Origin of the sequence: Chishuiella sp., assembly GCF_032109125.1 — a bacterium.
GTDB lineage: Bacteria > Bacteroidota > Bacteroidia > Flavobacteriales > Weeksellaceae > Empedobacter.
Genome location: NZ_DAMCLZ010000001.1, coordinates 376,970 through 434,640 on the forward strand (window position 1 = coordinate 376,970; position 57,671 = coordinate 434,640).

Annotated in this window: 54 protein-coding genes and 1 riboswitch (1 of these 55 cut by a window edge); of the genes, 30 read left to right on the top strand and 24 right to left on the bottom strand. The window is 27.3% G+C overall.

Annotation, left to right across the window (positions count from 1 at the left end; genetic code table 11):
- Nucleotides 1-83 precede the first annotated feature (83 nt).
- The 6 genes from RT575_RS01640 to RT575_RS01665 all read right to left on the bottom strand — a co-directional run bounded on the left by RT575_RS01640 (nt 84) and on the right by RT575_RS01665 (nt 7,334).
- Nucleotides 84-1,979: an ABC-F family ATP-binding cassette domain-containing protein gene (locus RT575_RS01640; protein WP_313578313.1), complete on the bottom strand. Its 1,896-nt coding sequence runs from the start codon at nt 1,977-1,979 to the stop codon at nt 84-86.
- A 38-nt stretch (nt 1,980-2,017) separates the two neighbouring features.
- Nucleotides 2,018-3,202: an ABC transporter permease gene (locus RT575_RS01645; RefSeq protein WP_313384352.1), complete on the bottom strand. Its 1,185-nt coding sequence runs from the start codon at nt 3,200-3,202 to the stop codon at nt 2,018-2,020.
- Between the two features lie 7 nt (nt 3,203-3,209).
- Nucleotides 3,210-4,193: an efflux RND transporter periplasmic adaptor subunit gene (locus tag RT575_RS01650; protein WP_313578315.1), complete on the bottom strand. Its 984-nt coding sequence runs from the start codon at nt 4,191-4,193 to the stop codon at nt 3,210-3,212.
- A 1-nt stretch (nt 4,194) separates the two neighbouring features.
- The gene (locus RT575_RS01655) at nt 4,195-5,583 is read right to left on the bottom strand and encodes a TolC family protein (RefSeq protein ID WP_312356291.1); all 1,389 of its coding nucleotides are present in this window, start codon (nt 5,581-5,583) and stop codon (nt 4,195-4,197) included.
- Nucleotides 5,584-5,734: 151 nt separating this feature from the next.
- On the bottom strand, nt 5,735-6,400 hold the full coding sequence (locus RT575_RS01660) for a hypothetical protein (protein WP_313384350.1): 666 nt from the start codon (nt 6,398-6,400) through the stop codon (nt 5,735-5,737).
- Between the two features lie 67 nt (nt 6,401-6,467).
- The gene (locus RT575_RS01665) at nt 6,468-7,334 is read right to left on the bottom strand and encodes a LysR substrate-binding domain-containing protein (protein WP_313384349.1); all 867 of its coding nucleotides are present in this window, start codon (nt 7,332-7,334) and stop codon (nt 6,468-6,470) included.
- 146 nt (nt 7,335-7,480) lie between these two features.
- Here RT575_RS01665 and RT575_RS01670 point away from each other — a divergent pair, with 146 nt between their 5' ends.
- Complete coding sequence (locus tag RT575_RS01670) at nt 7,481-8,197, top strand: MBL fold metallo-hydrolase (RefSeq protein ID WP_313578318.1); 717 nt, start codon at nt 7,481-7,483, stop codon at nt 8,195-8,197.
- Between the two features lie 116 nt (nt 8,198-8,313).
- On the opposite strand, the gene RT575_RS01675 is transcribed toward RT575_RS01670, so the two are convergent.
- From RT575_RS01675 to RT575_RS01695, 5 genes are all read right to left on the bottom strand, one after another.
- Nucleotides 8,314-9,459: an AI-2E family transporter gene (locus RT575_RS01675; protein WP_313384345.1), complete on the bottom strand. Its 1,146-nt coding sequence runs from the start codon at nt 9,457-9,459 to the stop codon at nt 8,314-8,316.
- Nucleotides 9,460-9,604: 145 nt separating this feature from the next.
- Entirely contained in the window at nt 9,605-10,561 is a 957-nt protein-coding gene (gene metF / locus RT575_RS01680) for a methylenetetrahydrofolate reductase [NAD(P)H] (protein WP_313578320.1), read from the bottom strand.
- A gap of 200 nt (nt 10,562-10,761) precedes the next feature.
- A complete protein-coding gene (metH, locus tag RT575_RS01685) occupies nt 10,762-13,428 on the bottom strand; it encodes a methionine synthase (RefSeq protein ID WP_313578322.1) in 2,667 nt (888 codons plus the stop codon).
- Nucleotides 13,416-14,414: a homocysteine S-methyltransferase family protein gene (locus tag RT575_RS01690; protein ID WP_313578324.1), complete on the bottom strand. Its 999-nt coding sequence runs from the start codon at nt 14,412-14,414 to the stop codon at nt 13,416-13,418. Before RT575_RS01690 ends, metH begins: the two co-directional genes overlap by 13 nt.
- Before the next feature lie 50 nt (nt 14,415-14,464).
- A riboswitch (SAM riboswitch) is annotated at nt 14,465-14,568 on the bottom strand.
- Between the two features lie 328 nt (nt 14,569-14,896).
- Entirely contained in the window at nt 14,897-15,472 is a 576-nt protein-coding gene (locus RT575_RS01695; RefSeq protein WP_313578326.1) for a hypothetical protein, read from the bottom strand.
- Between the two features lie 143 nt (nt 15,473-15,615).
- On the opposite strand from RT575_RS01695, the gene RT575_RS01700 reads away from it, so the two are divergent.
- Together RT575_RS01700 and RT575_RS01705 are read left to right on the top strand one after the other, a co-directional pair.
- A complete protein-coding gene (locus RT575_RS01700) occupies nt 15,616-15,867 on the top strand; it encodes an HIT domain-containing protein (protein ID WP_313578660.1) in 252 nt (83 codons plus the stop codon).
- 49 nt (nt 15,868-15,916) lie between these two features.
- Nucleotides 15,917-16,561: an ElyC/SanA/YdcF family protein gene (locus tag RT575_RS01705; RefSeq protein WP_313578328.1), complete on the top strand. Its 645-nt coding sequence runs from the start codon at nt 15,917-15,919 to the stop codon at nt 16,559-16,561.
- A 45-nt stretch (nt 16,562-16,606) separates the two neighbouring features.
- Here RT575_RS01705 and RT575_RS01710 read toward each other — a convergent pair whose 3' ends face one another.
- The 3 genes from RT575_RS01710 to RT575_RS01720 all read right to left on the bottom strand — a co-directional run bounded on the left by RT575_RS01710 (nt 16,607) and on the right by RT575_RS01720 (nt 20,319).
- Entirely contained in the window at nt 16,607-17,443 is an 837-nt protein-coding gene (locus RT575_RS01710; RefSeq protein ID WP_313578330.1) for a GNAT family N-acetyltransferase, read from the bottom strand.
- A 603-nt stretch (nt 17,444-18,046) separates the two neighbouring features.
- Nucleotides 18,047-18,787 carry a hypothetical protein gene (locus RT575_RS01715; RefSeq protein ID WP_313578332.1) on the bottom strand — a complete coding sequence of 247 codons (741 nt, stop codon included), beginning with the start codon at nt 18,785-18,787 and terminating at the stop codon, nt 18,047-18,049.
- Between the two features lie 5 nt (nt 18,788-18,792).
- A complete protein-coding gene (locus RT575_RS01720; RefSeq protein WP_313578334.1) occupies nt 18,793-20,319 on the bottom strand; it encodes a SulP family inorganic anion transporter in 1,527 nt (508 codons plus the stop codon).
- A 161-nt stretch (nt 20,320-20,480) separates the two neighbouring features.
- Here RT575_RS01720 and RT575_RS01725 point away from each other — a divergent pair, with 161 nt between their 5' ends.
- Together RT575_RS01725 and RT575_RS01730 are read left to right on the top strand one after the other, a co-directional pair.
- Complete coding sequence (locus tag RT575_RS01725) at nt 20,481-23,294, top strand: TonB-dependent receptor (protein ID WP_313578336.1); 2,814 nt, start codon at nt 20,481-20,483, stop codon at nt 23,292-23,294.
- 67 nt (nt 23,295-23,361) lie between these two features.
- On the top strand, nt 23,362-24,414 hold the full coding sequence (locus tag RT575_RS01730; RefSeq protein ID WP_313578338.1) for a phytase: 1,053 nt from the start codon (nt 23,362-23,364) through the stop codon (nt 24,412-24,414).
- A gap of 101 nt (nt 24,415-24,515) precedes the next feature.
- Here RT575_RS01730 and RT575_RS01735 read toward each other — a convergent pair whose 3' ends face one another.
- Nucleotides 24,516-25,316, bottom strand: a complete 801-nt coding sequence (locus tag RT575_RS01735; RefSeq protein WP_313578339.1) for a hypothetical protein — start codon at nt 25,314-25,316, stop codon at nt 24,516-24,518.
- A 132-nt stretch (nt 25,317-25,448) separates the two neighbouring features.
- Here RT575_RS01735 and RT575_RS01740 point away from each other — a divergent pair, with 132 nt between their 5' ends.
- The 5 genes from RT575_RS01740 (at nt 25,449) to RT575_RS01760 (ending at nt 28,392) form a co-directional block, all read left to right on the top strand.
- A complete protein-coding gene (locus RT575_RS01740) occupies nt 25,449-25,862 on the top strand; it encodes a DoxX family protein (RefSeq protein WP_313384324.1) in 414 nt (137 codons plus the stop codon).
- Complete coding sequence (def, locus tag RT575_RS01745; protein WP_313578341.1) at nt 25,859-26,524, top strand: peptide deformylase; 666 nt, start codon at nt 25,859-25,861, stop codon at nt 26,522-26,524. The genes RT575_RS01740 and def overlap by 4 nt, the downstream gene beginning before the upstream one ends.
- 534 nt (nt 26,525-27,058) lie before the next feature.
- Nucleotides 27,059-27,334 carry a DUF2089 family protein gene (locus tag RT575_RS01750; RefSeq protein WP_313578343.1) on the top strand — a complete coding sequence of 92 codons (276 nt, stop codon included), beginning with the start codon at nt 27,059-27,061 and terminating at the stop codon, nt 27,332-27,334.
- On the top strand, nt 27,327-27,812 hold the full coding sequence (locus RT575_RS01755; protein WP_313578344.1) for a PH domain-containing protein: 486 nt from the start codon (nt 27,327-27,329) through the stop codon (nt 27,810-27,812). Before RT575_RS01750 ends, RT575_RS01755 begins: the two co-directional genes overlap by 8 nt.
- The gene (locus RT575_RS01760) at nt 27,793-28,392 is read left to right on the top strand and encodes a hypothetical protein (protein ID WP_313578345.1); all 600 of its coding nucleotides are present in this window, start codon (nt 27,793-27,795) and stop codon (nt 28,390-28,392) included. The genes RT575_RS01755 and RT575_RS01760 overlap by 20 nt, the downstream gene beginning before the upstream one ends.
- A 164-nt stretch (nt 28,393-28,556) precedes the next feature.
- Here the strand turns inward: RT575_RS01760 and RT575_RS01765 are convergent, their stop codons facing one another.
- Nucleotides 28,557-28,904 (bottom strand): hypothetical protein, encoded by a 348-nt coding sequence (locus RT575_RS01765; protein ID WP_313578347.1) that lies wholly within the window; start codon nt 28,902-28,904, stop codon nt 28,557-28,559.
- Nucleotides 28,905-28,993: 89 nt separating this feature from the next.
- Here RT575_RS01765 and lpdA point away from each other — a divergent pair, with 89 nt between their 5' ends.
- From lpdA to RT575_RS15565, 4 genes are all read left to right on the top strand, one after another.
- Nucleotides 28,994-30,385, top strand: coding sequence for a dihydrolipoyl dehydrogenase (lpdA, locus tag RT575_RS01770; protein WP_313384598.1), 1,392 nt, complete (start codon nt 28,994-28,996; stop codon nt 30,383-30,385).
- A 178-nt stretch (nt 30,386-30,563) separates the two neighbouring features.
- Nucleotides 30,564-30,902 carry a hypothetical protein gene (locus tag RT575_RS01775; protein ID WP_313578349.1) on the top strand — a complete coding sequence of 113 codons (339 nt, stop codon included), beginning with the start codon at nt 30,564-30,566 and terminating at the stop codon, nt 30,900-30,902.
- Nucleotides 30,856-31,257 (top strand): hypothetical protein, encoded by a 402-nt coding sequence (locus RT575_RS01780; protein ID WP_313578351.1) that lies wholly within the window; start codon nt 30,856-30,858, stop codon nt 31,255-31,257. Before RT575_RS01775 ends, RT575_RS01780 begins: the two co-directional genes overlap by 47 nt.
- Nucleotides 31,258-31,280: 23 nt before the next feature.
- The gene (locus tag RT575_RS15565; RefSeq protein WP_409515938.1) at nt 31,281-31,343 is read left to right on the top strand and encodes a hypothetical protein; all 63 of its coding nucleotides are present in this window, start codon (nt 31,281-31,283) and stop codon (nt 31,341-31,343) included.
- A 27-nt stretch (nt 31,344-31,370) separates the two neighbouring features.
- Here the strand turns inward: RT575_RS15565 and RT575_RS01785 are convergent, their stop codons facing one another.
- Nucleotides 31,371-32,453: a nucleoid-associated protein gene (locus RT575_RS01785; protein ID WP_313578353.1), complete on the bottom strand. Its 1,083-nt coding sequence runs from the start codon at nt 32,451-32,453 to the stop codon at nt 31,371-31,373.
- A gap of 119 nt (nt 32,454-32,572) precedes the next feature.
- Here RT575_RS01785 and pepE point away from each other — a divergent pair, with 119 nt between their 5' ends.
- Nucleotides 32,573-33,295 carry a dipeptidase PepE gene (gene pepE / locus RT575_RS01790; protein ID WP_313578354.1) on the top strand — a complete coding sequence of 241 codons (723 nt, stop codon included), beginning with the start codon at nt 32,573-32,575 and terminating at the stop codon, nt 33,293-33,295.
- A 41-nt stretch (nt 33,296-33,336) separates the two neighbouring features.
- On the opposite strand, the gene RT575_RS01795 is transcribed toward pepE, so the two are convergent.
- Both RT575_RS01795 and RT575_RS01800 read right to left on the bottom strand, forming a co-directional pair.
- On the bottom strand, nt 33,337-34,716 hold the full coding sequence (locus tag RT575_RS01795; protein ID WP_313384310.1) for a HAMP domain-containing sensor histidine kinase: 1,380 nt from the start codon (nt 34,714-34,716) through the stop codon (nt 33,337-33,339).
- A complete protein-coding gene (locus RT575_RS01800; protein WP_313384309.1) occupies nt 34,713-35,390 on the bottom strand; it encodes a response regulator transcription factor in 678 nt (225 codons plus the stop codon). The genes RT575_RS01795 and RT575_RS01800 overlap by 4 nt, the downstream gene beginning before the upstream one ends.
- A 272-nt stretch (nt 35,391-35,662) precedes the next feature.
- Between RT575_RS01800 and RT575_RS01805 the strand changes: the two genes are divergently transcribed.
- From RT575_RS01805 to RT575_RS01815, 3 genes are read left to right on the top strand one after another with little or no spacing between them, the layout of a single operon-like run.
- Complete coding sequence (locus RT575_RS01805) at nt 35,663-36,997, top strand: porin (protein WP_313578356.1); 1,335 nt, start codon at nt 35,663-35,665, stop codon at nt 36,995-36,997.
- 12 nt (nt 36,998-37,009) lie between these two features.
- Nucleotides 37,010-37,429 carry a Dabb family protein gene (locus RT575_RS01810; RefSeq protein WP_313384305.1) on the top strand — a complete coding sequence of 140 codons (420 nt, stop codon included), beginning with the start codon at nt 37,010-37,012 and terminating at the stop codon, nt 37,427-37,429.
- 33 nt (nt 37,430-37,462) lie between these two features.
- Nucleotides 37,463-37,963 carry a hypothetical protein gene (locus RT575_RS01815; RefSeq protein WP_313384304.1) on the top strand — a complete coding sequence of 167 codons (501 nt, stop codon included), beginning with the start codon at nt 37,463-37,465 and terminating at the stop codon, nt 37,961-37,963.
- 161 nt (nt 37,964-38,124) lie between these two features.
- Here RT575_RS01815 and RT575_RS01820 read toward each other — a convergent pair whose 3' ends face one another.
- Complete coding sequence (locus RT575_RS01820) at nt 38,125-40,467, bottom strand: UvrD-helicase domain-containing protein (RefSeq protein ID WP_313578360.1); 2,343 nt, start codon at nt 40,465-40,467, stop codon at nt 38,125-38,127.
- Nucleotides 40,468-40,968: 501 nt separating this feature from the next.
- Between RT575_RS01820 and RT575_RS01825 the strand changes: the two genes are divergently transcribed.
- Together RT575_RS01825 and RT575_RS01830 are read left to right on the top strand one after the other, a co-directional pair.
- On the top strand, nt 40,969-42,645 hold the full coding sequence (locus tag RT575_RS01825; RefSeq protein ID WP_313578362.1) for a formate--tetrahydrofolate ligase: 1,677 nt from the start codon (nt 40,969-40,971) through the stop codon (nt 42,643-42,645).
- 120 nt (nt 42,646-42,765) lie between these two features.
- Nucleotides 42,766-43,218, top strand: a complete 453-nt coding sequence (locus tag RT575_RS01830; RefSeq protein ID WP_313375966.1) for a transcriptional repressor — start codon at nt 42,766-42,768, stop codon at nt 43,216-43,218.
- Nucleotides 43,219-43,287: 69 nt separating this feature from the next.
- Here the strand turns inward: RT575_RS01830 and RT575_RS01835 are convergent, their stop codons facing one another.
- Nucleotides 43,288-45,066 carry an aminopeptidase P family protein gene (locus RT575_RS01835; protein ID WP_313578364.1) on the bottom strand — a complete coding sequence of 593 codons (1,779 nt, stop codon included), beginning with the start codon at nt 45,064-45,066 and terminating at the stop codon, nt 43,288-43,290.
- A gap of 295 nt (nt 45,067-45,361) precedes the next feature.
- On the opposite strand from RT575_RS01835, the gene RT575_RS01840 reads away from it, so the two are divergent.
- From RT575_RS01840 to RT575_RS01870, 7 genes are all read left to right on the top strand, one after another.
- Entirely contained in the window at nt 45,362-47,056 is a 1,695-nt protein-coding gene (locus RT575_RS01840; RefSeq protein WP_313578365.1) for an OstA-like protein, read from the top strand.
- A 44-nt stretch (nt 47,057-47,100) separates the two neighbouring features.
- The gene (locus RT575_RS01845; RefSeq protein WP_313578367.1) at nt 47,101-47,604 is read left to right on the top strand and encodes a hypothetical protein; all 504 of its coding nucleotides are present in this window, start codon (nt 47,101-47,103) and stop codon (nt 47,602-47,604) included.
- A 2-nt stretch (nt 47,605-47,606) separates the two neighbouring features.
- Nucleotides 47,607-48,794 carry an aspartate aminotransferase family protein gene (locus RT575_RS01850; RefSeq protein ID WP_313578369.1) on the top strand — a complete coding sequence of 396 codons (1,188 nt, stop codon included), beginning with the start codon at nt 47,607-47,609 and terminating at the stop codon, nt 48,792-48,794.
- A 101-nt stretch (nt 48,795-48,895) separates the two neighbouring features.
- Entirely contained in the window at nt 48,896-50,476 is a 1,581-nt protein-coding gene (locus RT575_RS01855) for a Na+/H+ antiporter (RefSeq protein ID WP_313578371.1), read from the top strand.
- 196 nt (nt 50,477-50,672) lie between these two features.
- Nucleotides 50,673-51,107 (top strand): hypothetical protein, encoded by a 435-nt coding sequence (locus RT575_RS01860; protein ID WP_313578373.1) that lies wholly within the window; start codon nt 50,673-50,675, stop codon nt 51,105-51,107.
- Between the two features lies 1 nt (nt 51,108).
- A complete protein-coding gene (locus RT575_RS01865; RefSeq protein WP_313578374.1) occupies nt 51,109-51,585 on the top strand; it encodes a hypothetical protein in 477 nt (158 codons plus the stop codon).
- 302 nt (nt 51,586-51,887) lie between these two features.
- Nucleotides 51,888-52,784: a pirin family protein gene (locus tag RT575_RS01870; RefSeq protein ID WP_313578376.1), complete on the top strand. Its 897-nt coding sequence runs from the start codon at nt 51,888-51,890 to the stop codon at nt 52,782-52,784.
- A 137-nt stretch (nt 52,785-52,921) separates the two neighbouring features.
- Here the strand turns inward: RT575_RS01870 and RT575_RS01875 are convergent, their stop codons facing one another.
- The 3 genes from RT575_RS01875 to RT575_RS01885 form a co-directional block, all read right to left on the bottom strand.
- Complete coding sequence (locus RT575_RS01875; RefSeq protein ID WP_313578378.1) at nt 52,922-53,398, bottom strand: RES family NAD+ phosphorylase; 477 nt, start codon at nt 53,396-53,398, stop codon at nt 52,922-52,924.
- Nucleotides 53,398-53,898 (bottom strand): antitoxin Xre/MbcA/ParS toxin-binding domain-containing protein, encoded by a 501-nt coding sequence (locus RT575_RS01880; protein WP_313384282.1) that lies wholly within the window; start codon nt 53,896-53,898, stop codon nt 53,398-53,400. The genes RT575_RS01875 and RT575_RS01880 overlap by 1 nt, the downstream gene beginning before the upstream one ends.
- Before the next feature lie 64 nt (nt 53,899-53,962).
- Nucleotides 53,963-55,282: a solute carrier family 23 protein gene (locus tag RT575_RS01885; protein ID WP_313578380.1), complete on the bottom strand. Its 1,320-nt coding sequence runs from the start codon at nt 55,280-55,282 to the stop codon at nt 53,963-53,965.
- Nucleotides 55,283-55,424: 142 nt separating this feature from the next.
- On the opposite strand from RT575_RS01885, the gene RT575_RS01890 reads away from it, so the two are divergent.
- The 3 genes from RT575_RS01890 to RT575_RS01900 form a co-directional block, all read left to right on the top strand.
- Nucleotides 55,425-55,640 carry a cation transporter gene (locus RT575_RS01890; RefSeq protein ID WP_313578382.1) on the top strand — a complete coding sequence of 72 codons (216 nt, stop codon included), beginning with the start codon at nt 55,425-55,427 and terminating at the stop codon, nt 55,638-55,640.
- 84 nt (nt 55,641-55,724) lie between these two features.
- The gene (locus RT575_RS01895) at nt 55,725-56,678 is read left to right on the top strand and encodes an aldo/keto reductase (RefSeq protein WP_313384276.1); all 954 of its coding nucleotides are present in this window, start codon (nt 55,725-55,727) and stop codon (nt 56,676-56,678) included.
- 8 nt (nt 56,679-56,686) lie between these two features.
- Nucleotides 56,687-57,671 carry the 5' portion of an MFS transporter gene (locus tag RT575_RS01900; RefSeq protein ID WP_313578384.1) on the top strand. It continues 197 nt past the right edge of the window, so 985 of the gene's 1,182 nt are visible here — the first part of the coding sequence; it begins with the start codon at nt 56,687-56,689; the stop codon falls past the right edge of the window.

Below are 57,671 nucleotides of genomic sequence, written 5' to 3' on the forward strand. Positions count from 1 at the left end.
ACAGTAATGTTACGTTTTAATTCAAAAATAAAAAAACAACTCAAAGAAGAGTTGTTTTCTATTTTTATATTAGTAAATGATTTTTATTCAGATAATTCTAACCAACGAAATTCTTTTTCTTCTAATTCATCTACAATTTTTTGTAATTCATCACCAATTGTAGCAATTTTATCATAAGCCAAATTAGGATCAGATAGTAAATTAGTTAGTTCTTTTTTCTTGGCTTCTAATAAAGGTAAATCTTTATTGATTTGTTCTAATTCACGTTTTTCGTTAAAAGAAAGTTTTTTAGGTTTATTTTCAACTTTATTTTCTTTTACCTCTGTTTTTATTTCCGTCGTAATTTTCTTTTCAACTTTTTTATCTTCTGTTGTAATTTCAGGACGATTTTTGTTTTCGATGTAATATTCTGTGTATGTTCCCATATAACGAGATATTTTACCTTCGCCTTCAAAAATCATTAATTCATCAACAACTTTATCCATGAAGTAACGATCATGAGAAACAACCAAAAGACATCCTTGGTAATCTTCTAGAAAACTTTCTAAAACTGTTAATGTAGGTAAATCTAAATCGTTTGTAGGTTCATCTAAAATTAAAAAGTTAGGATTCTTGAATAGAATAGATAACAATTGTAATCGTTTTTTCTCACCTCCACTTAATCGAGATATAAATGTATGTTGTTGTTCTGGAGAAAATAAAAACATTTCCAAGAATTGTTCAGCTCTCATTTCTTTTCCACTTGCCAATGGAAAATAGTCTGCAATATCCTTCACAAAATCTATTACACGTTCATCTTCTTTGAATGTGATTCCTTCTTGTTTAAAATGCCCAATATTTAATGTTTCTCCTCTTTCTATATTTCCAGCATCAGCATTTTCTATGCCTTCTAGCATTTTTAGAAAAGTAGTTTTACCAACACCATTTTTACCAACTAATCCTATTTTACCACCACGAGCAAAAATATAAGAAAAATCATCAACAATTTTTTTTGTCCCAAAAGCCTTAGAAACATGCTCCATCTCGATAATTTTTTGACCTAATCGAGTCATTACCATTTCTAACTTTACTTTTTGGTCTACAATTCTATGTTTTGCAGCTTTTTCTGTATCGTAAAAGTCATCAATACGCGATTTAGATTTTGTAGTACGAGCCTTTGGCTGTCTTCTCATCCATTCAATTTCTTTTCGGTAAAGATTTTTAGCTTTATCAATTGTTGCGTTTTGGTTTTCTATTCTCGATGCCTTATTTGTAATATATGTTTCATAATTTCCAGAGTGTACATACATGGTTTGATCTTCCATCTCTAGTATTTTAGTACAAATAGCATCTAAGAAATAGCGGTCGTGTGTAACAAGAATTAATGTTTTGTTTTCTTTATTTAAGAAATATTCTAACCACTCTACCATTTCTATATCCAAATGATTGGTAGGCTCATCTAAAATTAGGAGAACATAACCATTCTCGAAACTAAGATCAATTAGAAATTTAGCTAAAGAAATACGTTTTCTTTGACCACCAGATAATTTTCCTATTTTTTGATCAAGAAAATCAATTTTTAATTTAGAAAGGATTTCTTTAATAGTTGGCTCAACTTTCCAAGCATCTAAAAGATCCATTTTACCCATTAAATCTACAAGTTCTGGATTTGTTGGGTCATTTTCTATCAAGTTATCATATTGATGAACAACATCTAAAACTTCATTAGAATGATTAAAGATATATTCTTCTCCTTTTAAATTTTCATCGAAATCATCACTTTGGTCTAGCATTAGAATTTTTACTCCTTTACCAATTCTAGCTTCGCCAGAATCTGGAGTTTCTAATCCTGCTAATATTTTTAATAAAGTAGATTTTCCACTTCCATTTTTAGCAACAAAGGCGATTTGATCGCCTTCGTTTACATGAAAGTTAACATCTTTAAACAATGTTCTTATTCCGTATGATTTTGTAAGATTTTCGACTGTAAGAAAATTCATTTTATATATTTATTTTTAAAATACTAAAAGTGAATTTTTTATACTTCATCCGCTTCAACTTCTTCTCGTAATTCACGTTTAGCTTTATTCACTTTTATCGTTAGAATGATCAAAGATAATACAAAACAAATACTTCCAATCATAATCAAATTATTTAAATGTGGTTGTATGAGTGAAGGATCTCCTTTCTCTATGAATAATATTCTAAAAATTTTAAGGTAATGTGTTAAAGGAATACAATCTGATATTGCTTGTATCCATTTTGGCATTTGACTCAATGGCCATGTAAAACCACTCAAGATAAAGCTAGGAGTAGCAACAACCATTAATACTTCTGTTGCCTTTAATTGGTTTGGTAACAAAATACTTACTAGGAATCCCATAAAACAAACAGCTAGAATGAAAATTAAACCAGAATATATAAATGGCCAAAGTTCCGTTTCTAGTTTCATATCATAAAACATCCCAAATCCATAATATAAAAGATAAATGAATATTGACATAAAAACATAAGGAAACGTTTTTACAAATAGTATTTTGAATGGATTTGATGCTTTAGAAACTAATTCTTTAAAAGTGCCTGTTTCAAATTCTTGAGCAAATGACAATGCTAAGCCTAATAATAAAACTTGTTGAAATACAGTTAATAAAACTCCAGGAAGCATGAAATACAAGTAGTTTCCACTTCGTATATTTTGTCTTATCATTGTTGATTTAAATGGCTCATAATTTTGAGCTGCTGCAAATTCAGGAACGCCTTTTTTCTGTAGTGATTGAATTGTTATACCAGCTTTCATTGTTCCTAATACTGTTGCTACTGCAATAGAAGCGGTATTTGATGTTAATGTATTAGAAGCATTAACAAAATATACAATTTCAGGATTTTTCTGTTGTAGTATGTCTGATTGAAAATTTCTAGGAATAACAAGAACAACATCTGCACCATTTTTTAATGCAATATCTTTGGTATTGAATGTGGAAGGTAATATTTCAGCTACCTTTAATGATTCATTATCATCAATCATTTGTATAACCTTTTGACTAGTTGTTGTATTGTCTTCATCAACAATAACAATTGGTAAATTAGTTACACTCCCTTTTTTATATACATTTCCTATTAATACACCATATAATATTGGCGCTCCAATGAATAGAACAGGGAGAACAGGATTTTTAAAAAAAAGTTTGAATTCTCGAATAATTAAATGAAATATATTTTTCATCTTTTTTCTATTTTGTAGTTAAATCTAACAATACATTAGCTTGAGTAAATAATTGAGCAGCTGCTTTTACATCAGTTGGCACAACTTTAATTTCATATAATGATTGTTGTTGATTAACATCAGGATAAGGTGTATTAATATTTGCATAAGAGCTTAAAGCTTTTATATATACAATTTTTCCTTTTAATTTAAGATTGTTTTTATAAGGAACAGTTATTGTAACTATTTGGTCTTTTTTTACTTTTCCAGCTAAGTTTTCTGGAATAGAAAAACGGAAAAAAGTTGTTTGATCTAATATTCCACTTGCAATTGCATATCCAGCAGATGCCAATTCACCAACTCTTAAGTTAATTGTTTCAATTGTCATATCTTGTTGAGCTTTGACATTTTTTTCATCATCAGCAACACCAACTTCTTTTAATGCTCCTAATGCTCTTTCTTTTTGTCCTAAAGCCATATGCTGTTGTTCTATACGAGCTCCATCTTCAGCTTCAGTTAATTCAGCAACTGCTGCTATATATTGATTTTTAGCTCCTTGATATTTAGTGTAAACTTCATCATAAGTTTGCTGAGGAACTAAACTATCTCTAAGCATATTTTTAAGACGTTTATTAGATTTTTCTGCAAAGTCTAATTGTTCTCTTAAGGCATTAACCTTAGCTCTCAATTGTTTGATTTGATTGTTTGTAGCGCCTTTTTTTGCCATATTATATTGTGCATCTGCAGAGTATACAGCTCCTTCAGCTTGACTTTTTTTAGCATCAACTTCAGGAAGTTCCAGAATAAATAGAGTTTGTCCTTCTTTTACTTGATCACCTTCATGTATTAAAGATTCTTTTATTCTTCCAGGAATTTTAGTGACAACAGAAATTTGATCTCTTTCTACTTTTCCTTGAAAAATAGATTGTTCTGTAGTAGTATCTGAAGATTTACAATTTGATAATAATAAAATTCCAGTAATTGTATATATATAAGGTAAAATAGTTTTCATGTTAGTTTAAAATTTTATTCAATAATTCGCCTGATGTATGTAATATCTCGTATGTTTTTGATCGTTGATCTAAAATTTGTGAGTAATAACCTAAATTAGCTTTGTAATAATCATTCTCAGCAGATAATCTTTCTGTTACATCAATTAATCCTTGTTCAAATCTTTTAGATGCAATATCAAGATTGTTTGTTGCAACAGTATTTTGCTGTTCATTTACTTTAAGTTTTTCATTAGAAGTTTCATAATCAATTTTATTTTTATTTAGAAGAAGGTTTAACTTTTCTTTAGTGTCTTCAAGTTTATTTTCATTGATTTTTATATCAGATTTTACTTGATAAAGTTTATTTTTATGTTGTCCTCCATCAAATATTTCCCATTTTGCTCCAACACCTACAAGAATATTTGGAAAAAAAGTTAATTGATTAACTTTTAAGTTTACATCCTTATTGTTTTCGCCAACGTTTCTTAGATTCATTCTTTGTCCAAAAATAGAGGAGTAATTACTATTTGCAAATGCAAAAACTTGAGGTAGATGAGCTCCTTTTTCCTTTTTGTATAGAAACTCATAAGCTTTTATAGAATGTTCTAGAGCTTTTATTTCTTGTTTATTTTCTAGTGAATATTCATTAGAAAATAAATCAATTGGAGATAAGTTATAATGGATGATTTCTAAATTATCTGTAGGAAGATGAGTTAAAGTAGTTAATTTATCATACAATAATTTTTTTGTTCCGTTTAACTCTATTTGTTTAGTTTCTAATTCTAATAAAGCAAGTTTTATTTTTTCTCTATCATAAGGTATTGCTAATCCATTTTGTATTGCTTTTTGAACTTTTAAATGTTCTTTATTTAACCTTTTAGAAGAACTATTTATTAATTCTTGTATTTTATCTAACAACATGATTTGATCAAAAGTTTGTATAACATCTTTAGCTATACTTTCTTTTTCTGATTCTGCTAAATAATCAAAAGCTACATTTTTTTCTTCAATTGCTTTTATAGCATTTGGTATTTGTAAACCAGAAAATATAACTTGTTTAGCATTTACACCAATAGATCCAATAAACATAGAAGTGTTAAAGTTTTGATTTCCTTCAAAAAGTGTAATTCCTAAGTGATCTAATGATTTTGTAGGTATATCTATTGTTCCATTTGAATAGAAAAAACTTCCAAGTGCTAAGGCAGAGACATCAGGTTTTAATTTTCCTTTTATTTCTTCCATTTGGAATTTATTTTTTTCTATTTCTAAAAACTTATTTTTAATGCCATAATTTGTTTCAATAGCGTTAATAATAGGAGTTCTAAGTTGTTGGTTTATTATATTTTGAGCATAACTAATTTGACTTAAAGTTATACTTGAAAAAAAACTCCAAAATAAATTTTTTAACATATAATTATTTTTTTTAAATCTTTTATAACAAAAACTAGACCAATTAAAAGAAATAAAAAAAAACAAAAAGAAATAAAAAAAATCCTAGTTTTAAAAATAAAGCTAGGACTTCCAAAAAATACCTATAAAAGGTAGCATAGTTCAATATATTTTAATATTTTTTATCAATAAGATTTATTGTTTCATTTAAAGATTCTTTTATCATTTTTTGTAAATAATCAGTTGTAATTTTATTAATATCTTTATCAAAATATTTCGTTCCTCCAGCAGTTTCACTATACTTTAAAGTTTTATTTTTAAGATCTATAATATTGATATATAAATAAGTTTTAGCAACATATTCATTTTTGTTATCTTCATTATAACTAATTACTGGCTTAACGTTTATTAATAATAAATCATTTAAAGAGGTTATGTTTTTTAATTGATTGAAATCAATTTCATTTAAATTATCTTTTGTCACCAAACCGTTTGGTAATATATTTTTATTTAAATTATTTATAATTTCATAATTATAATGATTGTCATTTAATATCTTAACAGAAGTATCATTAATGTCTTTATTTATATTAAAATTTTTATTTATGTCTAGTAATTGATTATTAATCTTTATGTTTGATTCTTTAGATTTATTACCAGAGAAACTTATGGTATCTACATTTATTGAAACAGCTAATTTTTCTACTGGTACATCAAGTGCATTTTCGTATACTATACTATCAGTAATTTTTGTATCAGCTTGTTTTTTATGTTCACAAGATTGAAGAGCAAAAATTAGTGTTGTTATTGTAAGGATTAAATAAAATTTATTTTTCATGTAATAAAGTTTTAATAACTCAAAGTTAATTAATTATAGTTAATAACATATAAATAAAAATTTTTATTTATATGTTATTTAATGTTTCGAGAAATTTTTGCATCGCAATTGTTTTGTAAGCTTCTTTTTGATAAATAATACCAGCTTCTCTTATCATTTTATCCCCTTTTATGGGAATACTTTGTAAGTCTTTTTCACTTGAAACAGTTGTTTGCGCAAGAATGGTACTCCAATCTCCAGTTTTTACCATTTCTAATAAAGTAGGAATGTCATTTATTTCAATTGAAAATATAGGTTTTATATTTTCTTTTTTCAATCTTTCAATAATAAAATGTGTAGTACTATATTCATTAGAAGGCATTATAAGACGATAATTAATAATATCTTTTAAATTTATTTCTTTCATTTTTAAAACATTTTGTTTAGAAGTAACAAAAGACATTTTTGATGAGAATAGTTTAATATATGCTAAATTAGGAGTATTTACATCATCTTTAAAACTTAAAATAAAATCTAATTTAGAATCATCTAATAAATGAATTAAATTTTGTGTAGTATTAAAGGATATTTTTATTTTTATTGAAGGAAAATTTTTAGTAAAATCTTTTAATGCTGTAACTAAAGTTAATCGTAAACCGTAAGAGACACCAATTCTTAATTCTCCACTTTTTAGATTTTTCAAATCTTGCATTGCGAGAAAACCTTCATTAGATTTGTCTAAACTTTTTTTTGCATAAATAGAAAAATTTTCACCAGCTTCAGTTAATACAATTCTTTTTCCAATTCGATCAAATAAGGGAATTCCTAATTCAATTTCTAATTGTTTTATTTGCTGAGATAATGTACTTTGACTAATGTGTAGATACTCTGCTGCGGCAGTAAAATTCAATAATTCTTTAGCTTTGAGGAAGTATTTTATTTGTCTTAATTCCATTTTTGTTAATTGGTTTTATCGATTGATTTAATCGAAATAAAGTGTTTTTCAAATTTATATAAAAAAAAGAAATTTGTAGTTCTTAAGTTAATAAAGTTTGTTGTGCTAACTTTTGAGTTAATTTTATAAAATATTTAAAGTAAATAATGAAAGTTTATCCCTTAATAGAAGGTCATTTCTCTGTAGATAAAAATAAAGATTTTTCAATTCTTAATAAAAATAGTAAAGGTCTTAAAATGGCAATACAACCTTTCTTAATTCAAATTAATAATGAAAATATTTTGTTTGATATAGGATTGGGATGGTTAGACAATAATCAACCAAAAATAATTAAAAACCTTAAGAATATTAATCTTCAGCCAAAAGATATTTCGAAAATATTAATTTCTCATTTACACAAGGATCATATCAATGGTTTAGTTAATACAAGTTCTGAGGAGTTAGAATTAATTTTTCCTCAAGCTGAAATATTTATTCAGAAAAGAGAATATGAGTTTGCATTAAGCCAAAATGAAAGTCATTCGTTTGATTTTAAAATTTTAGATTATATTATTAAAAATTCTAATATAAATTGGTTAATAGATGATGAAGGAGAAATTAACAATAAAATTCAATATAAAGTAACTCCTGGACATACGCCATATTTACAATCTTTTTGGATAAATGAGGATAATAAAACAGTATTTTATGGTTCTGATAATTTACCATTAGAAGCATATTTTAAATATCATTTAGCTTATAAAAGTGATTATAATGGAAAAGAAGCAATGGAATATAGGATTGAATGGGAAAAAGAAGCAAAAAATAATAGTTGGGAAATATTATTTTATCATGATCTTAAAAATCCTGTAGTACAATTTTGATAGATTTTTATAATCTCACGTTATGAAAAAAACTATAATTAAATTAAATATAGAAATTAATCTTTTTTAATTTAATTATAGTTTTGTAAAAAGGATTTAAAATAACAAGTGTATTCTTATTTCTTTTTAAAAAATCTTCTAAAACCTTTCTTCTTTTTTTCTTTCCTTTTTCTTGCAAGAAATTCATTTAGGCTTTCATCAATTTCAGTTTCTTCTACATCACCAATTAAATAGCCCCAAGGTTTTAAGTCATCAATATTATCAAAGACAATCTTCATAAGAGCAAGGATAGGAATTGATAAAAACATTCCCATAATTCCCCAAGCCATTTCTCCAATAACTAAACCTATTACAACTACAAGAGAATTTACTTTTACTTTAGAACCTACAATTTGTGGCATAATTATATTTCCATCAATAGCATGTACTACTGCAAAGGCTATTAGTATGAAAAAAACTTTTGCAGAAGACATTGTTGCAAATGTTATAATCGTAGTAATAATCAATGAAATTGTTATCCCAACGTATGGAATAATATTCAGGACACCAGTTAAAAGAGCTAATATAAAAGAGTATTTTAGTCCAAGAATAGTAAACGCTATAAATGCTAATACAGATACAATAATCATTTGTAGAAATAAACCTATTAAGTATTGTTTTACAACTTTTTGTATAGCTGTTATTACATTAAAAACTTGATCATGCTTTGTAGAATCAAATACATAATATAAAAATTTAACTAAATGTCTTCTGTAAATTAATAGAAATACAACATATAAAAATGTAAATACAGTAGTGATTGCTGCTGAACTAACAATAGAAATAACTTTTTCAATTACCACTGTACTTGTTTCAATAGTTGATTTTATATTCTGACTAAGATAATCTAATTGAGTGCGAGAATTAACTCCGAAATTATGATGTATCCATCTTTGTATAGAATTAAAAGCATCTATAATTTGTTTTTGAAACGTAGGCCATTCATTTGCCATTTCAGCTAGTTGTAATACTATTAAATAAATAATTCCTAATATCAATGATGCAAATAATAATGTTGTTATAATACTTGCAATAGCTCTTGGAATAAATAAAAACTTCTCGAAAAAATCACAAAGAGGTGTTAATAGTATGGATATCAAAAAACCTAAAATAAGTGGAACAAGAATTTGTTTACCTATGATTGATATAATAGATAAACAAATAATAATTAGCAATGAGCATGCTAGTTTTAAATAAAAAGGCCATTTATTAATGACTTCCATAGTAAAATTGATTTGTGTTTATAGATAAAATTATTATTACAGTAATTTAATAATAAAATTCGTTAATACAAATATATCAAAAAACCCAACATTTATTTATCAAAAAAATATTGGGTTGATCAAATTTTTTATTTTAGATTTTTTTTTAAAAAACAGCTTCAGCAATTCGTTTTGTATTTGCCGAATTACTCATCGTATAAAAATGTAAACTAGGAATGCCAAAGTCAATTAATTCTTTACATTGATTAATACACCATTCCATTCCAACTTCTTTTATCGCTTCCTTTGTTTTAGCTTTCATTACTTCTGTAGATAAATCTTCAGGTAAATCAAGATAAAAATGTTGAGGTATAGATGTTAATTGATTTAATATTGTTAAAGGCTTTATCCCTGGTATTATAGGAACATTAATATCCATTTCTCTACATTTTTTTACAAAATCAAAATATTTCTGATTATCAAAAAACATCTGTGTTACAATATATTCAGCTCCTAATTCTACTTTCTTTTTTAAATAATGCATATCCATTGCCAAATTTGGAGATTCAAAATGTTTCTCTGGATAACCAGCAACACCAATACAAAAATCCATTTTATGAGGTTCCTGTAAATCTTCATCCAAATATTTTCCTTTATTCAAATCACTCACTTGCTCTATAAGCTCAGAAGCATAAGCATGTCCATCAATTTTAGGAACAAATGTTTTTTCAGATTTTATAGGGTCACCACGAAGAGCCAAAACATTGTCAATTCCTAAGAAATTAAAATCTATCAAAGCATCTTCTGTGTCTTCTTTTGTAAATCCTCCACAAATCAAATGAGGGATCGCATCTATTTTGTAATGATTTTGTATTGCTGCACAAATGGCAACTGTTCCAGGTCGTTTTCTTACCTGATATCTTTTCAATAAACCTTTTTCTCTTTCCTTATAAATAAATTCTTCTCTATGGTAAGTAACGTCTATAAAAGCAGGTTTTAATTCCACTAAAGGATCCAATGTTTTAAAGGTACAATTTACATCTTGCCCTTTCAAAGGAGGTAAAATTTCTATGGAAAATAATGTTTTTCCATTTGCACGTTTTATATGTTCAGTAACTTTCATTAATTTATTTTTCGTTTAATAAAGTTCAAATTTCATTTTGAGAACTTTTATTTTTTTTATTTGGGCGACCGGGCTGGCTTTCCGTTACAATCTTTTTCTAAGAAAAAAGGATTTCCACTTCAATCCCTGTCGCATTTATTATCTGTTTTATTTATTATTTTTCAAATGAATAAAACACTTTATTTAACTTTCTCTAAAATTTAATCAGCCAAATTCGGTGCTAACCAACGTTCAGCTAAATCAACAGGAATATTTTTTCGTTTTGCAAAATCTTCTATCTGATCCATCTTTATTTTTCCAACCCCAAAATATTTAGCTTGTGGATTTCCAAAATAATAACCAGAAACCGAAGAGACAGGATACATAGCCAAAGAACTTGTTAAATGAATATCAATATTATTTTCAACATCCAAAATCTTGAAAATAGTTTCTTTTTCTAAATGATCTGGACAAGCAGGATATCCAGGAGCAGGACGAATTCCTTTATACTTTTCTGCAATCAATTCGGTATTCGACAATGTTTCATCTTTTGCATATCCCCATGCTTCAGTTCTTACGTATTTATGTAAATATTCTGCATAAGCTTCAGCTAATCTATCAGCAATAGCTTTTACCATAATCGAATTATAATCATCTAGATTGTCTTGATATTCTTTAGCAAAATCTTCTATTTCCGTTCCTGCTGTAACAGCAAAGGCACCAATATAATCTTGTATTCCAGAATCTTTTTCAGCAATAAAATCTGCAATCGATAGGTTAGGAGCGTTTTTAGATTTTTTAGCTTGTTGACGAATCGTGTAGAAATTATCTATTTTGTTGTCATTTTCATCTAGTAATTCTATTGTATCATCATTAACAGTATTTGCTTTGAATAGTCCAAAAATACCTTTTGGTTTTGCAAGATTTTCTTGTTCAATTCTATTTAGCATTGCCAATGCATCAACATACAATTCTTTTGCATTTTCTCCTACAACTTCATCTTCTAATATTGCAGGAAATTTTCCATGTAAATCCCATGTTTTGAAAAAAGGAGTCCAATCAATAAACTCTTTTAGATCAGACACATCTGCATGATGAGTGTAAACACCCAATTGATTTGGTTTAAAAGGTTTATTTTCTTTAAAATCAACTCTTAATTTATTTTTTCTAGCATCTTCAATGGATAAATATTCTTTTGAAACTGCTCTGTTTAAAAAGCCTTCTCTAATTTTTGTGTATTCAGCTTCAGTTTCTGAAAATAATTCATGTTGTTGCTCTCCTAATAATTTAGTACATACAGTAACAGAACGAGAAGCATCTAAAACATGAATAGCTTTATCATATTCAGGTGCTATTTTAACAGCTGTATGTGCTTTAGAAGTAGTTGCTCCACCAATCATTAAAGGAATATCAAAATTAAGTCGTTTCATTTCTTTGGCAACATGTACCATTTCGTCTAGGGAAGGAGTTATTAAGCCAGAAAGTCCAATGACATCAACTTTTTGTTTTTTAGCTTCTTCAAGAATAGTTTCGCAAGAAACCATCACACCAAGATCTATCATTTCGAAACCATTACAACTCAAAACAACTGAAACAATATTTTTACCAATATCGTGCACATCACCTTTTACAGTAGCGATTAAAATTTTAGCAGGTTCTTTATCCGATTTATTTCTAAGTTTTTCTTCTTCCAAATAAGGAGTTAAATATGCCACAGCTTTTTTCATTACACGAGCAGATTTTACAACTTGTGGTAAAAACATTTTTCCGCTTCCAAATAAGTCACCAACGACATTCATTCCATCCATCAAAGGACCTTCAATTACTCGTAATGGTGATTCTATTTTTTCTAAAGCCTCAGCCGTATCTTGGTCAATAAATTCAGTAATACCTTTTACTAAAGCTATCTCTATTCGCTTTTCTAAAGGTAATTCTCGCCAAGCATCATCTTTTTTCTTTTCTTTTGTAATACCTTTTAATCCTTCGGCAAAGTCAATTAAACGCTCTGTAGCATCATCTCGTCTATCTAAAAGGACATCTTCTACATGTTCTAGTAAATCTTTTGGAATATCATCATAAATCTCAATCATTTCGGGATTTACAATTCCCATATCCATTCCATTTTTTATGGCATGATATAGAAAAACAGTGTGCATTGCTTCACGAACAGCATTGTTTCCTCTAAAAGAAAACGAAACATTCGAAACACCACCAGAAACCATTGCATGAGGTAAATTTTCTTTGATCCATTTTGTCGCATTAAAAAAGTCGATTGCATTTCTACGATGTTCTTCCATTCCTGTTGCAACAGGAAATATATTAATATCAAATATTATATTTCTTGGGTTGAATTTTACTTCATTAACCAAGATATAATAAGATCGTTTTACAATTTCTATTCTACGTTCGTAGTTGTCAGCTTGTCCTTTTTCATCAAAAGCCATAATAATAGCAGCTGCACCATAACGTTTTATTTTTTTTGCATGTTCTATGAAAAGTTGTTCTCCTTCTTTCAGAGAAATAGAATTCACAATTGCTTTTCCTTGAACATTTTTTAAACCAGCTTCTATAATTTCCCATTTAGAAGAATCTATCATAATAGGAACTCTAGAAATATCTGGTTCAGAGGCAACTAATCGTAAATATTTAACCATAGAAGCAACACCATCAATCATTCCCTCATCCATGTTGATATCAATGACTTGTGCACCACCTTCAACCTGGTCGCGAGCAACTTGAAGTGCTTCTTCAAATTTTTCTTCTTTTATTAATCGTAAAAAACGTTTAGAACCTGTTACGTTTGTACGCTCTCCAACATTTACAAAATTGGAATTTTCTCGAATAATTAGTGGTTCTAATCCAGAAAGTTGAATTTTTATACCTGACATCGTTCATCTATTTTTCTTGGTTCATATTGTTTTGCTAAATCAGCCATCAGTTTTATATGATTAGGAGTTGAACCACAACAACCTCCAATTATATTCACTAATTTTTTGTCTAAAAAAGGACGTATATTATCTAGCATCATTTCTGCTGTCTCATCATATCCACCAAATGCATTTGGTAATCCTGCATTTGGATAGGCGCTTACATAGAAAGGAGCTTTTTCTGCAAGAACTTCTAAATAAGGAATTAAATCTGATGCTCCTAAAGCACAATTTAGTCCAATAGAAAGTAAATCGATATGTTCTAATGAAATAAGAAATGCTTCTGTTGTTTGTCCAGATAATGTACGACCAGATTTATCTGTTATTGTTCCAGAAGCCATTAATGGTACATTTATTCCTGTTTCATCAATAGCATCTTGTATTCCAAAAAATGCAGCTTTGGCATTTAAAGTATCAAAAATAGTTTCTACAAGTAAGGCGTCAGCACCAGCTTCTAGCATTGTTTTAGCTTGTCGATAATAAACATTGGCTAATGTATCAAAGTCTATATCTCTATAACTAGGATCGTTAACTTGTGGAGATATAGATGCAGTTTTATTCGTAGGACCTAGTGAGCCAACAACAAAACGAGGTTTATCAGGTGTAGAATATTCTATACAAGCTTCTTTTGCTAAACGTACTGCTTCATAGTTTAATTCATCAACTAAATCAACCATGTCATAATCAACCATAGAAATTATATTAGCATTGAATGTGTTAGTTTCTAACAAATCAGCACCAGCTTCTAAATATTCTCTATGAATGTCTTTTATTATTTTTGGTTGTGTAAGAACCAATAAATCATTATTTCCTTTTAGCGAAGTATGAAAATCCTTAAATCTTTCTCCTCTGTAATCTTCTTCTTGTAAATTGTGCTTTTGTATCATAGTTCCCATAGCACCATCAAGAATAACAATTCGTTCTTTTAATATATCGTTTAATGTCATTTTGTATAAAAATTTGACTGTATAACGAAAGTGGAAGTTGTTCTCATATTTCTTCATATTTCTCTTTTTAAAAAAGAGTAGGATGTAGCACCCAACTTACTTTGGGTTGCTAAGATTTCATAGGGCCTATTCCCTCAATCTTTCGTCATAAAGCGTTATGCAAAATTATTTATTCTATTTATAATAAAAAAATGATAATCAGTGAAATGAAGAATTATTTATAAGACAAAAAACTAAGTTAATAATACATCTTAATTCAATTGATTTTTAATTTATAATTTGTCTCAGTTTAGAATTTTATTCTAAATATCGATTGTTTTTTAGAAAAAGTATTTTTAATTAATTTTATTTAAATTTTTATAGTTGTTATTGCCTTAATTTTAAAAGGTATAAAATTATTTTAGAATGGTTTTACCATTGAATATATTGATAAGAGAATCTAAATTCTCCATTTCTAAAAGATTCATGAGGAATTGTTTTGTTTACAGCAATCCAGATCTATCAGTAGCTATTACAAAATAATTTGTACTCATGGTTATAGTTTGATATGACCCATTTGCAGTTGTAGAATATCTTACACCAAGTTCCTCTTTGTTATTGTGTGGTTTAAATGCTAAGTATCCTTTTAGGTCTGTGTCTAAAGCTCTTGAAGCTAGTGTGTTTACAGGCAACTCAGCTCTTGCTGAAATAGTCCAGAATTCACACCAATAAGGTCCAGGAGGTATACCATATTTTTTTGCAATATCAGGTTTGAAAACAAAAGAATAATAACCTTTTTTATTAGCAGGATTTTTAGTGATAGTTCTTGTGCCCAAGGTTTGAAAAATTGGTCTATTATCCCAAGGGCTAGTATTAATTTCAAGAGGCTTTAATCTGATATTTTCATTAGTAGTTATAAAATTTTGGTTTAAGTCATTTAGAATTTTAGAATTTTCTTCAGATTCTTTTAACAATTTTTCATATGATAGAACACTAGAATCGGTGTCATCATCACTACTACAACTAAAAGTAAAAGAACAGATAGAAGCACAAGATAGTAATAATATAATTTTTTTCATTTGGTAGTATTTTGTTTAAGATAAGTATTTTTAATTAAAAATTTAAACAAAATTGTATTTTCTTGTAAAATATTATAAAACAATAACTTATAATAACTTAGTTATGAAGATGAAAATTTTTTAGCTTTTTTGGATATTGATCTATAAATAAAGGTCATTTACCTATAATACCTAAAATTGATGTGTTAGATTTTGATGAATTAGAGGATTCTTTACTGTTGAAATTAACTTTACTTTCTAAAAAAATATTAATTCAATTGAAAAAAGAATATAATTTAGATGGATATACAATTATGCAAAATGGAGGAGATTTTAATGATATAGGGCATTTACATGTTCACTTATTTCCTAGATATCATAATGATGGTTTTGATTGGGTTTATAGAAAAGAATAAAAAAAAAGTTTTATTTTCGATTACATTTCAAAAATCCAAATAGCTTCCTATGAAGAAATTTTTTAAAAAGACAATTATTTATTTCCTACTTCTACTATTAGTGGTTGTTCTTTTTAGTTTTTATGCTAATTATAAAATAGAGAAATCGACAAAAGATTTTGTTACATATAATGTAAATGAATTGCCAGAAACAAAAGTTGCTTTGGTTCTAGGTACAGCACCTAATTTGGTTAATGGTTACCAAAATTATTATTTTACTTATAGAATTATTGCTGCCGATGAGCTATACAAATCAGGTAAAGTGACTCATTTTATTTTAAGTGGAGATCATGGACGAAAAGATTATAATGAGCCAGAAACAATGAAAAAAGCATTAATAGAAAAAGGTATTCCAGAGAATGTTATTTATTTAGATTATGCTGGTTTTAGAACGTTAGATTCAATGATTCGCGCAAAAGAAATATTTGGACAATCAAAATTTATAGTTGTTTCTCAGAAATTTCATAATCAACGAGCTATATTTATTGGTAAACAAAATGGGATTGATGCTTATGGGTATAATGCTAAAGATGTTAATAAACAAGCAGGATTAAAAACAAATGTAAGAGAGTTTTTCGCTAGAACAAAAGTTTTTATTGATAATTGGTTTGGTATACAGCCAAAATTTTTAGGAAAGAAGATAAAAATTAATTGAATATGTAATAAAAAAAGAACTTCATTTGAAGTTCTTTTTTTATTATTATAATGTTTTAATCATTTCGTATTGATTATCATACATAGATAATCCAAGAGATTTGATGAAATTGTTCGTAGTCAATTCATTTTCATCAATATTTATCATTTTGATTTCTTTATTTTTTAAATCACTAAATAGAATAGAAGCTAAGTATCTATTTCTATATTCATGATGAACACCAAATTCATAAATACGAGTATTCTTTTTATTAATGATTTTGTAAGCAACTAAATTATTACCTTCAAAAATACCTGTAATTAAACAATCATCAATGATATTTTTAATACTTTGGATATCATTTTTCCATGTAGGTTTTATATCCCAAAAGTTTTCTGTAATTAAATTTAAATCTGAAAAAGTCTTAATTTCATGTAATGGGTTTACAACTAAAATTGGAATACCTTTGTAACTATTAAGAGTTCTAGTTTTTACAAAACCACATGTTTCATATGCTTTTATTGCAAAATCATTTTTAGTGTTCACATCTAAATAAATACTTTTTACATTTATAGCCTTTAATTCAGAAAAACTATAATCAAGCATTTGTTGTGTTATTCTATTTCCTCTAAATTCAGGTGACACACCAGTTCCACCAATATAACTTACTTTTTGATTGTTTTGAATTCTTATTCCATATAATAAAAATCCAACTAAAACATCATCTATAAAAGCACCAATAGAAAATTCTAAATCAATGTCTTCCATCTTCAGTTTTTTCTGAAATTGATCTACATTTAGATGAATTGGTATATAGTAATTCTTATAGGACAAATTGTATAATGCTGATAATTCATTAATATCAACATTTCTTAACGACTCTATTTTTATGTTTGTTTGCATGATAGTTATTTGCACAACAAAAATATAACCAACATTTAGATCTATTCTAAAAATTATCATAAAAATTGATAGTTATTTTCTATGATAAATTTCGAATTTGATAAATTTTTTGACTTAAAAGTGTCATTAAGTAAAATTCAGTTAATTTTATTAAATAAATACTCTTATTTACTTAATAAAATTAGCATTTTGTCTTTTTTTTATGATTTAACATAATATTATTACCTATATAGCCGAATATAATTCAGAATTTATTAAATTTGCATACATTTTTAAAACTAAGAATACGAGAGAAGATTAATTTCTCCTCATTTGTTAAATTATAATATCTTCTCTCTATTTTTTATCTACCTACAAATCTTTTAATTATCTATTTTTTTAACGGTTTTATAATCGGTATTTCTTTTATCTCGTATTTTACTTAGATTTTTGTTTAGTTGTATAGCTTGCTATATTTTATTATATTTACAAAAAGAAGAAAAATGTTAGATAATATTATTTTTTTTGTAAAGAATAACTGGGATACAATTTTAATAACTGTTCTTGCAATTTTAATATTTTATTTTGTATTTCAGAATAAAAATAAAAAAGTTAGAAAATAAATTATTGGATCAATATTGGATTATTATAAATAAATTCAAACTTAAATCGTTCAATTAATTTATTAGAGGAAACTATTTTACCTATTTTATAATTAGAATACATAATTTTTTTATTAATTTGATATTCTAATATTTCTTCTTTAGTTGGATGTAATGGGGCAACAACATTATATGTTTCTTTATATATTTGCTTGTCTAATATATGTTCTATTGATTGACAAACATCTAAATAGTGGACATGATTAACAACTGTATTTAAATTAGATTTTTCTAAATTTAAATATCTTGATAAATATCGATCATCTCCCATTAAGCCACCTAATCTAAGAATAACAATTTGAGGGAATACTTTTTGTATTTTTTGTTCTATGAATATGTAGTTTTCATTTAATTCTTCATTAGTATATGAATTTTCGTTAATTATATTATCAGATTCTGGATATATTCCAGTGCTACTAATTATTATAATTTGTTTTTGATAACCAGAAATGAAATTTATAAGGTTACTGAATTTATTATTTAATACCTCTAAATTTTGTCTTTTACCAAATGGTATAGTAATTATGATAAATTCAAAATCGCTTAAATTGATTTTATCAACTTGTTCATCAAAATTAATAGAAATACAATTCTCTTTATCAGCTTTACGTTTTGTGGTAATAAAATCATATTTATCAGAAAGATAATTTTCTATACGACTACCTAACCAACCTTTTCCAATAATTAATCCTTTTTTTTTCATTAATTTTATTTAGATAACACTTTATAAGTAGGGTCTTCTTCTAAATTAATTTCTATTACAGTTTTTGCTTTATGTAATAAATTTATAGAATCTTGACTTAAATGTCTTAAAATAACTTTTTTATTTTGCTGTGCATATTTAGAAGTAATTGTATTTAATGCATTGATTGCACTCATATCGACAATACGACTATCTTTAAAGTCTATTATGATCTCGTCAGAATCTTCTTTTATATTAAATTTTTCCAAAAATGCAGTTGTAGAACCAAAAAATAACGGTCCATAAATCTCATATAAATTACGACCTTTTTCATCGATTGATTTTCTTGCTCTAATACGTTTTGCATTATCCCAAGCAAATATAAGTGCAGATATTATTACACCAATAAAAACAGCTAAAGCTAAATTATGTAAAATAACAGTTATACCAGCAACTAAAATACTTATAATTATATCAGATAAAGGCATTTTTGTAATGAGTTTAAAAAATCCCCATTTGAAAGTAGAAATAGCAACCATCATCATTACTCCAACTAATGCAGCCATTGGAATTTTCTCTATAACAGGAGAACCTATTAAAATTATGATAAGAATTGTTATGGCACCAATAGCAGGGCCAATTCTACTCCTTGAACCAGCTTCTAAATTAACAAATGTTTGTGCAATCATTGCACAACCTCCCATACCACCAAAAAAACCATTTGCTATGTTAGCTGTTCCTTGTGCAATACATTCTTTGTTTGATGAACCACGAGTTTCTGTAATTTCATCGACTAATGTTAATGTTAATAATGTTTCTATTAATCCAACAGATCCCATTATTATTGAATAAGGTAATATAATTTTAAAAGTTTCTATATCTATAGGAATATTCGGAATATGGAAAGATGGTAAACCTCCTTTTATACTTGCAATGTCTCCAACAGTTTTTGTGTCAATATTAAATCCGAAAACTACTAAAAATACAATAATTATTGCTACCAAAGATGAAGGTATTACTTTTGTTATTCTAGGAAATATATTTACAATTAGTACAGTTAGTAATGTTAAACCTAGCATAGTGTAAAGAGAATTACCAGTTAACCATTCTGTAATTCCATTCGAACTGATTTTAAATTGTTCTAATTGTGACATAAAGATTACAATTGCTAAACCATTAAGAAATCCAAACATTACTGGTTGAGGTATTAATCGTACAAATTTCCCTAATTTGAAAATACCTACAAGAATTTGGAATAAACCAGCTAATGCTACTGCAGCAAAAATATATTCTTGTCCATGGGTTACATATAAAGCTATAAGAGTAATAACTGTTGCACCAGCTCCACCTGAAACCATACCTGGTCTTCCACCAAAAATAGCAGTTATTATTCCCATTATAAAAGCACCATATAGACCTATAAGTGGAGATAATCCTGCTAGAATTGCAAATGATAACGATTCAGGAATCATTGTCATAGCAACTGTAAATCCAGCTAGAACTTCATTTTTTAGATTTATTTTTTTTATTTGGGCTATTTGAGATAAGATCATTTTTGATGTTTAAAATAAAGAGCACAAAAGTAAAAAATATATAATAGATATTATATCAAAAAACATATTGAGTTTTATACAAATGGTTAAAGTTATCATAATATATAATTAACCTTTAAGTAATATAGGGAATCTACTTTTGTGGCATAATTTACAAACACATGAAACATCTATTAAAACTTTCTTTATTTATTCTAGGTCCAATTGCACTTGCCCAAAGTGGAGTTATATCTGGAAAAGTATTAGATCAAAATGATCATTTCTCTTTACCAGGAGCTACATTACGTATAGAAAATTCTAATAAATATACAGTATCTGATAAAAATGGTAATTATCAGTTTTTGGATTTGAAACCTGGTGTATATACTGTATATATTGATTACTTAGGGTACGAAACAACATCACAACAAATAGAAGTTACTGAACATAATAATACTGTTATCGATTTTTCTCTTTCGAGTGGTTTACAAGAGTTAAATGAAGTTGTTATTTTAGGTGATTATTTAAAAGGACAAGCTAAAGCATTAAATCAACAAAAGAGTAATGGCAATATTACAAATATAATATCTTCTGATCAAGTAGGTCGTTTTCCAGATGCTAATGTAGGTGATGCTTTAAAGCGTGTTCCTGGAATTACTATGCAAAATGATCAAGGTGAAGCAAGAAATATAATTATTAGAGGTTTATCTCCTGAATTAAATTCTGTTATGTTAAATGGGGATCGTATCCCTTCTGCAGAAGGAGATAATCGTAACGTACAAATGGATCTGATTCCTTCTGATATGATTTCTACGATAGAAGTGAATAAAACATTAACTCCAGATATGGATGGTGATGCAATTGGAGGAGCTGTAAATTTAATTACTCGTGCTGTACCAAATAAAGAACGTATTTCTTTAACAGCATCTGGAGGATTTGCCCCAATTAGAAATAAAGGTTTATATAATACTGCATTTATATATGGAAATCGATTTTTTAATAATAAACTTGGTATTGTAGCTTCTGGAAGTTATCAGCAACAGAATTATGGTTCTGATAATATAGAATCTGTTTGGAAAAAAGGTGATAATAATGATTTCTATGTATCACAAATGGATGTACGTAAATATGATGTACAACGTATAAGAAGAAGTGTTTCTTTATCTTCTGATTATAAATTTAATAAAAATAATCGTATTGATTTTACTGCAATGTATAATTGGAGAGATGATAGAGAAAATAGATATAGAACACGATATAATGGAATAAAACAAGTATTTGATGATAATGGTAATGTTGTAGGTTATACAGGAGAAATTCGTAGAGAGACTAAAGGAGGTATTGATAATAACAGAAATAAAAATGCTCGTTTAGAAGATCAAAGAGTTTATAATCTTTCTTTAAGAGGAGAACATTTACTTTCTTCTTCTCTTGATATGGATTGGGGAGTATCGTATTCTAAGGCAAGTGAAGATAGACCACATGAACGTTATATTGATTATCGTCAGAAAAATGTAAATTTAAATGAAGATTTATCAGACGGAAATTATCCTTTAGTTACTACTGTAGGAGATGATAATCCAGCCAATTATTCATTAGGGAAAATAACAGAAAGTAAAAGATATACTGATGAATCTGAATTTGGAGCTAAAATTAATTTTAGAGTTCCTTTTAGTCTTATTTCTAATCAAAAAGGTAGATTGAGATTTGGAGGACGTTTACGTATTAAAGAAAAAGAAAGAAATGATATTTTTTATTCATATAAACCAGTTAATAGTTTAGGTAATTTAGCAAACATACCTACATCATATTATACTGGAAATGGATATAATCCTGGCTCAAAATATGTGCCTGGGACATTTGCTTCAAATTCTTATTTAGGAGGTTTGGATTTAAGTAATCCTTCATTATTTAAAGAAACTTTAGATCCTTCAGAATATTTATCAGGAAATTATAAAGCTAAAGAAAGAATTACAGCAGGATACATCCGTTGGGATCAAGACTTATCAGAAAATACATCAATTATTACAGGGGTAAGATTTGAGAATACAAATATTGATTATACAGGGAATTATGTTGAGAATGAAGAAGATTTAGTAAGTCAAATCTCTAATAAAAATGATTATTTGAATGTTTTACCTAGTATTACATTAAAACATAATTTTACAAAAGACTTTATACTTAGAGCAGCTTTTACTACTGGAATTGCACGTCCTAACTATTATGCATTAGTTCCTTATGTAAATGTTGTTCAAGAAAATTATGAAATAGCAGAAGGTAATCCAGATTTAAAAGCAACTTATGCTTATAATTATGATATTATGGCTGAAAATTATTTTGATAAAATTGGAATTGTTTCTGGAGGTTTCTTTTATAAAAGATTGAATAATTTTATTTATACATATAGAAATAATAATTTTTCATCAAATGATTTTGCTCAATTACATCCAAATTTAGCTAATCCAATTCCTGAAGGTGAAACTTGGCAATATAAACAAGCTAGAAATGGAGATCATGTTAATGTTTGGGGATTCGAAGTTGCTTTTCAAAGACAATTAGACTTTATACCAGGAGAATTTTTTAAACATCTTGGTGTTTACCTTAATTATACTTACACAAAATCTAAAGCTAAAGGAATAACAAATGAAGATGGTGATGTAAGAAATGATTTAAATTTACCTAAAGCTGCACCTCATATGTTTAATGCATCATTGGCTTGGGAGAATAAAAACTTTACTGCTCGTGTTTCTATGAACTATACATCTTCATATCTTGATGAGGTTGGAGGAAATGCTGATGAAGATACATATTATGATAAACAATTATTTGTTGATGCTAATGCATCTTATAAATTCAATAAATATTTACGTATTTTTGTTGAAGCAAATAATTTAACAAATCAGCCATTACGTTATTATCAAGGTGTTTCTGATCGTTTGAAACAAGTTGAGTATTATCAACCTCGATTTAACATGGGCCTAAAATTTGATTTTTAAAATCGATCTAATATAATTAAAAAAATGGTCAGTTATTTTGCTGACCATTTGTATAATAAATAATTTCATGAAAAAAATAATACTTACAATATCTTCAGTTATTCTTTTTATTGCTTGTTCTAAACCTGGATTAGCTCCAATTCCTAAAGATGCTATACAGCCTACAATTGTTACTCAACAAACTCCTAATGATACGGATGATCCGGCTGTTTGGGTTAATAAAAATAATCCTGATGAATCAATAATCGTTGGAACAGATAAGTTTAAAGAAAATGGAGGTTTATATGCTTATAATTTAAAAGGAGAAATCATTAATAAAATTGTACCTCTTAATCGTCCTAATAATGTGGATATTGCTTATGGGTTCAATTATCAAGGTAAACAAATTGATATTGCTATAACAACAGAAAGAGGTAATAATAAAATTCGAATTGTTTCTTTACCTGATTTTAAATTAATTGATAATGGAGGTGTTGAGGTTTTTGCGAATGAGGAATTTCGTGATCCAATGGGAATTGCAACTTATAAGCTAGGTGATAAAATTTATGCAATTGTTGGTCGTAAATCTGGTCCATCAGAAAATTATCTATTTCAATATTTATTAGAAGATAACAATGGAAAAATCGAAGCTAAGTTAGTTCGTAAATTTGGAAAATATTCTGGTAAAAAAGAAATTGAAGCAATTGCTGTAGATCAAGAACTTGGATTTATTTATTATTGTGATGAAACTGCTGGTGTAAGAAAATATTATGCAGATCCTTCTAAAGGAAACGATGAATTATCGTTTTTTGGACAAAAAGATTTTAAAAGAGATCACGAAGGAATTGCTATATATAAAACATCTTCGACTGATGGATATATTTTAATTTCTGATCAACAGGCCAATTATTTTAATGTTTATAAAAGAGAAGGAGACACGAACAATCCAAATAAACACGAAATTATTGCAAAAATACCTGTTTCTACGATAGAATGCGATGGAGCTGATGCTATCAATTTCAATTTTAATTCAACTTTTCCAAAAGGTTTTTTTATTGCAATGAGTAACGGAAAAACGTTTCAATTATATGATTGGAGAATAATTCAAAAAGAAATAGATAAACAATATCAACCAAAATAAATAATAGTAAAAAATACTTATTGTTTGATATAAATAAGTTTACCTCATCAAAAAAAGCACAACTAACAGTTGTGCTTTTTTTGATGAGGTTTATATCTATTTTAGTTATATCTGATCGTTCTTATAGTATTAGAAATAGGCATTTCAAATTTTGAAGCATATTGCGTTCTTTTTGTCCAATTTTTATGTGTATCGTATTCGTATAAAATTTTAGTAATATTTTGAACCTTACTATTTGCATCAAAAGTAGTTTCTTCAATTAAATTATTATTTACGTCATATTTTCGTAAAAACTTATTGATTAGTTTTTTACCATTGTTCAAATATTCTTCTTCAATAGGATTTCCTTTATCATCATTTTTATAGACAATAGAGTAGTTTCCATTGTTGTATTTAACATTCGTTTTTATCAGAAAATTATTTTTATACTCATTTGTTTTTTCAATAAATAAATTTCCTTCTTCTAACAAGTTGTTCTCTTTTTCTGATATTATATTTTTAGATGAATCTAATATATATTCAGTTTTAGTTATTATTACATCATTTTCTGATTTTGTAACAACGTAACCTTCATGAGAATATTCATAGGTATATAAAATGATTAAACTATCATCATTATTTTTTACTTCTCTTGAAAGTATTTCATTCTTATCATTGTAAGAGATTATTTCTGTAGAAACTAAATCTCCATTTTCAGCAAATGATTCTCTTTTTATAAGGTTATCATTTTTATAATCAGATTTTATATGATATTCTAAACTATATCCAGTAATTTGATCCATTCTAATTCCTGCTTTTTGCATAGATTCTTCAATAAATTTAGGACTATTTTTTATCGATTTATCTTGGGCAAAATTATAAGATGATAAAACTAATGCCATCACTAATAAGGTTTTTTGCATAACTGTAATTTACTATAAAGTTTAAATAACTTCAATATTTACGACAAATAAATAAAAAATTATTATGATTTTAATCTGTTTTTAAGTTAAAACTTAAAACTAGAACTTATATTTGATCTAAATTAAAAAAATATGAGTTCAAAATTAAAACTTTTAAGTACAAAACCTGCTTTAGTTGATTTATCATTATTATTAATTAGAATTTTAGCAGGAGGATTTATTTTATCACATGGATTAGGTAAATTACAAAAATTAATCAATGGCGATTTTACATTTGCTGATCCTTTGGGTGTAGGACCAGAAGCCTCGTTGATTTTGACAGTTTTTGCTGAAATTATTTGTGCTTTTTTTATTGTTATAGGTTTATTTACTCGTTTTATGGCAGCCCCATTGATTATAACAATGTTAGTTATTATTTTTATTGTACATAAAACAGATGATTTTGGACATAAAGAATTGGCTTATTTTTATTTAATTAATTATATCGTTATATTTTTATCAGGTGCAGGAAAGTATTCAGTTGATAAATTACTATTAAAAAAATGATAAAAACAATTTTACCTAATTTATTATTATTTTGTTCAATTTCACTATTTGCACAAACTAAAACTATGAATACATATAAACCTTTATCAGTAAAAGAAACCAAATTAATTAACGAAAAAAATGCATTAGATCCTTTTCGTGTTTTACTTACAACTTCTAAAAGGGATACTAAAATTTTAAAATCAATTTCAGAAGATATTGATCCTAAAGATCCTTCTATAAAATTATTGGCTGACAGAATGTATGCAACTGTCCAAGACGAGGCTAGTAAAGGAGTTGGTATAGCTGCTCCACAAATAGGAATTAATAGAAATGCTGTTTGGGTGCAACGATTTGATAAAAAAAATGAACCTTTCGAATTTATTATTAATCCAAAAATAACATGGTATTCGGACATTGTTCGTCATGGTAGAGAAGGCTGTTTATCTATTCCAGATATTTTTGGAAAAGTTTACAGAAGCCTTATTATTCGATTAGAATATTATGATTTAAAAGGAGAGTTTCATGACGAAACAGTAGAAGGTTTTACAGCCGTTATTTTTCAGCATGAATATGACCATTTATTAGGAACACTATTTACTGATCGATTAAAAGAGCAAGAAGATTTAGATTATGTCAAAGCAGAAATAATGAACGATGTTTTTTATTTAAAAAGGAAATAAGTTCTAAAATTTATAGAAAAAAGCAACATTATTATAGTGTTGCTTTTTTTGTGATTATACTTTTAATAATTTATTTTTTGGCAATCCGTTCGGGCCGCGCTTTTTCGTTCCCAATCTTTTCTAATTGGTATTATTCTGTTTTCAAAAAGTAACCAATTAGAAAAGGATTTTCACTTCAATCGCTATTGCAAATGCTTAGTAAAAAGCAATATATAACCTGTTGTGCATTTAGTTTATTTAATTAACAAAACCGTCATTTATAGAAGAATTCTGTATCGAAAAAAAAGGTTTTGAAGATAAAATTATATTCTCGATACAATTTTTCTACATTTTAATTCGAAATATTATTCGCACTGACGAATTTTAAAGTCAAAATACAAAACGGTTTTTTAATTAAATAGATTTATTAATACTCATAAAACCTATAATTTAGTTTAATTTATTAAAAACAAGTTGATTAAATATATATATTGTTTTAATATTATTAAAATTATATTTAACTTTATTAAATTAATAATCAATAAAAGTAAACTTATGGATAAAAAATTGCCAGTTATATGTCCTAGTTGTGCAAATGAATTAGTCGTTGAAAAATTAATTTGTAATTCATGTGAAACTCAAGTTGTAGGAAACTATAAATTACCATTATTTTTAAAATTAACCAATGATGAGCAAGAGTTTATCATGCAGTTTTTTATCAGTTCAGGAAGTTTAAAAGACATGTCGAAACAAATGGACGTAAGTTATCCAACAATGAGAAATAGAGTAGATGATTTAATTAATAAAATAAAAATCTTATCAGATGAATAAAGAATTTTCAGTTTCGTTGTCAAAATTTCAATTGTTTACGACAATATCTCTTATCACTTTATTATTACTAATAGGCAATGTAATTATAATACAGCAAGAGGAAAAATATCCAGGTTATATATACAATGCAATAGTAATTCCTATTATAATAAGTTGCTATTTGGTTTCGTTGACTATCATAAAAATAGATCAAAATAATATCTATTTAGTGACTAAAATTAAAACCTTTACGATTCCAATTAATGAAATAGAATCTGTAAGTAAAAAATCTCAACAAAACATATTTCCAATATTCGGTTGGAGATGGATTTTTGGTTTAATAGGTTATACAATGGATGGATATTATTGTAATATAAAAGATACAAAAAAATTGATTGGTATTCAATTAGCAAATAAGAAATACTTAATTAGTTGTGATCAACCAGAAGAATTTATTCACTTAATAAATACAATAAAAAATGACAAAAAAATTACTTAATCCTTTTGCTTATATAAATGATGTTAAATTATTGATAATTGGATTTATAGCACATTTATTTTTTATATTTATTGCGTATTATTTTAATTATTATTTTCCTGATTTTATTAGTATACAAAAAACAATAATTAACTTTTCTTTTTTAGATATTTTATATCAAAATTCGAGAAATGTAATTATAGCTTGTATAATTTTATTTATATGTGGGAGAAGAATAAATTCTAAAACACGTTTTATTGATATTTGTAATGTAGTTTTGATTGCAAGAATACCCTATTATCTAATTTTATTGACAGATTTTATTCCAATCGTAAAAGAAAAAATGAATCTTGTAACAAAAAGTGTTCAGACAAATAACTTGGTTGTTTTTCAGGATTCTTCTGTAATGGTTGTAATTATGATAATTGCAATTTTAGCATTGCTAGTTATGGTTTTGATGTTTTATTATTTATATATAGGTTTTAAAACAGTTACAAATCTAAAGACATTAAAACAAAAATTAGGATTCATTCTATCAGTTATCATCATAATATTTATAACATTTGTTTTATCAGTTTTAATTCCTCAAACTATTTTTTAAGTTATAAATAAAAACGGTATTTATAGCTATGAAATTGTACAGTCTTAATTTAATTACAATGTCATTCTTAGCGTGTCGAAGAATTTTTAATTTTTAGATGTAATTTTTGACAATTTACTTTTAGATATTTACAATAGAATATAAATAATAAAAAACGCAACAAATTACTTTGTTGCGTTTTCTTTTACATAGTATTCAAACTTCAATCCCTGTATATTGTAAGGATCAAATCCTTTGTATATATTCTCTATTAATTGTTTTACTTGATAATAAGTAAAAAGTATACTGTACGAGCCTTGTTCATTATAAATAGGTATTTCAACTAAAAATAAAAAACGATCGTATTTGGATATTTGAATAGTATTTCCATCTCGATTTACAAATCCAATATAACTTCCATCATAATCAGGAAGGTTATGAAAAATCTCAATGGCTTGTTCTAAACTACCTTCCAAAGGTAATTCAGTTTCGACTAATAAGTCATCAGCGTAATTTTCAAAGAATATTTTCACATTGCAAAAATAATAAATTTTAATCTATTTTCTATAATTGCTTTTATTTCCCTTTTTAATTATTAAATTAGCATCAAATTATGGAAAAAATGAGTTACGACATTATAGTTATTGGAAGTGGTCCTGGTGGGTACGTTGCAGCCATCAGAGCAGCACAATTAGGTAAAAAAGTAGCAATTGTAGAAAAAGCTGAATTAGGAGGAATTTGTTTAAACTGGGGGTGCATCCCAACGAAAGCATTATTAAAATCTGCGCAAGTATTTAAGTATTTAAATCATGCAGAAGATTTTGGTATCAATTTACCTTCTGATATATCTTTTGAATTTGGGAATGTCGTTGCTCGTAGTAGAGGAGTAGCAGATCGCATGAGTAAAGGAGTTCAGTTCTTAATGAAAAAGAACAAAATTGATGTGATTCAAGGTGAAGCTAAAGTTTTACCAGGTAAAAAAGTAAAAGTTACTGCTGCTGATGGTTCAGTTACTGAATTATCATCTCAAAATATTATTATCGCAACAGGAGCTCGTTCAAGATCATTACCAGCTTTACCACAAGATGGTAAAAAAGTAATTGGTTATAGAGGAGCTTTAGCAATGGAAAAACAACCAAAATCTATGATTGTTGTTGGTTCTGGTGCAATTGGAGTTGAGTTTGCTCACTTCTACAATACTTTAGGAACAAAAGTTACTATTGTAGAGTATTTACCACGTATTGTTCCTGTAGAGGATGAAGATATTTCTAAACAATTATTATTATCTCTTAAAAAATCAGGAATTAATATCTTAACTAATGCAGAAGTTACTGGTGTTGATACATCTGGAGAAGGTGTAAAAGCAACAATTAAAACTGCTAAAGGAGAAGAAGTTTTAGAAGCTGATGTTGTTTTATCTGCTGCTGGAGTTGTTCCAAACACTGAAAATATAGGTTTAGAAGAAGTTGGAATAGCTACAGAAAGAGGTAAAATTGTGATTAATGATTTCTGTGAAACATCTGTAAAAGGATATTTTGCAATTGGAGATGTTGTTAAAGGAGCTGATTTAGCTCACTTAGCATCTGCACAAGGTATTTTATGTGTTGAGCATATTGCTGGTGAAAAAGTTGAACCAATTGATTACGGAAATATTCCTGGTTGTACATATTGTTCTCCAGAAATTGCATCTGTTGGTCTTACAGAAGCTAAAGCTAAAGAGGCTGGTTACGAAGTTAAAGTTGGTAAATTCCCATTTTCTGCAAACGGTAAAGCTGTTGCGAATGGAGCTGCTGATGGTTTCGTAAAAGTTGTTTTTGATGCTAAATATGGAGAATGGTTAGGTTGTCACATGATTGGTGATGGAGTTACAGAAATGATTGCTGAAGCGGTTGTTGCTCGTAAATTAGAAACTACAGCTCATGAAATTATGAAATCTGTACATGCTCATCCTACAATGGCAGAAGCTATTATGGAGGCTGTAGAAGATGCATATGGTCATTCTATTCATATCTAAGAATAAAATATAATTTTATCATAATTAAGAGATGGTTTTTTAACCATCTCTTTTTTTAACTAGAGATTAATAAATCTTTAACAAAACGTTAACTCCTTTTTAGATTTGTTTCATAATTTATAAAAAAATATAAATATGAGAAAAATCTATTTTTTATTAGCTATATTTACTTTACTTATTGGTAACATCTTTTGCTCAAAATAATGTTTTTGTAGGGTCTGATTTTGAGGATTTTGATGCTTTTCAATCAAACTTAAATCAATATGGACTACAAGTTTATGCAACACAAGGAAAAGGAAAAGGAGTAAATGGCTCTAATTCTTTAAACATAACAACTACTGCAATAGGTAATGATTATGTTTTTACAGCAAATCTTGGAAGTGTAGTTTCTGCAAAACCTAAAGAAATCTCTTTTTGGATAAATGGTACTGCAAATGGAAAATCTATCTCTTTGAATGTATATAAGCTAGATGGAACTTATTATAGCTATAAATTTAGAGAATCTAACTACAAATAGTAAATTTCAATCAGCTACAAATAATCAATATACAGGCTCTATTAATACAAATGGTCAATGGGTAAAAGTTACACTAGATTTAACAAATAAAGCTGATTTAAATATTTCTAATTTAAATTCAAGTTTTTTTGCTTTAAAAATAGGAAGAGAAGGAGTTTATTCTATTGATGTTGATAATTTTGAGTTATGGGATGAAACAATGAATACATATGATTTGACTGTATCAAAACCTATTTCAAATACTTTATGGACTAATGAAGCAACATTCAATGTTAAAGATAAAACAATTGTAGAAATCTATAATATTAATGGGCAGATGATAAAACTTTTGAAGTTAAAGGAATACAAACTGTAAATGTTTCTAATTTAGTAAAAGGAATTTACATTTTAAAAACAACTTCTAATGGAAAAACATCTACTCAAAAAGTAGTTAAAAAATAAAAAGAGGTAATTAAAATTACCTCTTTTTTATTGCTCTGTATTAAAAAATACTTTATAATAATACATTTTCTTTTCTTCATCAAAACCCCTTTCCAAATATTCTTCAGCGGTATCAGGATTAGTTAAATCTAATTTTATATTAATCTTTGTATCTAATTTGATTTCACTTTTAATTTTTTTCGATTCTTTCATTAAAGTAGGAACAGAAACCTCAAAAGATTCAACAAATTCAACACGATTATTTTCACTATAATCTTTTTTATAATCTTTAAACTCATCAATTAATTCAAATGGTTTAATAACTTGTTCTTCAATAATTTCATTTGTTATAAATTCATTTGAATTTAATACGTTAATTGAGTTAGAAATAAATTCTGCTTGTTGTTTTTTATCTGATTTTTCTAAAAGAAAATCATTAGAAAAGTCAGTAATTAACTCCATGTATTTTTTTGTATGGTAATTATTATCTTTAATTAAATCAATTTCTAAAAAGTTTTTTTTCCAGTATTCAGATTCAACATTTTTATCATCTATTGAATAAACTCGAAAACCTTCATCTCTATGTACATCAAGAATAAGTGTGGCTTTGTCTATTCCTTCAAGTTTGTACCCTTTCCAAATGTTATAATCTAATCCCTTTGATTCATCAAATCGTAAAAATTTCTTTTTATTTTCTAATTTATAAATTCCAATTCCTTTGCATGGAATTCCATCAAACATCATATTTTCAAAAACAGTAATAAAGACTTCACCACTTTTTATTTGAGGATGTAATGATTTTTCATATAAATGGCTTAAGACTTCTTGAGAAAAATCGATAAAGTCAACCTCTTCATCAAACATTTGTTTGCAATGATTATATAGGATATTAAATTCTAATTTCTCAGTATAATGAGTAAAATGATTGATTTCTAATGATTTTTTGAATGGATTCAATAAAAAAGGAACTAATTGTTCTTCTTTTGATTCATCATAATCTAGCGTTTTATCAGCAAAAATATTTGCTTCTTCTCGTACTTTATGTCCAACTTTTTGTAAGCTTATAAAAGCGATATATGCATTTTTAACGTCAATCATTGTTCTGGATTTCTCATTTACAAAAGTACTCATTAATAAAATCTATACAAATCTTTTTGGGTTGTTAAAACTAAATTTTGATAGATAGTAGTATATTTGAATTACTAAGTAAAATATATAAAAACTTATTATTATTAATAAAAATTAGAATTATGATTAATACCAATTATCGTTTACTTGTAATTAGCACAAGTACAATTTATGGTAGTGGATATTTAGAATATATTAGAGAAGAAATTTTAGATTTCTTACAAACTGATGAATTACTTTTTGTACCATTTGCACGTCCATCAGGTATCAGTCATGATGATTATACAAATAATGTAATGAATGCATTGCATCCATTCGGAATAAATGTAACAGGTTTACATTCTTATGAAAATCCTAAGGAAGCGATAAAAAATGCAAAAGCAATTTTCATTGGTGGAGGAAATACATTTTTGTTATTAAAAACATTGTATGAACTAGATTTAGTTCAATCTATTAAAGATGTTGTTGCTAATGGTATACCATATATGGGAAGTAGTGCAGGCAGCAATATGACAGGTTTAACTATAGGAACAACAAATGATATGCCTATTGTATATCCACCAAGCTTTGATGCTTTACAGTTTTTACCTTTTAATATTAATCCTCATTATCTTGATCCGGATCCAAATTCAAAGCATAAAGGTGAAACGAGAGAAACAAGAATCAATGAATTTCATCAATTTAATAAACAAACTGTAGTAGGTTTGAGAGAAGGTAGTTGGTTGAGAGTGGAAAATGGTAAAATTGAATTAAAAGGGGAGTTAACTGCTCGTATTTTTAATCAGGATAAAGAACCAATTGAAATTGAATCTGGGATTTTATCTCAAGATTTAATTGCTAAATAAATAAAAAATGGATTGTATTTTGAAAAGATACAATCCATTTTTTATTCAGAAATATTATGTTCTTTTTTAAATTTAATAATGAAAGAACTTCCTATATTTTCTTCAGAAATAAGTTCAATACTTCCTTTGTGTAAGTTTATAATTTGCTGAACAATACTTAATCCAATTCCATTTCCTTGATTAAAACTTTTATTTTTTCCTCTAAAAAATAAATCAAAAACTTTTTCCTGTTCATCTTTTGGAATCCCTATACCATTATCTGTAAACTCTAATGTTAAAAGATTATCTTTATTAGAAAGAGAAACTTTACAAGATCTATCGCTTGAATATTTGCACGCATTTTCTATTAAATTTGCAAAAGCAATATATAGTAGATATTGATTGCCAATGAATTCGAAATCATTTGAAAATTCACTTAAATCAAGATTATCATAACTAACATTAACTTTATAATCATGATTTTTGTTTAGAATATAAAGTTTAGCATCAATTAGAATTTCATCTAAACGGACTTTTACAAAACTAACTTGCGAAATATCATAATTAGCTCTTGCTAAGTCAAGCAGGGCAGTTGATAAGTTTGTAGCTTTTTCGGCATCAGAAAGCGCATTATCAATAGATTGTTTATATTCATCTAATGTTACATTTAATTCTTTTGCTAATTGTAGTTCAGCGATTAATGCAGATAGAGGAGTTCTTAATTCATGAGAAATTGTAGAGACAAAATTCTTGTGCGTATTGAAAGATTTCTCTAATCGATTGAAAGTTATATTGAATGTTTCAGAAAGTTCATAAATTTCATCTTTTGTTTTGGGGAGTTTTAAGCGATGACTAAGTTGATGTTCAGAAATATCTCTAATTTGATTAATAATTCCTTTTAATGGTTTTAATGTATAATAAGAGAATATAAAACCAATACCAAAAACCACAAGAACAGAAATTACATATATAATTTTTATATGATGGATAAGTCTATGCATGTAAAATTCACCTGTAACATCTTTAGCTCGACCAAAAATATAATATTTTTTATTTTTATGAGTATATACAACTCCCATATATTGTTGATGATCTTGAGTCCATTTTGCAGTTATTCCTTTATCTAGTTTTTTCCATGCTATATTATTATCTAGAGAAAGGTTAATGTCAGAAAATATTAATTTTTTATCAGAATTATAAATACTAATATCAGCTTCATTTAATATTTTTTGATTACGAATATGTAAAAAATGAACCATATTTTCATCTATACCTGCATCAAAATAAAATTCAGCTCTCCAAGTGATTTTATATCCTAAACGATCGAAAAATTCTTCATTTTGATTTTCTTTAGAAACCCAAATAACACCATAAGCAAAAACAAAAAGAATCCCAGCTGTAAGTATACCATAAGTTAACGCTGTTCTTATAGCTATTTTCATAAATGATTAGTTAAAATAAAGCCTATACCAGCTTTTGTGTGAATTAATTTTTGATCAAAATTTTTATCTATTTTTTTTCTCAAATAAGCAATATAGACATCAATATAATTTGTTCCTGTATCAAATAAATTTCCCCAAACATTTTCTGCAATTTCATCTCTTGTGAGTACTCTTTCTGGATGTTGCATTAAAAAATGGAGTAATTTAAATTCTTTAGGAGTAAGTTCTATTTTTTGATTATCTCTAAATACATCTTTTGTATCAAGATCAATAAATAGTTTATCATAATTTAATGAATGTTCGACTTGTGTTGATATTGATCTATTAAGAATAACTTTTACACGAACGTAAAGTTCTCTCATATCAAATGGTTTTACCATATAATCATCAGCTCCTGCGTCAAAACCATTTATTTTTTCATCGGTTGAACCTAATGCAGTTAACATTAAAATTGGTAATTGTGGATATAAGTGTTTTATTTTTTTACTAAGGTTTATACCATTCATATGTGGTAACATAATATCAGTAATAACTAAATCATAAAGATTATTACTAATTTCAAAATAAGCAGTTTCAGCATCCATAAAGGAGCTAACATCATAACCTTGACTTTGTAAACCTTTTTTTATAAGCGCTGCTACTCGATCATTATCTTCTACGACCATTATTTTCATAAGATGCTTATTATAGTTGTTATTAGTAGTACAAAGATAGAGTTTCATTTATTAGATTTAACAAATAAAAATAAATGGTCAAATTTCATTAAAAATTTTAACACACTTAATAAAGTTTAAATAATTGATATACATTTATTTGTGATTTTATTGTATTATATTTATTAAAATTTATATAAAAATTCTAACAGTTTTCTAATACTTGGCTTTTGATTTTGAAAATACATTTGTCATGTAAAAAGAACAAAAAATCTATTTACAGGTTAAGAGTTATGAAAAAGAAATATTTAAAAATTGGTACTGTTGTTTTATTTACTTTCCTAGGTCTAGGAAATTTAAGTGCACAACAGAAAGTTAAGAAAAATGACTTTGGAAATCCTCCTTTAACTCATTATTTAAATGATGAACATACAAGATCAATATCATTAAGTGGTTATGCAGAGGCTTGGGCAAGATATACACAGTTAAATCCTGGAAGTATGATTAATGACCAAGAAAAATCTGAAACATCTGATTTATCATTAAGAAGGATTCGTTTAAAATTGACTTATAAGCCTACTGAAAAATTAACATTTGTTTTACAAGGTGGAGCAACTAATGTCAATTCAAACCAAAAAGGAGTTAATAATTTTGAATTATTAGATGCTTATGGAGAATATAAATTTTCTGATGCAATCCAAATAGGTGCTGGTCGTTCAACTTGGAGAGGTTTATCTCGTTTTACAACAGGACCTTTAAATACTTTATTATATGATCTTCCTGCCTATGCAACATCTAATGCAGGTATTACAGATGCAACAGTTCGTGAATTAAGCGCGTACGTTAAAGGTCAAGTAGGTAAATTTGATTACCGTGTTATTATTGCTGATCCTTATACAAACTTAATGGCTGATCCTAAATTAAATGTAGCTACAGTTAGTAGAAATGCTACAAATAAAGATTATTCAGGATATTTTAGATATGCATTTTTTGATACAGAAAATATTTCTTCACCATTTAATTCAGGTACTTACAATGGTAGTAAGAAAGTATTAAGTATAGGTGCTGGTTTTGATTATATTCATAACTTAATGTGGCATAAAGATGATACAGGAACAACACAAAATGATGATATGAAAAATTTTGCAGTTGATGTATTTTATGATGCCCCAATAAACAAAGATAAAGGAACATCTATTAGTGCTTATGCAATGGCAATGCACAATGATTATGGTCCAAATTATGTACGTTATGTAGGTACAAATAATCCTGCTACAGGTGTAAATGCAGCAAATGGAAGTCTTAATGGAGCAGGTAATGCAATGCCTATCATAGGGACAGGAAATACATATTATTTACAGGTTGGAGGAACTCTTCCATATTTTAATAAAGAGAAAAGTACTTTGCAATTACAACCTGCTGGTTCTATACAATTATCTGATTTAAAAGGATTAAAAGATAATGCAGTTATTTATGATGCAGGTATATCATTGTTATTCAATAAAATGTCTTCTAGACTAACATTTGATGCTCAAAACAGACCTATTTTCACCAATGAAGGAGGAAATGCTGTTGCAACTGATAGAAAATGGCAGTTCGTACTAAAATATAGAATAGACATCAGTTAAAAACAAATTATTATGACAACAACTAAAAAATTAAGAAGCTTAGCTTTAGTAGGATTAATGACTCTTTTATGTTCAAGTGCTGTATTTGGACAGTCTAAAAAGCATAATCATAAAGATAAACCAGTTTATTTTCATTATTTAGTTTTTTGGTTAAAACCAGATTTATCAAAAGAGCAAGTAGCTGAATTTACAAATTTCTTTGAGGGGTTAAAACAATTACCTTATCAAAAAAATTTAAGATATGGTACTCCAGCAGATTCAACACCAAGAAGTGTTTTAGATAAAACATATACTTACAATGCTTCAATGGAGTTTGATTCTTTAGAAGAATTAGAAAAATATGGTCAATTACCAGCTCATTTAGCTTTGGTAGCAAAATATAAACCATATTTTGAGAAAATGTTGGTACAAGATACCGTTTATAATCAATAAAAAATATTAAACAATATTTATAATTCATTCAAAATGAAAAAATTCGTACAAAGTGCAATGGTTGCTATTGTTATGGTAGCTTCATTCAATGCAAAAGCAAATGATCACGTGGATCCAATTAAAAAAGTTGCTCAAACAGAAAATGCAAACGCAGATAAAGAAGAAGGTTCAATTCGTGCTATTCGTTTAGTAAGTAAAGCTGATGGTTCATCATCTTATGAAGTTGGAACAATCAAAACATTACAACATTTAAATACAGCTAATCTTTGGTTCAGTAATTCTGTAGAAGATTGGGAGAAAGATACTCATAAAGCTCCGAGAAGACAATACGTAATTACATTAAAAGGACGTATCAAATTTAAAGTAACTGATGGATCTACATTTATTGTAAAACCGGGTACAGTTTTATTAGCTGAAGATACTACTGGTAAAGGACATAGTTGGGAAATGGAAGATGAAGATGACAACGAATGGGTAAGATTATATGTACCTATCGTGGATGGTAAAGAAGATTTCTTTGTTCCTAATAAATAATTTTTTTTATACCAATTAAAGCTGCTTCTTATGAGGCAGCTTTTTTATATTCTTTTTTCCCAAAAAAAATGTCAGTGAATATTCACTGACATTTTTTATTTAAGATACATTCAAATTTATTTAGTAAATTTTGTATAGATTTATAAATATATAAAAGTAACTTATCTAATTATTTTAAGTTTTGCAAAATTCAATAACAGTTTCTTTTCTCCAGCATTATCAAAGAATATAATAGCCTTCATATCATTTGGTTCACCTTGTAAATCTTTAACTACACCTCGTCCAAATCTATCATGAACAACAACCTGACCTATTTTTAATCCTAAAGCATTTTCAGTAGAACTAGAAGTTGTTTTTGTTTGGTTTACTGGTTTGAAATTTGGTCTTGGCTGAACATTTATTTTTGGTTGTTGATTTGGTTTTGTTCTAGCGACAGACTTTTCTCTAGGTTTGTAATTTTGTATATTTGGTTCATCTCCAAAAATATCAGCAGATAACCCACTATTGTTGCTATTTCTAACAGGAATGTTAAGGTTTTTCCAATCAAGAAATTCATCATCAATTTCTTCTAAAAATCGAGAAGGTTCACAATCAATAATTTTACCCCAACGAAAACGAGATACAGAATAAGTCATATAGGCAATTTTTTCTGCACGTGTAAGGGCAACATAAAAAAGGCGACGTTCTTCTTCTAACTCAGCTCTAGTATTTACACTCATCATAGAAGGGAATAAATTCTCTTCTAAACCAGCAATAAATACAACAGGAAATTCTAAACCTTTTGCAAGGTGAACAGTCATAAGATTTACTTTATTATCATCTTCTTCTTCGTTATCAGCATCAGTTGCTAAAGCAATGTTTTCAAGAAAACCACCAAGAGAAGCATCGCCATCTTCCAATTGTCGTTGTTCTTCTACATAACCTTGTATAGAGTTTAATAACTCTTGTACATTCTCTAAACGAGAAACACCTTCTGGAGTAGAATCTTCTTTTAAAGCATTAATTAATTGAGTAGTTTTTGCCATTTCCATTGTAACCTCATAAACATCATGAGATTTTAACATAACTTGGAAACGTTTTATCATCAAAGCAAAATCATTCAATTTATTTGATGTTCCAGCATTTATACCAATTAAAGGAGCATACATAGAAATATTTTCTATCAATTGGAATAAACTTATTTGTTGTTGATCTGCAGCAACTAATAATTTTGTAATCGTAGTTTGTCCAATTCCTCTCGCAGGATAATTAATGGTACGCAATAATGCTTCTTCATCATTCTGATTGATTAATAAACGCATATAAGCAACCATATCTTTTATCTCTTTTCTTTGGTAAAAAGAAGTTCCTCCAAAGACACGGTATTGTATACCTCTTTTTCTTAGAGCTTCTTCTAAAGCACGAGATTGAGCATTTGTTCTATATAAGATAGCAAAATCTTTTGGTTGTAAATGTTCATTAATTTGTCTTTCCCAAATTTGAGAAGCAATATATCGTGCTTCATCAGCATCAGAAAGACCACGATAAACAGCTATTTTTTCTCCAGATTCATTTGCAGTCCAAACATTTTTTTCTAATTGATCTTGATTTTGTTTTATAATCTGATTAGCAGCCTCAACAATCATTTGTGTAGAACGATAATTTTGTTCTAATGGATATAATTTTGCATCAGGATAATCTTGTTTAAAAGATAGAATATTACGGATATTCGCTCCACGAAAAGCATAAATAGATTGTGCATCATCTCCAACAACACAAAGGTTTTCATACCTAGAAGCCAATGCTTTCACAATTAAATATTGTGAGTGATTGGTATCTTGGTACTCATCAACCATAATATACTTAAATCGTTCTTGGTATTTTGCTAATACTTCAGGAAAACGCGTTAATATTTCATTGGTTCTTAATAATAAATCATCAAAATCCATTGCTCCAGATTTAAAACAACGATCTACATAAGCTCTATAAATATCACCCATTCTAGGTCGCATAGCTTCATTATCAGCTTCAATAAGCGATTGATTATTATGATAAGCTTTTACGGTAATTAAATTATTTTTGAACTGAGAGATTCTTCCTAAAACTTGCTTTGCTTTATATATATCTTTATCTAAATTCATTTCCTTAATGATTTTAGTCATTACAGAAATAGCATCTTGTTGATCGTAAATTGTAAAATCAGATGGATAGCCTAATAAAGGAGCTTCAACACGTAAAATTCTTGCAAAAACAGAGTGAAAAGTTCCCATCCAAAGAGATTTAGCATTTCCTTCACCAACAACTTGTCCTATACGTTCTTTCATTTCACGTGCAGCTTTGTTAGTAAAGGTTAGGGATAAAATATTAAAAGCATCCACTCCTTTATTAAGTAGATGTGCAATACGATATGTTAATACTCTCGTTTTTCCAGAACCAGCACCTGCAATTACCATTACTGGCCCTTCAGTTGCTTCAACAGCTAAGCGCTGTGGTTCATTCAACTTCTCTAAATAATTTTCTTCCATTGTATGCAAAGTTAATTGATGTAAGGTAAAGGATAAAATTTTTTTAATAATTCATGTTTATAATAATAAAAACAAAGGACTATTTTTTATTTTATGAAAAGTGTTTTTGGGCAATCCCTTCGGGACTCGCTTTCTCGTTCTCAATCTTTTCTAATTTGGTCATTGCATTTCGAGAGGCTCAATGACCAATTAGAAAAGGATTTCCACTTCAATCGCTATTGCAAATTCATTGTTAAAAGAAAATACCTGTTTAATTTAGATAACAAATATTATAGTGAATTAAACTTCTTGTTTATCTTGAATTAAAATTCACCATTTCTATTTATTAAAAATAAGATGTAAAAAAAACAGTAGGAATAATAGAATATTATCTTCTAATTTTTTCTTGATATAAAATTTAAAATAATCTCAATATTTATAATGATAAAATTCATTCTTAGATGAAATAGTAAAGATGGATTTTAATAGTATTTTTATAGAATAATATTAATTTTTTAAATTATGAGTTTTCCAACTGATTTAGAGATTGCACAATCTGCAACTATAAAACCTATCGAGCAAATTGCAACTAAATTAAATATAAGTAGAGATGATTTAGAAAATTATGGAAAATATAAAGCTAAAATTCCATTGGATTATATAGATGAACAAAAAATTAAAAAATCAAAATTAATATTAGTTACAGCTATAAATCCTACACCTGCTGGAGAAGGAAAAACAACAGTTTCTGTTGGTTTGAATGATGGTTTAAATAAAATTGGAAAAAATGCAATTGCTGTTTTAAGAGAACCAAGTTTAGGACCTGTTTTTGGGATAAAAGGGGGAGCAGCAGGAGGTGGTTATGCTCAAGTAATTCCAATGGTTGACATTAATCTTCATTTTACAGGTGATTTTGCAGCAATAGAAAAAGCAAACAATCTTTTATCTGCATTGATAGATAATAATTTACAAAATAAAAAGAATAACTTAAATATAGACCCAAAGACTATTGTATGGAAACGAGTGATGGATATGAATGATCGTAGCTTAAGAAATATAATAATTGGTGTAGGAGGTAAGAGTAATGGTATTATGAGAGAAGATGGGTTTAACATAACTCCAGCTTCCGAAGTAATGGCAATTTTATGTTTAAGTAAAGATTTTAATGATTTAAAAAATCGTTTAAGTAATATTTTTATTGGTTATACACTTCAAAAAGAGCCTATATATGCACGAGATTTAAAGGCAGAAGGAGCAATGGCAATTTTATTGAAAGATGCAATTAAGCCTAATTTAGTTCAAACTTTAGAAAATAATCCTGTTATTTTACATGGTGGTCCATTTGCAAATATAGCACAAGGAACAAATTCTATTATCGCAACTAAAATGGGCCTTTCTTTGGCAGATTACGTTGTGACTGAGGCTGGATTTGGAGCTGATTTAGGAGCCGAAAAATTTATGAATATTAAATGTTTTTATGGAGATTTAAAACCTGATTCTTACGTTATTGTTACAACTATCAGAGCTTTAAGATACCATGGAGGTGCCAAATCAGGAGAATTCGAAAATTCTAATATAGAAGCTCTTAAGAAAGGCTTTGAAAATTTAGAAAAACATATAGAAAATTCATTCAAATATCAATTAAAACCCATTATAGCTATCAATCATTTTTATAATGATTCAGAAGAAGAAATTAATTATGTTAAATCTAGATGTGAAAAATTAAATGTTATTGCAGTTGTTGCTGATGAATTTACAAATGGAGGAGAAGGGATGAAAGATCTAGCTCAAGAAGTTTTAAAATCAATTGAAGAATATAAAAATGATTTTCTTCCTCTATATAGTATAAATGATACTATAGAAAATAAAATTGAAAAAATAGCTAAAGAGATTTATGGAGCTTCAAGTGTTAATTATAGTAAAAAAGCATTAAATGAACTCAAAATAATTAATAATTTAGGATTAGATAAGTTACCTATTTGTATTGCTAAAACTCAAAAGTCATTAAGCGATGACGATAAAAAAATTGGAAGACCGAAAGATTTTGAAATTACTGTAAGAGAATTTGAATTTGCTGCAGGAGCTGGTTTTGTTATTCCTATTTTAGGTGATATGATGAGAATGCCTGGACTTCCAAGTTTCCCTGCATCTGAATTAATGGATATTGATGAAAATGGATTAATTACAGGTTTGAGTTAAGGTTATTGGGATTAAATATTTTTAAAATAATATTATGTTTTAAGTTAAAAAATACATAATTCATTAATGAATTACTTTAATAATAAAGTATAATATTGTATATTTACACAAATTTTTTATATGACAGACGAATCAGTAAAATCTAGTAATTATGAAGTAGTAAAACAAGTGTTTACGAATTTCTTAGAAGAACATGGACATCGTAAAACACCTGAGCGTTATGCTATTTTAGAGGAAATTTATTTTACAGATGATCATTTTGATATAGATATGTTGTATATCAAAATGAAAAATAAAAAATATCGAGTAAGTCGTGCAACATTATATAATACAATAGAATTATTAATGGAAGCAAAATTGGTACGTAAACATCAATTTGGTGATCAACAAGCTCATTACGAAAAATCTTATTTTGATAAAAATCATGATCATATCATATTAACTGATACAGGAGAAGTATTAGAATTTTGTGATCCTCGTATTCAAATTATAAAACAAACGATTGAAGAAGTTTTTGATATAAAAATAGATAATCATTCGTTATATTTTTATGGGACAAGAGAAAAGAAATAATTTTACAAACTAGTTATAAATAAAAAAACTCCTAAATAATAGGAGTTTTTTTTATTTATGAAATTGTATTTATATTGATTCACATTTTTCTTTTAACCAAGCAGTTTCTTTTTCATTTAAGAAAGGACTTATTTTATCAAAAACTAATTGATGATAATTATTTAACCAATTAATCTCGTCTCTTGTAAGTAAGTTAATATCAATTAATGTTTTATCAATGTGTGATAATGTAATTACCTCAAATTTATAGAATTCTCCAAATTCAGTTTTTTCATCAGGTTGAACGATTATTAAATTTTCTATACGAATACCATATTTACCGTCTCTATATAATCCAGGTTCGTTAGAAAGTATCATTCCTGGTTGTAATGTTACAGAATTTTCTTCAGTACGAATACTTTGTGGACCTTCATGCACACATAGATAATGACCAACACCATGACCAGTTCCGTGCCCAAAGTTCATTCCATTTTCCCATAATGATTTACGAGCTAATACATCTATTTGTGAACCACGAGTGTTTACAGGAAATATAGCTTCAGATAAATTAATATTTCCTTTAAGAACTAGCGTATAATCTATTTTTTGTTGAGCAGTGGGTTCTCCTAAAATTAGAGTACGAGTAATATCAGTTGTTCCTTCTAGAAATTGAGCTCCAGAATCAATAAGTAACATATTATCTCTACGAATTGTATATGCTGATTCTTCAGTTGCAGAATAGTGATTTATAGCTCCATGATCCGCATATCCACAAATGGTTCCAAAGCTAGCACCCTTAAAATTTTCTTGTTGAGCACGAAATTCAATTAATTTCTTTTCAATTGTAACTTCATTTATTTCATTAGTATCAACATTCTCCTCTAACCAAATAAAAAATTTAGTCAATGCAACACCGTCTTTTACCATTGCTTTTCTAAAACCTTCTAATTCAATTTCATTTTTTACAGCTTTCAAATAAGTTGCTGGAGAAGCACATAACTTTATTGTACTTTCAGTAGGAACTGCTTCAAATAAAGATTGATTAATTCGATTTCCATCAATTAGAACATGAGCGTTTTTAGTTAACTCTTTTAGATAGTCATATATTGCTAAATATGGTAGAATGTATATACCTTCTTTTTCTAATTCTGTTTTTACTTCTTTTTTTACTTTTTCTTCGTCTATAAATAAATATGCTTTATCATTATCTACAACTGCATAAGAAATTGCTAATGGATTGTAATTAACATCATTTCCACGAATATTGAATAACCATGCAATTTCATCTAATGAATTTAATATGTATACATTAGTTTTGTTTTTTTGCATTTCATTTCTTACTTCAATTATTTTTTCTGAAGCAGATTTTCCTGCATATTTTTTTTCAAATAAAAATATTTCATTTTTTGGTAAACCTTCTCTATCAGACCAAGCTTCATCAATTAAATCTATAGATTTTACATTAATTTCATTAAAATTAAAATCGTTATAGCTATCTAAAAATGAATTATGAGAAAACATCTGAGGGTTTAAACCTACAATTTCTCCTTTTTTTAATTGATTTATTATCCAATCATTAATACTTGGAGTTTCTGGCAACTTCATTTTCATTAATTCAAATGTAGTATCTTTCAATTGTTCTTCAGCCTGAATAAAATATCTTGAATCTGTCCATAGTGCTGCTTTATCTAAAGTTACAACAGCTGTTCCAGCTGACCCATTGAACCCTGAAATCCACTGACGCTCTTTCCATTTATTTGGTAAATACTCACTTCCATGTGGATCCGTACCAGGTATTATAGTTGCACTTATTCCATTTTTTTTCATAGTATCCCTTAAAGCAGAAAGTCTATCCTTAATTGTGTCCATTGTAATTTTATTTATAGTAATTTCTATTAAAACTCGAAGGTACAAATTACAAAGCTCAATGAAAATAAATATTATAATTATTTAGTATATAAATCCTAAATAGTCTATAGGTATAATAGGATTAACGTTTAATTATTATTGTTAATATTCAAATTGAAAGAAAAACTTAGACTTGTCAATTTCCTTTTTTTCTTTTTAAATAATTGTTGATTTTAATTATATACATATACTTATGAAGAAAATATTTTTGAGTAGAAAAAAATAACACTAATTTTGAACGTTTTTAGTTGATAGAATGACAGAATATAATTTTAAAAAAATAAAACCATTTAGCTTTGATAATCAATTATTTATTAAAGTTTTTTTCTTTGTGTTATTAATGTTTAGTTCTTTTTTGTTTGCCCAACAAAAGCCCAAAAAGGCTAAAGCAAATTTGAAACATGCAGATTTTATAACCAGAAATCCTGATAGATTTGAAGGAAATCAATTTCTTACTGGTAATGTTGCTATTGAGTATAAGGGAGATATGATTTATGCTGATAGTGCAGTGCTTTATCAAGATAAAAATTTAGCTGTAGCTTGGTCTAATGCTAAACTTGTTAGTAAAGACAAAACAATAACAGCAAAAAAGATGGAGTATGATGGACAAACTACTATTGCAAAAGCTTTTGAAAATGTTGTTTTAACTGACCCAAGTTCTAGAATATTATCAGATTATATGGAATATAATCGTACAACAGAAATAGCAATAGGTATAGGTAATGTTGATGTTAAAACTCCTACACAACAGATATATGCAGATAAAATGATTTATGAGCGATTAACAGGAAATATTATTGTTAATGATACTTATAGAACAATTGGTTCTGACGGAACAATGGTAGAAGGTAAAAATGTTATTTACAATGTTAAAGAAAAATCGACAACATTTGGTTCAGAAGTTTTTATTACAAATAAAGACTATACGATTTATTCAAGAAAAATGACAACAAATGATATTACTGGAATAACAACTTTTAGAGATTACTCAAAAATAACAAGACGTGACGATCCTTCTCAGTATATAATTACATCAGATGGTGATTTTAATAAAAAAACAGGAGAAGCTTGGTTAAGAAATAATTCAAAAGTTTATTATCAAAATAAAATATTATCAGCTGAAAAACTCTATTTTAATGATAAAACAGGATTTGGTAGAGGAGAGAAGAATGTTGTATTAGATGATCCTTTAGAAAAACGAATTCTGAAAGGTGATTATGGAGAAGCTTATCGTTATTTGGATTCTGCTTATGTTACAAAAAATGCATATGCAATCAAGTCTTTTGATCAAGATTCACTTTATATTAGTGCTGACACATTATTAGCAGTAAAAAGACATGATGTAGATTCTACATCTATTGTAAAAGCATTTCATAAAGCTAGATTTTATAAATCTAATGCAAATGGAAAAGCTGATTCTTTGATTTACAATCAAACAAAAGGAGTAATGCAATTTTATAAAGATCCAATTATGTGGTCTGGAGATAGTCAAGTTACAGGTAATTTTATGGAAGCTTATACAAATGCTAAAACTGAAAAAATTGATTCCATGAAAGTTTTTAATAATGCATTTGTAATTGCTAAAGTTGATTCTTTGGTAGAAAATGAATACCATCAGATAAAAGGAAAATATTTAACAGTATTATTTCATGATGATAAAATTGATTTTGTTAATGTCGAAGAAAATGCTGTTGCATTAACATATATGGATGATACTGATGAAAAAACCAAACAAAAAGAACGTTATGGAGTGAACATTTCTTATTGTGGAATTATTGAAGCAGATGTTGTTGGAAATGAAGTTGAGTTAATTGCTTGTCGTGTGAAATCTGATGGAAAAATGTATCCTTTGTCTAAATTTCCTGAAGAACTTCGTTACTTACCTGATTTTAAATGGAGGATAGGTGAGCGTCTAAATACATGGAAAGATATTTTTGTGGAGTCAAAATAAAATCTTTTTAATTTTTATTCGTTACTACTTAAACATCTTAATTTATGAAAAAAACATTAATTGTATTTGTCTTTACATTAATTTTATCTAGCTGCTATAGTTATGTAGCTTTTGAACCTGAAAATATTGAATCATTAAATAATAATTCAAATGAAAACACAAATTTAGTTGGAAATAAATTAAAAAATGTTAGAAATACAAATGTTCAAGTTCTTAATGAAGAAGATATTTCAAATACAAAAAATAAAGAAAAACCCAAAACTTCACCAGTCGAACTAGATCTTTCTAAAGTTAAAATAACAGATATTATAAAAATAAATCAGTTTTATAAAATTGATGTAAATAATAAATACTATAAAATAGAAGCTAAACAATGGAAAGCTGATACATTATATGCTATTAAGAAGGGAACAAAAGAAGAATTAAAATTTCATAAGGATGAAATTAAAGATGTAAAAATTAGAAAATTTTCAAAAGGAAAATCTGATGCTCTTACTGTAGCAGCCTATGCTCTGGGAGGAATTGGAATTTTTCTATTATTAAAATAAGAATGGGAATATTAAAAGACGAATTTTTTAAATACCAAGCACAAACAACAAATTTTGCTTCTGGTTTTGAAGTTGATTACGCAAAGGGCTCTTATATCTACGGTAAAGATGGAAGAGCCTATCTTGATTTTGTAGCAGGAGTTTCGGTAAATACATTAGGACATAGTCATCCTCGTATTAATCAAGCTATAATTAATCAAGTAAATAAATATATGCATGTTGCTGTTTATGGTGAGTATGCACAAGAAAATCCTGTTGAGCTTTGTAAACGTTTAGTTGAATTAACACCAGAGGGTTTAGAGCAAGTTTATTTAGTTAATTCAGGTACAGAAGCAATAGAAGCTTCTTTAAAGCTTGCTAAAAGGTTTACTGGACGAAGACAATTAATATCTTTTAGAAATGCTTATCATGGAAATACACATGGTTCTTTAAGTGTTTCTGGTGACGAAAGAAAAAAAGCAGCTTTCAGACCTTTATTACCAGAAGTATATTTCATAGATTTTAATAATGAGGATGATTTACAAAAAATAACAACAGAAACAGCAGGTGTTATTGTAGAAAGTATTCGTGGTGCATCAGGTTTTCGTTTACCAGAAAATGATTTTTTTATAAAATTAAAAAAACGTTGTGAAGATGTAGGTGCTTTATTAATTATGGACGAAATACAACCTGGTTTTGGAAGAACAGGTAAATTGTTTGGTTTCGAACATTTTGGAATTGTACCTGATATTGTTGCAATGGGAAAAGGTATGGCAAGTGGTTTACCAGTAGGAGCTTTTATGACATCAAATGAAATTATGGCTTCATTGAAACAAAATCCTCAATTAGGACATATTACAACTTTTGGTGGTAATCCTGTTATTGCTGCGGCTTCATTAGAATTATTAAATGTATTAGAAGATGAAAAACTAATGGAGGATATTGATAGAAAAGAAACATTATTTAGAGAACATCTTCAGCATCCAAAAATTAAAAAGATTCATGGTAAAGGATTAATGCTTGCTCCAGAAGTTAAAGATGTAGATTATGCTTTACGAGTTGCAGCTGAATGTATGAATAGAGGATTAATTATTTTTTGGTTGATGTATAGTATTGAAACTTTACGTATAACACCTCCAATTAATATTTCTGATGAAGATATAATTAAAGGATGTAATATATTAAAATCAGTTCTAGATGACTTAAATTAAATATTTATTAAAATATATTTAAAAAATTATTTTACAATCAGTTATATATTATTTATTTAACTGATTGTTTTATTTTTTCAACAAATTAAAAACCTAAACTAATGAACTACTTACCTTTTCTATTAGCAATAATATTTCTAATTGTATTATTAAATATTATTGCTAATAAATTAAAAATAGCTTATCCCATTTTACTTGTTTTAGTAGGGTTAGCTATTAGTTTTATTCCAAATTTACCTGTTGTAAAAGTTGATCCAGATTGGATTTTCTTTATTTTTTTACCTCCATTACTATTTGAAGCATCTTGGAATGCTTCTTTAAAAGAAATGAAAAAATGGTGGAGAATGATTGGTAGTTTTGCATTTTTAGTTGTTTTATTCTCTGCATTTTTGGTAGCTATTGCTTCTAATTATATTATTCCTGGTTTTACAATTGCTTTAGGTTTTGTTCTTGGAGGAATTGTTTCTCCTCCTGATGCAGTTAGTATAGCAGCTATAACAAAATTTGTAAAAATACCTAAATCAACTTCAGCTATTTTAGAAGGAGAAAGTTTATTAAATGATGCCTCTTCACTTATCATTTTAAGATTTGCTTTAGTGGCTGTTGGAACAGGGCAATTTATAATTTCTCATGCTATATCAGAATTTTTATGGATGATAATTGGAGGTGTTACTGTAGGTTTAATAATAGCTTTTTTATTTATACAATTTCATAAACGTTTTTCTACAGATACATCTTCTTCAATTATATTAACTGTAATAGAACCATATATTATGTATTTTATAGCAGAAAAAATGGAATGTTCTGGTGTTTTGGCAGTTGTAGCAGGAGGATTATATATGTCTCAAATGAAAATGACATTTATGAACAGTACTACAAGATTGAAAAGTATTAGTTTTTGGGAGGCTTTTTCTTTTTTATTAAACGGAATTGTGTTTTTTATAATAGGCTTAGAGTTACCAGAAATTGTTACTGGTATTCATTCTAAAGGAATATCTATAACAACAGCAATATGGTATGGAGTTATTGTTACAGTTATATTGATCATCTCTAGAATTATAAGTTCATTTGCAGGAATGCTTGCAACAATTATTTTTAGACCAAATATAGCTTCAAAAATGAATTTAACAATTAGAAATTTTAGAGGACCTCTAGTACTTGGTTGGACAGGAATGAGAGGAGTTGTTTCTTTAGCTGCAGCATTATCAATTCCTCTATATTTAGAAAATGGAGAAATATTTCCTCAACGAGATTTAATTTTATTTATAACTTTTGTTGTGATATTATTGACTTTAGTTATTCAAGGATTAACATTACCTTTTATAATTAGAAAAATGAAACCATTTAGAAATCTAGATGAAAATACAGAAATTTCTAGAACAAAAATAAAGTTAGGTTTAAAAACTCATATTTATGAGCAACTTAAAATTAAATATGAAAATTGTGATTTAAAAGAAAATCTTGTTATGCAAAGAATTTTGAAATATTGGGAAGATCAATCTAAAGCACAAGAAACAAAGTGGATTGATGAAGATATAAAAGATGTTTTAATTGAAATTTTTGAGCTACAACGTATTTATTTAAGTGAATTAAATAAAGATCCTGAAATTGATGAAGATTTGATTCGTCAACAAATTCATCAAATTGATTTAGAAGAAGAGCGAATAAAATATATAAAGTAATTTAAGTATTATTGTAATATATTTTATTTGAAGTTTAAAATTTTTAATTTTGCAAATAAAATAGCCAGTTTTGATTAACAAGCGCATTATAAAATTTATAACAATATTAATCATATTTGTTATACAGTTTTTATTTTTATTTGCAATACTCAATGAAAGAATAAAACATTATGCAGTACCATATATTATTGTTATTATGTTACTTCTTTTACTTGTTGTTTATAAAAAATTTCCTTTACATCATCAAGAATACTCATTTGATAAAAAATCATTAGTTTTTTGGATTCCTATTGCAGCTATAATAACTTATATATTAAACAATCAGTTTGCTCTTGGAGGAGTTTTTTCTGCAGGAATTGTAGGAACTTTAGGTTCTTATTTGACAAAATTAAATCCTAGATCAGAGTATTTAAAACAACTAGCTGGACCTATATATTGTGGTGCGTTTATAGGAATGACCTCATTAGAATTTAAATATGTTTATTTTATGATTATGACTGCAGGTATTATAACTGCAATCTTATTTTTCGCAACAAAATCTCTTTTTGTTGGTGTAGGAGGTAAGCTTGGTACATTAGCTTTCGTTGGTGTATTACTAAGTATGCTATTGTTTAAATTAATTTTTGGTTGATATGTTAGTAGAGTTTATAATTTTTACAACCTCATCAATATTAGCAACATTAGTTACTTATGTTTTAAATATTCATTTAAAGCAAGGACCAGTAAGAGCATCAGCTTTAATAGCATTATTCGTAGGAGGATTTTTTCATTTTTTTCCTACAATTTTTTCTACTCTATATACACAAAATATTCCTTTGTATGTAATTGGAGGAACTTTCATTGGAATGGTTTCATCTACAATTAATATTAGTTATTTTTCTCTATTATTTTCACCAATTCTTTTTTCTGTTTTATTACATTTTACAAGTAAGTTATTTACTGGTTATGGTGGAGCTTTAGGAACAACTGCATGTATTTCTTTAATGTGTACAATGGCATTTCCTATTATTACGAAAAATAAAAAAGTAACCTATGGTTATCGTCTTATTCGTATTATTTTTAAGAAGCAAAGAAGAAAAATTATAATTAAAAGGAAATTTAAAGCTTAATTAAAGTATAACATTAATGTATAAATGTTAAGTTATATTTTGATCTGTACTTTTATCCATTTTTAAGTATTTGTAAATATTTACAAATACTTAAAAATGGATAAAAGTTTATTATTTAATTATTTATATTTTTTAAAGCATTTTGTTTAAATGGATATATGTTCGCTTATAATTGATTAGCTATATAAAAAAATTAAATTTCATCTAAATATTTTACCTTTAGTATTATGCTTTTTTTTAGTATTTTATATTAATTCTTTCATTTATTTCTTACTTTTAGTAAATACTTAAATAATAAAATAATGTCTAATGTTGGATTAATAATAGAAGAAAAAGCGGCAAATATAGGTAATTTTTTAGTTGGAAGATTATTGCCTTTTAAGCAAAAAAGACATGTAGGACCATTTGTTTTTATTGATCATATGGGACCTACAAAATTAAAAGATTATCAGAATTTAGATGTTGGCCCTCATCCGCATATTGGTTTGTCAACTTTGACATATTTATTTGAAGGAGCTATAATGCATCGTGATAGTTTAGGTACAGAATTAGAAATAAAACCTGGAGCTGTAAATTGGATGACAGCTGGTAAAGGAGTAGTACATTCGGAGCGAACACCTGAATATTTAAGAACAACAGATAAGGTTTTGCATGGATTGCAGATATGGATTGCTTTACCAAAAGAGTTAGAGCACACAGAACCTAGTTTTGTTCATGTTGAATCTAATAAATTACCAGAGTGGTCGACTGATGATGCAGATTTTAAGTTGATTGCTGGTGAGTTTGCTGGCTATAAATCTAAAGTTCCTGTTTATTCTCCTTTATATTTAATTGAAATAAGAGCAAAAAAAGATTTTACTTTTTCTAATACGAAAGATTTATATGGTGAGAGTGCTCTTTATATTCTAGAAGGTGAAATAAAAGATGGTGATACAAGTTATGGAACAAAACAATTACTAGTTGCTGAAGATTCTACTTTATGCCAATTTGAAGTAAAAGCTAATTCAGTAATCTATATATTTGGTGGAGAAAAATTACCAGAAGAACATTTTATTTTTTGGAACTTTGTAAGTTCTGATAAAGAAGTTATAGAAAAAGCTAAGAATGATTGGATTAATCATAAATTTCCTATTATTCCTACAGATAAAGATGACTATGTTCCTCTTCCTGATCCTTTATTAAATTCTAAATTGAAGTAGAATTTTTTTATTGATTTTTTGTTTGCGTTATTTGTTTTAAGAAACTTATTAGCGAATAAAAGATATAACTAAAAACATGCTCAAACGTCTGAAATAAATATAAAAACTTAGGCTTTGTTATTTTCAACAAAGCCTAATTACTTTTTATTTGCACTTAATCTAGGATCAAATAAGAAAGGATATTTTTTTGCTACTTTTATTCGTTTTATATCATGGTGTAAAGGATTTATAAGATAATTATACTCTTGTGAGATTATACTACTTGGAACTTTTAGAATTGCAGCATTATTTTCTAAAACAAAATCGTCACCAATTGTTTGTGTAGATAAAATAGGTGGTTTTGCATCCCAATTTTTAGGTAAATCTTCTAGAGCAACTTCTAAGATTAAAATATTATCAGGAATCTCTATTTCTACCATATATCTATCATTTGGTAAATCTTCAATCAAATCTAAATGGACTGAAACTTCTAAAGTAGAAAGAGCTCTACTATCTGCTGTGTAAACTAATCTTGTGTTTAAGCTGTTCCATCTGAAACCAGGAGAAAGCGATGCACCAATACCTTTTAATGTATCTTTTAGATATTTTTCTCTTTCAATCCTATATACAATCATTAAGCAAGGTTTCCGTATTCTAATCGATTAAGACTGTATTTTACTTCATTAATTCCTGTAACAGTATCTAAAAGACTCTCTGGCGTTGATCCACCTAATGAAACATTAGATTTGTATAACCATCGTTGAAATTTATCAATTTCATTGTTAAAAACTTCTGTTCCGTAATCTATTAATTCAGAAATTAATATAATTAATTCACTATCTCTACTATCCAATAACGAATGTTCTACTTTCTTTTTATTATACGTAGTTTGTGGAACACCAATTATTTTTAGTATTGATTTTACAGGTTTATTTAAACGTTCACTAATGACTTCAATAGATTGATAAGGAATACCTTCTCTAATGATATTTACACGTTCTAACTTATTATTCCAAGTATAAATTTTATTATCAGATTCTAGTTTCCAAGATTTATCTAAAGCTCCTTTTGTACGAGCTTTATTAATACTTCGTTTAGTATTAAAGCGTTGTATATTTTTTACTTCTGTAGGCATAGCAGTAATTTTGTTCTAAATATACAACATTTTTGTTGCTTTATAAAATTTTAAATAAATATATTTAATCTTCATCAAACATTTCTTTAAATGAAACAAACTCTCTCCCAGGAAGAATTAAGTTTAGAATAACACCTATGATTGAAGCTAATGCCATTCCTTCTAAAGAAAATAAGTCACCAATATGAATTGCTGCTCCACCAATCCCTATTATTAAAATAACAGATGAAATAATAAGATTTCGTTTTATTTTAAAATCTACTTTATTTTCGATTAACATTCTTAAACCACTTGATGCAATGATTCCAAATAATAAGATAGATACTCCACCCATTACTGGAGTTGGTATAGTTGTTAATAGAGCTGAAATTTTTCCACAAAAACCAAATAAAATAGCGAAACATGCTGCACCAATAAATACATAAATACTAAAAGCCCTTGTAATAGCTAGAACTCCAATATTTTCTCCATATGTTGTACTTGGAGGACCACCTAAACACGCAGCAATCATTGTAGCAACACCATCTCCAAGCATAGAACGATCTAAACCAGGATCTTCTATTAAATCTTTTTCTACAACTTTACTCAAAACTAATTGATGACCAATATGTTCCGCGATAGGAACTATAGTAACAGGAATCATAAGAAATATCACATACCATGATAGTGAAGGAGTATAGTCTATAAATGGAAGAGTAAATTCAGGAATCAAAAACCATTTTGCATTTAATACAGGATCTAAATCAACAACCCCCATAATTATAGAAAATAAATACCCACCAATAATACCAACTAGTACAGGAATTACACTCAAAAAACCACGACTAAATATAGCAGTGATAATTGTAATGATTAAAGTAACAAAACCAATTGTAACATATGTTAAATCATAATTTCCCGTAGGGTTATTCATAACCATTTTTATTGCAGTAGAAGCAAGTCCTAATCCTATAACCATAATTACAGGTCCAACAACAATGGGAGGAAGTAATTTCATAAGCCATTTAGTACCGGCTTTTGCAATTAATAAAGCAACTAAAGAATAAGTAACTCCGACCAAAAAACTTCCAACTAAGAAACTTCCAAAAACTACACCACTATCAGGTTTTGCTTCCATAGCTTTCATAACAATAATAGGATTAATAAAAGCAAATGATGAACCTAAATAAGATGGAACTTTACCTTTTGTAATCAATATAAAAACCAATGTTCCAATTCCGCTTGATATAAGCGCGATAGATGGACTCATGCCTGTTAGTGAAGGAACAAGAACAGTTGCGCCAAACATAGCAAAAAGGTGTTGTATACTAAGTAAAACACCTTGTCCTAATTTTGGTTTCTCATTGATGGCCAAGATAATTTTTTGATTTTTCTTTAGACTCATATCTAAGTATTGAAGTTATATATTTTGTTTGTTTTGTAAAACTAATTGAAAATCTATAAATAATGTAAGTATTTATTAGAATTGTATAAGGTTTTATAATAGGTTATTTCAGAAATTTACCTAACCAAAAATCAAATTTATTATGGAAACAAAAGAATTAAAATTTAAAACAAATATAAATTGTAGTGGTTGTGTTAGTAAAGTAAAACCTTTTTTAGATAAACTTGAAAATACTGACTCCTGGCAAGTTGATACAACAAATGAGAATAAGATATTAACTATAAAAACAAAACTTTCTGATGAAAAAATTATTGATACAATAGAAGAAGTTGGTTTTGAAATAGAACCTATAGAATAACAATTTTTAAATCTACAGTAAATTTAGTAATAACTTATTAGAATAAAAAGCTACTAGAAAAGTAGCTTTTTTTATATTTACATCATGGAAAATGTACAATTAGGAAATACGGATTTACAGATAGCACCAATTATTTTCGGAGGAAATGTTTTTGGTTGGACATTAAATGAAGAAGAATCATTTAGAATTTTAGATATTTTTATTGATAGAGGTTTCAATACAATTGATACGTCAAATAATTATTCTCATTGGGTTTCTGGAAATGTAGGAACTGAGTCAGAAAAAATTATTGGAAAATGGTTAAAAGAAAGAAATTTAAGAGATAAAATAGTTCTAGCAACAAAAGTAGGAGGTAGAAATCTTGTACAAGATAAACCTAATACTACAAAAGCACATATTTTAAAAGAAATAGATGAATCTTTGATCCGTTTACAAACAGATTACATCGATCTATATCAAACACATTATGACGATACAAAAACACCTGTAGAGGAAACATTATCAGCATATAATCAAATTATAAAAGAAGGTAAAGTAAGGTTTATTGGAGCTTCTAATTTTTCTTCAGAAAGATTAATTTGTTCTTTGGATAAATCATCTTTGTTTAATTTGCCTGCATACAAAACTCTACAACCAGAATATAATTTATATGATAGACAGCATTTTGAAGAATTTTTACGTCCAGTAGCAGAAAAATATAATTTAGCTGTAATTCCATATTATAGTTTAGCAAGTGGATTTTTATCTGGAAAATATAAATCAGAAGAAGATTTAGAGAATAGTGCAAGAAAAGATAAAGTAAAAAAATACCTAAATGAAAAAGGATTTAAAATTTTGGATGCTTTATCTCAATTATCTTTAAAGTACAATGTTTCTTATTCTGCTATTTCATTAGCTTGGCTATTAAAGCAACAAACAGTAGTAGCACCAATTGCAAGTGCAACAAAAGAAAATCATATTGATTCTTTTATTGATGCTGTTCAATTAAATTTATCTGAAGAAGATTTAGCAATTTTAAACGAAGCTAGTACTTATTAATATAATAAATGGAAAATAATATAACAAAACCTAAACTAACACCTATCATTTTATGGATAATGATAATTGGTAGTGGATTAGTTGTTGCAAATAATTACTACAATCAACCATTATTATCTTTAATTTCTAAAGAATTTAAAGTTCCTGAAAGTAAAGTATCAACAATTGCTATGTTAACACAAATAGGTTATGCTTTTGGTTTGTTATTCATCATCCCTTTAGGAGACTTATTAAAGAGGAAAAAATTAATTCTTATAGATTTTATTTTTATAATTTTATCATTATTAGGAATGTATTTTTCACCATCCTTAATTTGGTTATTTCCTCTTAGTTTTTTAATAGGTTTCACTTCTGTAGTACCTCAAATTTTTGTTCCAATGGCTTCAGAATTGGCAGATCCTGCTAAAAAATCTCAAGCAATAGGAATGGTTATGAGTGGTTTATTAGTAGGAATTTTACTATCTCGTGTATTAAGTGGTTTTATAGGTGAATATTTAGGTTGGCGAGCAGTTTATTTAATTGGTTCGGTCATTATGTTTATTCTTTGGATATTAATTTACATTTTTTTACCAGAAATACAACCTAATTACAAAGGTTCATATTCTGGTTTAATGAAATCTATAACTCAACTTATAAAAAATGAACCTGTACTAAGATTAGCTGCATTTAGAGGAGCAACAGGTTTTGCTGCATTTAGTGCATTTTGGACTACTTTAGTTTTTCATTTAGAACAAGCTCCATTTCATGCGGGAAGTGGAATTGCAGGAGCATTTGGTTTAATAGGAGCTGTAGGAGCTCTGGCAGCTGCATTAGTAGGGAAAGTAAATAAATATTTATCACTAAAGAGAATAATATTTTACTCAATTATTATCATGTTATTTGCATGGGGTTTCTTTTATCAATTCGGATTCACATATTGGGGATTGATAATAGGAGTTATTTTAATTGATTTGGGATTACAATCTATGCACGTTTGTAATCAAACACAAATAT

What these genes read in the sequence shown, in the direction of transcription:
- RT575_RS01640 (WP_313578313.1), bottom strand. Translation starts at nt 1,979, where the DNA reads ATGAATTTTCTTACAGTCGAAAATCTTACAAAATCATACGGAATAAGA.
- RT575_RS01645 (WP_313384352.1), bottom strand. Translation starts at nt 3,202, where the DNA reads ATGAAAAATATATTTCATTTAATTATTCGAGAATTCAAACTTTTTTTT.
- RT575_RS01650 (WP_313578315.1), bottom strand. Translation starts at nt 4,193, where the DNA reads ATGAAAACTATTTTACCTTATATATATACAATTACTGGAATTTTATTA.
- RT575_RS01655 (WP_312356291.1), bottom strand. Translation starts at nt 5,583, where the DNA reads ATGTTAAAAAATTTATTTTGGAGTTTTTTTTCAAGTATAACTTTAAGT.
- RT575_RS01660 (WP_313384350.1), bottom strand. Translation starts at nt 6,400, where the DNA reads ATGAAAAATAAATTTTATTTAATCCTTACAATAACAACACTAATTTTT.
- RT575_RS01665 (WP_313384349.1), bottom strand. Translation starts at nt 7,334, where the DNA reads ATGGAATTAAGACAAATAAAATACTTCCTCAAAGCTAAAGAATTATTG.
- RT575_RS01670 (WP_313578318.1), top strand. Translation starts at nt 7,481, where the DNA reads ATGAAAGTTTATCCCTTAATAGAAGGTCATTTCTCTGTAGATAAAAAT.
- RT575_RS01675 (WP_313384345.1), bottom strand. Translation starts at nt 9,459, where the DNA reads ATGGAAGTCATTAATAAATGGCCTTTTTATTTAAAACTAGCATGCTCA.
- metF (WP_313578320.1), bottom strand. Translation starts at nt 10,561, where the DNA reads ATGAAAGTTACTGAACATATAAAACGTGCAAATGGAAAAACATTATTT.
- metH (WP_313578322.1), bottom strand. Translation starts at nt 13,428, where the DNA reads ATGTCAGGTATAAAAATTCAACTTTCTGGATTAGAACCACTAATTATT.
- RT575_RS01690 (WP_313578324.1), bottom strand. Translation starts at nt 14,414, where the DNA reads ATGACATTAAACGATATATTAAAAGAACGAATTGTTATTCTTGATGGT.
- RT575_RS01695 (WP_313578326.1), bottom strand. Translation starts at nt 15,472, where the DNA reads ATGAAAAAAATTATATTATTACTATCTTGTGCTTCTATCTGTTCTTTT.
- RT575_RS01705 (WP_313578328.1), top strand. Translation starts at nt 15,917, where the DNA reads ATGAAGAAATTTTTTAAAAAGACAATTATTTATTTCCTACTTCTACTA.
- RT575_RS01710 (WP_313578330.1), bottom strand. Translation starts at nt 17,443, where the DNA reads ATGCAAACAAACATAAAAATAGAGTCGTTAAGAAATGTTGATATTAAT.
- RT575_RS01715 (WP_313578332.1), bottom strand. Translation starts at nt 18,787, where the DNA reads ATGAAAAAAAAAGGATTAATTATTGGAAAAGGTTGGTTAGGTAGTCGT.
- RT575_RS01720 (WP_313578334.1), bottom strand. Translation starts at nt 20,319, where the DNA reads ATGATCTTATCTCAAATAGCCCAAATAAAAAAAATAAATCTAAAAAAT.
- RT575_RS01725 (WP_313578336.1), top strand. Translation starts at nt 20,481, where the DNA reads ATGAAACATCTATTAAAACTTTCTTTATTTATTCTAGGTCCAATTGCA.
- RT575_RS01730 (WP_313578338.1), top strand. Translation starts at nt 23,362, where the DNA reads ATGAAAAAAATAATACTTACAATATCTTCAGTTATTCTTTTTATTGCT.
- RT575_RS01735 (WP_313578339.1), bottom strand. Translation starts at nt 25,316, where the DNA reads ATGCAAAAAACCTTATTAGTGATGGCATTAGTTTTATCATCTTATAAT.
- RT575_RS01740 (WP_313384324.1), top strand. Translation starts at nt 25,449, where the DNA reads ATGAGTTCAAAATTAAAACTTTTAAGTACAAAACCTGCTTTAGTTGAT.
- def (WP_313578341.1), top strand. Translation starts at nt 25,859, where the DNA reads ATGATAAAAACAATTTTACCTAATTTATTATTATTTTGTTCAATTTCA.
- RT575_RS01750 (WP_313578343.1), top strand. Translation starts at nt 27,059, where the DNA reads ATGGATAAAAAATTGCCAGTTATATGTCCTAGTTGTGCAAATGAATTA.
- RT575_RS01755 (WP_313578344.1), top strand. Translation starts at nt 27,327, where the DNA reads ATGAATAAAGAATTTTCAGTTTCGTTGTCAAAATTTCAATTGTTTACG.
- RT575_RS01760 (WP_313578345.1), top strand. Translation starts at nt 27,793, where the DNA reads ATGACAAAAAAATTACTTAATCCTTTTGCTTATATAAATGATGTTAAA.
- lpdA (WP_313384598.1), top strand. Translation starts at nt 28,994, where the DNA reads ATGAGTTACGACATTATAGTTATTGGAAGTGGTCCTGGTGGGTACGTT.
- RT575_RS01780 (WP_313578351.1), top strand. Translation starts at nt 30,856, where the DNA reads ATGGAACTTATTATAGCTATAAATTTAGAGAATCTAACTACAAATAGT.
- RT575_RS01785 (WP_313578353.1), bottom strand. Translation starts at nt 32,453, where the DNA reads ATGAGTACTTTTGTAAATGAGAAATCCAGAACAATGATTGACGTTAAA.
- pepE (WP_313578354.1), top strand. Translation starts at nt 32,573, where the DNA reads ATGATTAATACCAATTATCGTTTACTTGTAATTAGCACAAGTACAATT.
- RT575_RS01795 (WP_313384310.1), bottom strand. Translation starts at nt 34,716, where the DNA reads ATGAAAATAGCTATAAGAACAGCGTTAACTTATGGTATACTTACAGCT.
- RT575_RS01800 (WP_313384309.1), bottom strand. Translation starts at nt 35,390, where the DNA reads ATGAAAATAATGGTCGTAGAAGATAATGATCGAGTAGCAGCGCTTATA.
- RT575_RS01805 (WP_313578356.1), top strand. Translation starts at nt 35,663, where the DNA reads ATGAAAAAGAAATATTTAAAAATTGGTACTGTTGTTTTATTTACTTTC.
- RT575_RS01810 (WP_313384305.1), top strand. Translation starts at nt 37,010, where the DNA reads ATGACAACAACTAAAAAATTAAGAAGCTTAGCTTTAGTAGGATTAATG.
- RT575_RS01815 (WP_313384304.1), top strand. Translation starts at nt 37,463, where the DNA reads ATGAAAAAATTCGTACAAAGTGCAATGGTTGCTATTGTTATGGTAGCT.
- RT575_RS01820 (WP_313578360.1), bottom strand. Translation starts at nt 40,467, where the DNA reads ATGGAAGAAAATTATTTAGAGAAGTTGAATGAACCACAGCGCTTAGCT.
- RT575_RS01825 (WP_313578362.1), top strand. Translation starts at nt 40,969, where the DNA reads ATGAGTTTTCCAACTGATTTAGAGATTGCACAATCTGCAACTATAAAA.
- RT575_RS01830 (WP_313375966.1), top strand. Translation starts at nt 42,766, where the DNA reads ATGACAGACGAATCAGTAAAATCTAGTAATTATGAAGTAGTAAAACAA.
- RT575_RS01835 (WP_313578364.1), bottom strand. Translation starts at nt 45,066, where the DNA reads ATGGACACAATTAAGGATAGACTTTCTGCTTTAAGGGATACTATGAAA.
- RT575_RS01840 (WP_313578365.1), top strand. Translation starts at nt 45,362, where the DNA reads ATGACAGAATATAATTTTAAAAAAATAAAACCATTTAGCTTTGATAAT.
- RT575_RS01845 (WP_313578367.1), top strand. Translation starts at nt 47,101, where the DNA reads ATGAAAAAAACATTAATTGTATTTGTCTTTACATTAATTTTATCTAGC.
- RT575_RS01850 (WP_313578369.1), top strand. Translation starts at nt 47,607, where the DNA reads ATGGGAATATTAAAAGACGAATTTTTTAAATACCAAGCACAAACAACA.
- RT575_RS01855 (WP_313578371.1), top strand. Translation starts at nt 48,896, where the DNA reads ATGAACTACTTACCTTTTCTATTAGCAATAATATTTCTAATTGTATTA.
- RT575_RS01860 (WP_313578373.1), top strand. Translation starts at nt 50,673, where the DNA reads ATGTTACTTCTTTTACTTGTTGTTTATAAAAAATTTCCTTTACATCAT.
- RT575_RS01865 (WP_313578374.1), top strand. Translation starts at nt 51,109, where the DNA reads ATGTTAGTAGAGTTTATAATTTTTACAACCTCATCAATATTAGCAACA.
- RT575_RS01870 (WP_313578376.1), top strand. Translation starts at nt 51,888, where the DNA reads ATGTCTAATGTTGGATTAATAATAGAAGAAAAAGCGGCAAATATAGGT.
- RT575_RS01875 (WP_313578378.1), bottom strand. Translation starts at nt 53,398, where the DNA reads ATGATTGTATATAGGATTGAAAGAGAAAAATATCTAAAAGATACATTA.
- RT575_RS01880 (WP_313384282.1), bottom strand. Translation starts at nt 53,898, where the DNA reads ATGCCTACAGAAGTAAAAAATATACAACGCTTTAATACTAAACGAAGT.
- RT575_RS01885 (WP_313578380.1), bottom strand. Translation starts at nt 55,282, where the DNA reads ATGAGTCTAAAGAAAAATCAAAAAATTATCTTGGCCATCAATGAGAAA.
- RT575_RS01890 (WP_313578382.1), top strand. Translation starts at nt 55,425, where the DNA reads ATGGAAACAAAAGAATTAAAATTTAAAACAAATATAAATTGTAGTGGT.
- RT575_RS01895 (WP_313384276.1), top strand. Translation starts at nt 55,725, where the DNA reads ATGGAAAATGTACAATTAGGAAATACGGATTTACAGATAGCACCAATT.